A 55,389-nucleotide genomic window follows, 5' to 3' on the forward strand; every position below is an offset into this window, starting at 1 on the left:
GATCGGGGATAGTGTTCACGTGTCCACCAAGAGTTGAGGTGGACACGAGGCTCCTATGACTCTAGCGAGTGTTCAAGATGGTCGGACTGGACGCTCACGCTCCTTCAGTTTGTTTTCTTCAAAAACGTTTTCCCGCGTGCCCGTGGGGGCGGTCTGTGGCCCGTTGTTGATCTGCTGCGGGCCGGTAGTCACGTTGGCTTGCTTGGCATAGACGACGGGCGGGTTCTTGATGTTGGCCAGGGTTTCAAGGGTGGCGCGGCACTGGCTCTGGGCCTTGAGAGCCAAGCGCAGTGCGGTTTCCTGCTGGCGCAAGAGGTTCGCCTGCAAACCGGTCTCCGTCAGTTTCACGAACAGCGATTGCAGGGCCGTCGCTTGGTTCATCAGCATGGCTTCCGCTGCCCGCAGATCGCCCTTGTGCACCGCCTTGGTCTGCAGGCGCAATGCGTCGATCAAGGCGGGCGTATCCAGTTGCTCCATCAATTCTTGGCGTTCGCGGTTGGTGATGACCCGGAAACTCGCCATTTCGGGCGAGATCATCAGGTTGGCGAAGTTCAGGGCACTTTCTTCCGGCGTTGCGCCATTGATGGACGGCACAGCTTTTCGGTTCAAGCGTTGAGAAGGAAGACCGCTTTCGAGCGATTCGTGTTTCTTGGTGGGTTTGCTCATTGGTTAGTTCCTTGACCGTGAAAGTTGGTGAAGCCAGCGCAGCGCTGTGGCTGGTGTGTCAGATCGCTCGGTAGCTGTGCATCTGCCGCACGCAGACCGATGCCTGCCACCACTGCATTACCGCAACGCCAGCGCCCGGTACCGCCTTGCAGGTGGACGCACTCCAGGCACAGGCTTCGGTCGTCCATTTCCCGGTCGCGCTTGACCAGCCCGTCGGTCAATGCCTCGGCATCGGCAAGGGTGAGCCCCTTGTCGGTGAAACGCGCAAGCCGCGCCGTGAAGGTGTCGATCTCTGCGGAGTTCATCGCAGAGCCGTACGGCCAGCACCAGTGGTCGGGGTCGGTGCGGGCTTCGTTGGCTGGTGGCTGCTTCGGGGCTGCGAATTTTTCAGAAGGTGCCACTGGGCACGCTACAAAACCTACGAAACCCGGTTCTGTAGGTTTCGTAGCGTCGGTGTTAGTCGTTGTGGCCGATTTCAGGCGCTGCAGCCACTTCATCACAGGCCTCCTTTCACCAGCATGGGGTGCAACAAGTAGCGCTCGCTGGGGCGGCCACCCGCCGCACCGCTGGGCGTGGACTCGCGCTCCAGCCAGCCGTAGTCGGCCAACAGGTTGGCCGCCTTGCGCACTGCGTTTGGTGTGCCAAGCCCTGCCCAATGCTTTACTGCGACTTGCCGGGGGGCGAAGACATCCAGCAATGCACCGTCGCTGTCGGCCAGCTTGCCCGCCTTGATCTTGTCCAGCAGTTGCTTGGCTGCGCTGGTTTCGGGCATCACCGCTGCGGCATACAAGCGTTCGGCATGGGTGCGCAGGTACTCGGCCCATGACAGAGCACGCATCAGTTCACGCTCATGGATCAGGTTCGCGCTGTCCGGGGTATCCACCAGGGCAAAGATCAGCGCCAGGGCCGGGATCAGCTTGCGGTATTTGGCCAGATGCGACACCAGCGCCGGGTGAAGTTCCTCGCCGCGCAGTTCGGTTTCAAACGGGATCAGCCATTCCTCAAACAAGGCTTGCGCCTCGGGGGTGAAGTGCCATTCCTGAGCATCGCAATCGTTGGCAGGCTGCAGTTGGTTCAGACGCTCAAACACTGCCCATGCTGCCTGCTTGGCTGGGGTGTCGGGCCACCGATCCACATAGACAAATTCGCGGTTCACGTCGGGCCACACCGTCAGCCCAAAGCGTTGCAGCAGGCCATCATCACCGGCGCCACCTGCCACCGCCTCGCGCACATAGCTTTGCACCTTGCCGGGTTGAATGCCGCCCAGCATGGCCAGGCACACGCGCGGCACAAACGATTCACCGCGCCCGATGCGGTCCACTGCGTGGCCTTGGTTGCCGTCATAGCCCGTCAGATAAAAGCCTCGTGCGCCTTCCTGCCCCTGCTTGTCCATGCTGCAAAGCAGGCCGTGGATCTCGTCGCGGTAAACCAGCGTGCCCCACGGGTTCACCGTCAGCAGCTCGGCCAGCTTCTCCACCGTGGCATCGTTGACCACATATCGCCGCATAGTGGGCTCTGCTGCTAGTTTGTCGGCGGGTTGCAGCAGCGCTCGTGCCTTAACTGGGTCTTTGGCGGCCTGGGCTGCGGCTTGCTTTTCGTTGGTCTTGGCGGCCAGCTCGGCCACCTTGCAATCGAGTTGCCAGGCTTCGCGCGCGGACTGCCATTGTTCCCGCTCTGTTTTTTCAAGGCGCTGCAGGGGCTTCAATACCTCGCTCAGTGCGGGCGACTTCATCACTCCAGGGCGGCCCACGATGGCGCCCCACAGGTTGGGCACCACGGCCCAATCGTCGCGCGCCTTGGGCTTGACCACCGCACGCGCGCCGATGAGGCTGGATAGCGCGACCACGGCCCCCACCGCCGTAAAGTCGGGCGGGCACTGCATACGATCTGCTATGTCTATCACCCAGCCGCGCAGGGCCTCGGGCAGTAGCTCGGGATCAAACGCTGCCACTGTTGGCAGGCCCGTGGGCAGGGGCGCGGGGTCAGGCCAGCCGCTGTCGGCCCCAGTCGCTGCAGCCCCATCAATGCACGCCTTCACCGCTTCCAGCCCCAGCAGTTGGTGCAGGTCGTTAAAGTCCGTCGCCTTCTCCCGGCGGTTATCGCCAAAGACAGGTTTTGACAGGTTTCCGCCCACCGCTTTGGCTGCCTCGGTGGCTTTGGTCAGGCCCGGGTTCCCTTCGGTGCGCCAGTCGTCGTCGGCTGCCACGATGATGCGCAGCGCCGGGTATTCGCCGCGCAAAGCCTGGGCCACGGGCAGCAGGTTGCCCGCGTTGAAAGCCACTGCCACCGCGTGCCCCGTGGCTTCGTGGATGCTCGCCCCGGTGGCGAAGCCCTCGCACACCACCAGCACGCCCTTAGGCTTGCCCATAGAGTGATAGCAGCCCGCCACACGCCCGCCGGGCATGAATCGCTTGTCGCCATCGGGTTCAATGGTCTGCAGGCTGTGCAGGGTGCCGTCCACATCGCGCAGGGGTATCAACAGCCGCAGCCCATCACACCGTGCGCCGTGGGGCTGTATGCCCTTGCGTGCCAGGTATTCATGCAGCATGGCCGGTGCTGCCGACTGCCATAGCGCCGCCGCTGTCTGGCGGGCCAGTTGCTGGCGCTGCGCCTGCTCGGCATCGCGCTGCGCCTTCATGGCCTTGATGCGCTGGCGGTGCGCGTCGCGCTCGGCCTGCGTCATGGCCGTGTCGGGCTTGCTGCTCCAGGTCTGTGACCAGCCGTTGCGCCAGCAGCCAAACACACCGGCCGCGATGCCGTCCGAGTGGAGCACATACCAGCCGGAGTCGTCGCCGCGCTTGCCGCTGGTGTTGAAGCGGTGCAGGCTTCCATCGGGTTCTATGGTGGGTGGGGGTGTCAGGCCCGCTGCCTCCATGGCGGTGCTGAATCCATCAATGGCGCTATGCATGGTTGCCCCCATTGGGTTCCAGCACGTAGAGCCCCACGCGGTGTTTGCCGCCGCCTTCGGTTTTTACCGTCTGCCAGTGCGTGCGGATCACGTCACCGGCATGGCGCAGTTGCATCACCCGTGCGCGCGGGTCGTAGCAGTCCAGATAGCGTGAAGCCTCAAACGTGGTGAGTGCAAAGCGGGCCAGCGCAGCTCGGATGCGCGTGCATTGCGCCGTGGTGTCGGTGCTCGGATGCGCGGCCAGAATCTCGGCCAGGGCCTGCCGCTTGGTTGCGTCGGTGTGCATGGTGTGCCCCCTTACGCATCGGCGGTGTGTCGGTTGATCCATGCGCGCACGTCGCCCACCTTCCAGGCCGTCACGCGCTCAGACAAGCGGTGCGGCTTAGGGAACGTGCCCGCCTTCACCTTGCGCCACAGGGTGGGGGCGCTGAAGGGCAGGGGGGCTGGGCTGTTGGGGCGCTTGGGGCTCTGGACAAGTTGCGCTTCGCGGATAAAGGCACTGTCTGGCAAGGCGTCGAATATGGAGGGCGCAGCGCTTTGGGAATTGCGGTGGATCACTGCAGCACCTCCTTTGCGGACTGATGACTGCGTGTGCGTGTTGCGCTTTCCAGATACTGCGCCACGGCCTTGCGTGGGTAGAGGTAGCGATTACCCAGCAGGATGTATGCGGGGCCGGTTCCGCGCTTTCTCCATGCTTCTACTGTGCTCTGGGACAGCTTGCCCAATAACATCACGTCCGTTTCAGTCAGGCAGTCCAGTTTGTCTGCCAATGCGCGCAGGCGGTCGAGTTGATTTTCTGCGGCGGGTTGCAGCGTTGCTTCCATTTCCCATTACCTTTCTGGCGTAGGCCAAAAGTTATTGATGGGTAATGGTCAGATAAATATGAGTGGTTGTTAATTCCACAGGCTGGCAGCATAGTTAGTATGCCAGCAGGGTATCTACTCTACTAGCAGAGGCTATGCGCCCTCGGCCTTTCGGGCTTTATTCCACGCCGTGCAATGGCGTCGGACTGCTTCGTATTTGAGCGGCACAACCTTACTCGCCATCTGAGCTGCGGCATCGTTAAGGCTCATGCCTGGCCGGAAATTGGCGTTGAGCCAAGCAAATATTTCATTACGAATGTCATGATTTTCAGAATGCCCCTTGTAGGCGTTTGCTTTTGCTGCCAGAGTTTTGCTCGTTTTCATTGCTGCTATAAACGTTAAAGCAATGGGATTGTCGGGTTCATGCTCAAGTGTGTATCTAGCGATATTAAATTTCTCATGGGGCTGCGCTTTTGACTTTTCAGAGGAAAGCCCTGACGCCAAGAAATATATATCGTTCAGTTTTTTAACCAGCTCTTCATTCTCTTTGTGCAAAGCTGATCCATTATTCATCATCGAAACGGCAAATTGAGCCAGTTTTTGAATATCGTTATCGCACATTTCAATCAGCCGTTTCCTGTGCGCAAGCATTTCGGGACTATTAAACTCTTCTTCGCGCTTGCGGTAATACTCGCGAAGCGCCTCATCACGCTTCTTTCGGCGCTCTTCGCGTTCTTCTGAAGAAATTTCAGTCTCGACCATAGCGTTCCCTCACGCTCCCTGAAAAGATGCCAGCCCAGCCCGTCAGGGGAAACGGGTTTTCGGGGATCAGCCTAGGGCTGGCGAATCGATTGGCTCGGCGTCATGCCGCGCCGTGCAGCGGGATCACATCGGCCCCTTTGCGCAGCTTGTCCAGATAGTCCGCCCACTCTTTCATCATCCTGCGCCGCTGCTCCATGAATTCCGCCCGGTCATAGGCAGCGCCCAGCGGCCCTGATTTGCCGTGCGCCAGTTGGGCTTCGATCACATCGGCGGATATGCCGTGGATGCGTTCAATCATCAGCGTACGCGCCATGGCCCGGAACCCGTGCGCGCTCATTTCGTCGGAGGCAAAGCCCATGCGCCGCAGGGCTGCATTGATGGTGTTGTCGCTCATCGCCCGTTCGCCCGTGCGCAGGCTGGGGAACACATAGCGGCCATGGCCCGTGTGGGGCTGCAGCTCTTTCAGGATGGCTATTGCCTGGGCAGCCAAGGGCACAAAGTGCGGCCTGCCGTTGAGCTTTTGCGCCAGCCGCCGCTTCATGTCCTGGGATGGGATGGTCAGTAGGGCCTTGTCAAAGTCAATCCACGCCCATTCCATCTGCCGAATGTTGCCGGGGCGTTGAAACAGCAGTGCAGACAGCGCCAGCGCCGCCTTCGTCATAGGCTGGCCGGTGTAGCCATCAATGGCCCGCAGCAGCTCGCCCGCCTTGGCAGGCTCCAGCACGGCAGCCATGTGCTTGACGACGATGGGCTTCAATGCGCCGTGCAGGTCAGTTACGGGGCTGCGTTCACAGCGCCCGGTCTGAACACCGTAGCGGAACACCTGCCCGGCGGTCTGGCGGAGGGTGTGGGCGGTTTCGTTGGCGCCGCGCTTCTCTACCTTGCGCAGTGCGTCCAGCAGCACCGGCGCGGTGATTGCGGGCAGGGTCAGCTTGCCGATGTGCGGGAACAGGTCTTTCTCCATGCGCTCGATCCACCGCGCCCCATAGCGGGGGCTCCAGCCGCTGGCCTGAGTGGAGTGGAATTCACGGGCCACTGCTTCAAACGTATTGGCTGCGGCCACTTTGGTTGCTAGCTTCTCAGCCGTCTTGGTGACGCCAGGGTCTAAACCTTCGGCCAGCAGCTCGCGGGCTTGCTCTCGGCGCTTGCGGGCTTTGGCGAGCGAGACCTCTGGGTACACGCCGAGCGCCAGCGTCTTCTGTTTGCCGAGGTGGCGGTAGTTCATACGCCAATACTTGCCCGCTGGTTTGACGTGGAGGTACAGGCCCTGCCCATCGGTGTGCTTCTCACCCGTGGCGGAGCCGGCGGGCTTGATGTTCTTCACAAAGGTGTCGGTAAGTGCCATGCGTGCTCCAATTGTTGGTATCTGCCCATTCGGTATGTTGAGATACCAGCAGAAGTACCAACTTTTTGTTGGTATGTCATGGTACGCAGTGAAACGGCCTGAGACAACAAAAAACCCGCAACGCTAGGAAACGTGCGGGTTCTGAGAGGTTGTGAGATGGTCTGAGAGGCTGTTTTGGCCTGCCCGGAGGGACTCGAACCCCCGACCTATAGCTTAGAAGGCTATTGCTCTATCCAGTTGAGCTACGGGCAGTAAACAGGCTTTCGGCGAAGATGTGCTTACTTGCTTTGCGGAGCGTTCCGCAACCGCGCCGTGGCGCAGAGCGCGAATCATAACCTGCGGCCGGAGCCTTCCCTGCGATGACCATCCTGATATTGGCAGTAGCAGAAGCACGGCGGATGCGGGTATAACAAGGTCACATACCCACCAACGGTTTTCCTTGATCCGTCGCCCGCACCATGCCGCACAGCGTCACGCTCATAAATACCATCGCTGCCGCGCTCGGGCTGGCCCTGGCGTTGGGTTTTGTGGCGACTCGGTTGCGGTTGCCAGCGTTGATCGGGTATCTGCTGGCGGGCGTGGTCATCGGGCCTTACACACCTGGCTTTGTGGCGGATGCCGCGATGGCCAGCCAGTTGGCCGAAATCGGTGTGATGTTGCTGATGTTCGGCGTCGGTCTGCACTTCTCCTGGGGTGACCTGCTGGCCGTGCGCAAGATTGCGGTGCCTGGGGCCGTAGTGCAGATGATGGTGGCCACGGCGCTGGGCATGGCTTTGGCCACATGGTGGGGCTGGAGTCTGGGCGGGGCTCTGGTGTTTGGCCTGGCGCTCTCGGTGGCCAGCACGGTGGTGCTTTTGCGTGCCCTGGAAACCCTGGGAATTCTGGACAGCCACACAGGCCGGATTGCCGTGGGCTGGCTGGTGGTGGAAGACCTGGCCATGGTGCTGGTGCTGGTATTGCTGCCGCCGCTGGCTGGTTGGCTGGGCGGCAATGGGGGCGAGGGTGCCACGGCCCAGGGCGTGGACGGCACGGCGCTGTGGAAGACTCTGGGATGGACGTTGCTGCAGGTCGGGGGCTTTGTTGCGCTGATGCTGCTGGTGGGGCGCCGCCTGTTTCCCTGGGTGCTCTGGCAGGTGGCGCGCACGGGGTCGCGGGAACTGTTCACGCTGTGCGTCGTGGCGGCTGCGGTGGGCATTGCGTTTGGGTCTGCTGCGCTGTTTGGGGTGTCGTTTGCGCTGGGGGCTTTTTTCGCAGGCATGGTGATGCGCGAGTCGGAGTTCAGTCACCGGGCTGCGCAAGAGTCCTTGCCGCTGCGCGACGCTTTTGCCGTGCTGTTTTTTGTCTCGGTGGGCATGCTGTTTGATCCCGCCGTGCTGTGGGACCGGCCGTTTCAGGTGCTGGCGGTGGTGGCGATCATCATGCTGGGCAAGACGCTGGCGGCTGCCGCGCTGGTGCTGGCATTTCGCTACCCACTCAATACGGCGCTGACGGTTTCCGCAAGCCTAGCCCAGATTGGGGAGTTCTCTTTCATTCTGGTGGCGCTGGGCTCCTCCCTGGGGCTGCTGCCACCCGAAGGGGCCAGCCTGGTGCTGGCAGGGGCGCTGATTTCGATGGCGCTCAATCCGATGCTCTTTCATGCCATTGCACCGTTGCAGGCTTGGCTGCGGGCTCGCTCGGCACTTGCGCGGCGGCTGGAGCAGCGCGACGATCCCCTGGCCGAACTGCCCATGAGCACTGACGCCCGCTATCTTGCACGGCAGGTGGTTTTGGTGGGGTACGGCAGGGTGGGGCGCCGCGTTGCCAACCTGCTGGTGGCCAACGACATCCCGTTTGTGGTGGCCGAGCAAAACCGTGAACTGGTGGAGTCGTTGCGGGAGTCTGGCATCGCGGCAGTTTTTGGGGACGCCGTGGACCCTGCCGTCCTGATACAGGCGCATATCGCCCGGGCCGCCATGTTGGTCATTGCAACGCCAGATACCCTGAATGTGCGGCAGATCATCACCACCGCGCGCACACTGAACCCCCATATCGAAACCGTGGTGCGCAGCCACAGTGGAGATGAGGCGCGGCGGCTTGCACAGGAGTGCGACAGCACGGTGTTTCTGGCCGATGAAGCGCTGGCCCAGGCCATGGCCCACCATGTGCTGGAGCGTACCGAAGCACGCCGTGCGCGACACACCAGCCCTGCATCGCTACACAGTCGGGTCTGAATTCCAGTATTTTTGGCTGTTGGCGCTTGATAGATAAGCGCTGATAGCTACTAATTTTATAGTGACTGTCGATGGTGACTGTGATTGCACGCTCAATCGGGTCGGCCCAGCTCCTGCGCCTTCCCGCACGCTTGCCGCAACACCTTGCGTGGTTCGTCGGTCAGGGGCGTGCGCAAGTCTCTGGCTACCTCCAGCCCGCGTTGCACGGCGGGGCGCTGCATCAGCACGTCGAGCCATCGGTTGGGCCGCCTGCGTGAAGTTCCAGCAAGCCTCCCGCTAGTCCTAATTGGTATCTTCAAATACCAGGGCTGGGGGCGCCATGACACGTGCGGTATTCGCCAGCTCATCGATCAGGTGGTTGGCGAAGTAGCTGTTCTGCGTGTCGGGTTCGAGCGCGGCCACGGCCAGGTTGGCGCGGGGCTGGTTCAGGGGCACGTAGAAGCTGCCGGCTGGCACGTCGATGGCGCTGCGTACGGGCGACACCTGCACGCGCACGATGCCCGTACCGCCTGCGATGGTGCCGATCACGTCCTGCCGGTCACCGGAATCCCGGCCCGTTTCGCGGTAGATGTCGGCCAGCGCAGACCCTGGCTCGGCCACTCGCATCACCTGCAGGCCCAGCAGCCTCAGGCGCTCGACGGCGGCGGTAGAGCTGGCCGACAGCCAGTAGCCACACGGCCGGGCACGGGTTTTTGTCGGGCGCAAGGTGAGGGATGAGTTCCAGTCCACGCGGATCAGGCGGTCTGCGCCTGTCTCGGGATCGAGGAAATCCAGTTCGCGCTGGGTGGGCGTGGCGGCGGCCTCGACCACCACCTGGTCGCGGCAAGCCTGGGCGCTCACATCGCGCGCCACAAACGAACGAACCTGCTCCAGGTTGGCCGCCCGCTCGGCGGTGCTGCGCAAGGCGCTGGTGATGGCCGTGACCTGCGAGTGCACGCGTCGCTGGATGTGCATGCGCCCGATGCCCACGCCACGTGTCTCGATCAACAGGCTCACGGTGTTTTTCAGGCCATTCACGTTGCGGCCGGTGTCGGGCTGCGTGCCGCCCATGGAGACGCGCTTGTCGTCTGGAAGGGTGGAGGTGGTGTAGTACCAATCGCTTGTCAGTCCCTGGGTGTTGAGTGCCGCGACCATGGGCTGGTGGTACCACTCCTGCGAAGCCTTGGTCAAAAACTCGGGGTAGTTGGCGGTGGTGGTGTATTGCAGCAGTGCGTCGTAGCGCTGGATGGCGTTGAATTTTTGCAGGTAGCGGCCCACCACCGTGTACTCGTGGGCATCCACCACCAGGATGGGGCGGTAGTCGTTCACCACCTTCGCCAGCGCACGGGCCTCGGGGGTGTTCAGCAGCAGGTGGTCGCGGTTCATGTCCACGCCATTCGCTGTGACCCGGGTGCCCACGGCCGCACCATCGGGGTTGGCACGGGGCACCACCACCACGTTGATCCTGTCCAGCAAAGGTTCAAGCAGGCCCTGCGTCAGTTCGCGGCTGATCACCAGCAGCGCCTCGCTGCCTGCGGGCTCGTCTCCGTGCTGCTGGCCGATCATGACCACCGTGGGCCGACCGCTTGTGTCCAGGTTGGCGGGCTCGGTGCCCGTGGCGCGGGTGACCAGCAGGCCCAGAATGGGTTCTCCGCGTTGCGACGTGCCTAAGTTGAGCAGCTTCGTGCGCGTGGAGCTGCGGGGCGCAGGGTCGGCCAGCGCATGCAGCCATTGGCCGAGTTCGGCATTGGTGGTGAAGGCCCTGCGGTCCGGCCCCAGGCCGGGCGTGCTGTATGCCATGGGTGGATCGGGGAACCGAGCCGCCACCGCCGCGCCATAGGGGGGCGCCATGGGGCCTTCGTTTTGCACCACCAGCGGGGCGGGCGGCGGCAAGGGGCTGGCTACCGCACCCTGGCGCTGCGCCTGAGCCTGGGGTGCCTGGCCCAAGGGCGCGAGCACTACCGTACCTGGTTGTACGCGGGGCAACGGGGCCGGTGCGCTCGTTCGTGTTGCGGGCGTGGATGGCCATGGGGGCAGCGGAGTACTGGAGCACGCCGTCAGCAACGCGGCTGCCAGCAGTGCAGATGCCTTCCACGGCATCCGCAGCCGGTGGGCGTGTGGGGGCTGGGCCGAAGAGGCTTCTGGTGAGGCGCTGTGGCGGGTGGAGTGCATGTTCATGGTGATCTTTGCCATTGGGCCCTGGTGGGACGGCTTTGTTACGTGGATGTTACCTGCCCGCCAATGCCATGCCGTGTCAGCGTACATCCCGTTGCAAACCCATGATGAAGGAGCCAAAACCCTCTACAGCGTCACAATTTTGGGGCAGGAGGGAGTGGGCTGGTGGGCTGGGTCGCAGCCGCCGTGGCGGGGGTGGGCGGCGTGGGTAAGGGATCCGTCTGCGGCGCCATCTTCAAGCGCAGCAGTGCGCGCACGAAGCCGTGGTCCGAGCGGGTGCGATCACGCCCTTCGTGGAGGTGGTCGTTGAAATAGTCCACGCGCCTCACATCGCCCACGCTGTTCCTGCCGTTGTGCACGAACTCCTCGCTCACCAGTATCTGGTCGAGCACGCTGGGCGAGCCCTGGTGGATGTGTGAGTACGCCACGTCCTTCTTTAGTGCCGCATCGCCCTGCAGATCGTAGGCATTGAACAGCGCCACATCGCGTGCCGAGCGGTCATAGGCGATCTCATTGGTGGCGCAGATGAGTTGTGTGGTGACGCTGTCGGGCGTGTCATTGAAGTCGCCCATGACCACGAGCGGCACGCTGGTGCGGTGCAGCAGGTCAATGACCAGGCAGCGCAGTGCCATGGCCTCGGCGCCCCGCATGATCAGGGAGCGCAGCGATGCCAGTGCCATGACCTTGCGGTCGTCCCGGTCTTCGGCCGGGTTGCCCTGCGCATCCTGCAGAAACTTGGGTCGCTTGGATTTGAGGTGGGTCGTCAGCACATTCAGGCACTGTCCATGCTTCATGCGCAAGGTGGCAACCAGTGGCGGCCGTTCGAAGCGCGTATGCAGGCCCAGGCCTGGAACGTCCACCTGGAAGCCCGGTGGAAACTCCGCAAACGATTGCAAGGCATCCACTTTCAGCCGTGTGGCGATGCCCACGCGGGGGGTACCCTGTGCACCGCCATGCGTGGCATCGTTCTCCGCCCCGGGAACCTCCACGAAGTCATAGCGCAGGCCGCTGCGGCTGAGGACGCCCTTGAAGGCGGCGTCGTCCCACACCTCCTGTACGGCCAGCACATCGGCATTGAGCATGCGAAACCGGTCGCCCAGCCAAGTGAGCTTGCGATCAAACTCTGTCTGGCTGTAGGGGTCCTGATTCTCGTAGAACAGGCGGCCGGGATTGGCCAGGTTGAGCACATTGCAGGTGGCCACCATCAGAGTGGCCAGGGGCTGGGGTAGGTCGTTGGGGCGCATGGGCCACAGCATCGCACAAGGAGCTGCTGCAGCCCGGGGCCAGGCGGCAAATCAGAAGGCCTGTAGTGCGCTGCCTGATAGCACGTGCAGCCCGGCCGGGCGTGTCTGTACAGCATGGACCAGGGCTCGGGCCACATCGACACCCGGGCGGGCACGGTAGTTGGCAGGAATCAGTGGGTCCAGCAGCTTGAAGGCCTTGATGGACAAGGACTCTGCGGGGCGCGCGGCCTGGCCCAGGGCTTGGCGTTCACCCAGCAGGAGGGAGGGGCGTGCGATCACCAGCGTGGTGAAGCCCAGGCTTTGGAGCGCCTGCTCGACCTCGCCCTTGACGCGGTTGTAGAAGATGCGGGAGCGGGCGTCGGCGCCCATGGCGGTCACCACGCCGCAGCGGGAGGCACCAGCCGCCAGAGCCGTGCGCGCGGTGGCGATCACCGCATCCTGGTCCACGGCGCGAAAGGCCTGCTGGCTGCCGGCCGCTGCAATGGTGGTGCCGAGCGTGATGTACACGTCGTCCACATGCGGCAGGCCACGCAGGGCGGGCTTGGCCGCCAGTGCTGCAAAGTCCACGGCGTGCAGGTGCAGCCGTGGGTGTTGGATATCCGGCGTGCGCCGACCCAGGGCATGCAGTGCATGCACCTCAGGCGGCAGCGCCTCGTTGCAGGGCGCTGCGCTTACGTTGATTGTGCTTTCGGATGCTGACGGATCAGCGGCCAAAAGAGCCGCGAGAACCGCCCGACCCACGAGACCCGTTGCCCCGGCCACCAGAACCACCCGTGCCGCCTCCGCCATAGCCGCCACCTCCACCGTTGCCACCACGATAACCACCGCCACGGCGACCGCCGCCGCCCATGCTGTCCACGCTCGTGCGCATCGGGTCGGGTTGGCCGCCAGCGCCACCGGCGGCATGGCCGGAGTTGCGGTGGCCCGGGTTTGCATGGCCCATGTGCGTGCCCAGGTGCGCATTGGCGCGTGGGGGTTGCGAATCATCGTAGCGGTTGCCGCCTTCATAGCCGCCACCGCCACCGTTGCCACCGCCGCCGGAACGGCCGCGTGCAGGAGCCTGGCCGCCAGCGCGTGCGCCGCCGCCCTGGCCGCCGCCACCCGCACGGCCGCCACGCGGACCATTGGCACCACCACCGCCGCCGGCTGCGGCACCGCCGCCAGCGCGGCCGCCACGGCCACCACCACCATTGCCACCGCCGGCAGGGCGGGGGCCGCGATCACCGCCACCACCTCCGCCAGCACCCTGGCCGGCCTTGTTGGTGCGGATGCGTTCCATCATTTCGCTGCGGGCGGCCTTGGCGGCAGCCTGCATCACGTCGCGGCTCGGGGGCTTGCCTGCGCCGCCCCAGATGGTCTGGCGGCCCATGGCGATGGGCTCGGCCTTCTCACCGGCGTCGGGGCCGAAGCCTTCGATGATCTGGACGGGGATCTGCTGCTTGGTGAAGCGCTCGATGTCCATCATGAAGCCTTCTTCGTCCATGCAGACCAGGCTCACGGCTTCACCGCTGTTGCCGGCACGGCCGGTGCGGCCGATGCGGTGGACGTAGTCTTCCGAGACGTTCGGGATTTCGTAGTTGACGACGTGTGGCAGCTCGTCGATGTCGATGCCGCGTGCCGCGATGTCGGTGGCCACCAGGGCGCGGATGTCACCGCTCTTGAAGCCGGCCAGGGCTTGCGTGCGGGCGCTCTGGCTCTTGTTGCCGTGCAGCGCCATGGCGTTCACGCCGTTCTTGGTCAGGAACTCGGCCACGTTGTTGGCGCCGAACTTGGTGCGGGTGAACACCAGCACTTGGCTCCAGTTGTGCTGCTGGATGATGTGCAGCAGCACCTGCTTTTTCTTGCCGCGGCCCACGGGGTGGATCACCTGGGTGATGCGCTGCACCGTGGTGTTGCTGGGCGTGACCTGGATGCTCTGGGGGTTCTTGAGCAGCGTGTTGGCAAGGTCGCGGATCTCGTCGCTGAAGGTGGCCGAGAACAGCAGGCTCTGCTTTTCGCGGGGCACCAGGGCCAGCACCTTCTTCACGTCGTGGATGAAGCCCATGTCCAGCATGCGGTCGGCTTCGTCGAGCACCAGCACCTGCACGGTCGACAGGTCCAGGAAGCCCTGTTGCTGCAGGTCCAGCAGGCGGCCGGGGGTGGCCACCAGGATGTCCACGCCTCGCTTGATGCGGTCGATCTGCGGGTTCATGCCCACGCCGCCGAAGACGACGGTAGAGTTGATGTCGAGGTACTTGCCGTATTCGCGCACGGACTCTTCCACCTGGGCGGCGAGCTCGCGGGTGGGCGTCAGCACCAGGGCACGGATGCCCTTTCCGCCGAACTTGTTCTTGGGCGCAGCGCTTTGCGAAAGGCGGTGCAGCAGGGGCAGGGTGAACGCGGCGGTCTTGCCGGTGCCAGTCTGCGCGCCGGCCAGAAGGTCGTGGCCTGCGAGCACGGCGGGGATGGCCTGGGCCTGAATGGGCGTGGGGGTTTCGTAGCCCGTTTCGTGCACGGCCTTCAGGATGGCAGGAGCCAGGTTCAGTTCGTCAAATGTCATGTCGTTGAATGCGCCCATCCGGGGCGCTGGGTATCGGCCTGTCGTACAACCGGGGGGTTGCCGAGCCAGTCTCAAGCCGACGAGGTTCAAGGGTGGGAGCCTGGAAGCTGATGCTTCCTTCGTCCCCAGCAGTGTGCTGATGTGGCAGGCAACTGGAGCCCGCTACGGTGGGTATTGTCGCATGGCCCGATAATCTCGGTTTGCACGCAGAATTTCTGCTCACTTTTGCAGGTTTGACACTCAATGGCCCAATACGTTTTTTCCATGAATCGCGTCGGCAAGATCGTGCCCCCTAAGCGGCAGATTTTGAAAGACATTTCCCTGAGCTTTTTCCCAGGTGCCAAGATTGGCGTGTTGGGTACCAACGGTTCGGGCAAGTCCACCCTCCTGAAGATCATGGCGGGCCTTGACAAGGAAATCGAAGGCGAAGCCATCCCCATGGCGGGCCTGAACATCGGTTACCTGCCCCAGGAACCCCAGCTCGACCCCACGCAAACTGTGCGCGAGAGCGTGGAAGCGGGCATGGGCAAGCTATTTGCCGCCAAGGCCCGTCTGGACGAGGTCTACACCGCCTACGGCGCCGAAGATGCGGACTTCGACGCGCTGGCCGCCGAACAGGCCGAGCTGGAAGCCATCATTGCCACCGCCGGTACCGACTCGGAACACCAGCTTGAAATTGCTGCCGACGCGCTGCGCCTGCCCCCGTGGGACGCCAACATTGGCGTGCTCTCCGGTGGTGAAAAGCGCCGCGTGGCCCTGTGCCGACTGCTGCTGTCCAAGCCTGACATGCTGCTGCTCGACGAGCCAACCAACCACTTGGATGCCGAATCGGTGGACTGGCTGGAACAGTTTCTGCAACGCTACTCGGGCACCGTGGTGGCCATCACCCACGATCGCTACTTCCTCGACAACGCCGCAGAGTGGATTCTGGAACTGGACCGGGGCTCCGGCATCCCGTACAAGGGCAATTACTCCGACTGGCTGACCCAGAAGGGCGCCCGTCTGGAAGCCGAACAAAAGGGTGAAGAAGCCCGCGCCAAGGCCCTGAAGAAGGAGCTGGAGTGGTCGCGCCAGAACCCCAAGGCCCGCCAGGCCAAGAGCAAGGCCCGTCTGGCCCGCTTTGAGGAACTGAGCGACTACGAATACCAGAAGCGCAACGAAACCAACGAAATCTTCATCCCTGTGGCGGACCGCTTGGGCAGTCAGGTGATCGAGTTCAAGAACGTCACCAAATCTTTTGGCGACCGTGTGTTGATCGACAACCTGAGCTTCAACATTCCTGCAGGCGCCATCGTTGGCATCATCGGGCCCAACGGCGCCGGTAAGTCCACGCTGTTCAAGCTGATCGCCGGCAAGGAGACGCCGGATTCGGGTGAGGTCGTCATTGGCTCCACCGTCAAGATGGCCTTCGTGGACCAGCACCGTGATGACCTGTCCAACGACAAGACAGTGTGGGAAGACGTGTCAGGCGGACTCGACATCCTCAACGTCGGCAAGTTCCAGATGGCGAGCCGCGCCTATTGCGGACGGTTCAACTTCAATGGCGGCGATCAGCAAAAGAAGGTCGGCATGCTCTCCGGGGGGGAGCGCGGTCGCCTGCACCTGGCCAAGACCCTGATTGCCGGCGGTAACGTGCTGATGCTGGATGAACCCTCCAACGATCTGGACGTGGAAACTCTGCGGGCTCTGGAAGATGCGTTGTTGGAATTTGCCGGCACCATGTTGGTAATCAGCCACGATCGCTGGTTCCTGGACCGGATCGCCACACACATCCTGGCCGCCGAAGGTGACAGCCAGTGGACGTTCTTTGACGGCAATTACCAGGAGTACGAGGCTGACAAGAAGAAGCGACTGGGTGAAGAGGGTGCAAAACCCAAGCGAATGAGGTTCAAAGCCCTCAAATAAGGCGTCAGGTCAAGTAGCATTGCATCTGGAAACCTGTCGTCCGATCGATTCCTCCCCACCATGTCCCAGTCCGCTTCTCGTTCGAGAACTGTTTTTCGCGCCTGTGTCGTCAACGCCGTGCGTGGGGGCGAGGCGTTGATGCAGGAGCTGGTCAAGGTTACTCAAGGGGCCTTGACCGGCGAGGAGTCTGTCGTCCGCAATATCCAGCAGCGCAATCTGGTCAGCGACAGCCTGAGGTTTCTGAACCAGCACGAAGCGGCGTTGGTCAAGGGCTATCCCATGGCGCTGCTGGAGATCTTTGCCGAAGGTCCGTCTACGGCCAAAGGCCGCAGTTCGGCCGAAGACACTGGCATGGACTTTGGCGAGCTCTCGCTCATGGATGAGAACGAGATGCAGGCGCAGGTGGAGCTCTCCAAGGCGCAGCAGTCGGCGCTGCATGCCACCGATGCAGTGCTCGCAGAACTCAATACCCTGGTGAGTTCCGCGCAGGGGCTGCGCAGTGTGCAGCCCGAGCGCAATCCACTGCGTCCCGAAAGCTATATCCGCGCCCTTCAGCAGGTTGTCGGCGATACCGGTGTGTCGCCGGAAGTGCGCCAGCTGTGGATGCAGCACATGCGTGACCTTTTGGGCAAGCTGCTGGTGGATGAATACAAGAAGACGGCGGCGAGCCTGCGCGAACACGGGGTGCAACCCGTGGGTTACGCCGTGCTGGGAACTCCCGCTGGCAATTCCGGCCGAGGCGGCGGCTATGGCGGCGCCGGCCCGAATACCGGGATGGGCACCGGCTATGGTGGCGGCTACTCAGGCTATGGCAACTCCATGGCTACGCCAATGGGTGACTATGGCACTACCGGGTACGGTCGGGGCGTCGGCCCATCGACAGGCTGGAGCGGCGACTCCATGCAATCGCAGATGGGGCCTGGGGCGGCTGCAGAAGAGGCACTGCTGACAGTGGGAATTCTGCGCCAGATGTTGGCAGGCGGCGATCCCTTTGACCCGCGTGCATATGGTGCCATGCCATCACAGCCGGTAGCGCTGCAGCCCGTCTGGGTGGCTCCCGCTGGCGTGGGCGGCGGCGCGCAAGTGGCGGCCCATGGTGGCTATCTTCCTGCGGGGGCTGCTGCAGAAGCCATCGAGGACATGGCCCAGCTCGAACGCCTGGTGGGCAGGCTGGCCAGTGGCAGCCAGGCGGCTTCGCTGTCGGCACCTTTGACGGGGTGGCGGGGACCGGGCGTGGCCCCCGTGGTTTACGCCGCGATGCCGATGGAGGCGGCCACCCAGTCACCGGCGATGGCCATGGAAGTGGTCGGCCGCATGATGCAGAACATTGCCCAGGATGCCCGCCTGTTGCCGCCCGTGCAGCAGGCCGTGAAAAGCCTTGAGCCCGCGCTCAAGCAACTGGTGTCACACGACGGGCGGTTTTTCACCGATGGATCTCATCCTGCACGCCGTTTGCTCGACGAACTGACGCAGCGCAGCCTGGCCTTCACTGCCGAGTCCACACCAGGGTTCAGCCGCTTCATGCGACTGGTCCAAGGGGCGGTGGATCACCTGACCGCCAACGAAATCAAGGATGCAGGGCCTTTCGATACCGTACTCAAGGCCCTGCAGTCTGCCTGGGAGACCCAGGAACAAAAGATCAAAGCCCATCAGGAGGCGCAGCAAAAAGCCCTGTTGCAGGCGGAGCAGCGGGAAATGCTGGCCGAAAAAACGGCGGCAGACATCCGCAGGTTGCCAGACCTGGAGAACGTCCCTGCCGACGTGCTCGATTTTGCTGCCGGCCCCTGGGCTGACGTGATCGCTTTGGCGCAGGTGTTGAAGGGTGGCGATGGCCAGGACGAAGATCCCGGGGGTTACCTGGCGCTGGTGCCGGTGCTGCTGTGGAGCTCACAACCCGACCTGACCCGCCAGGAGCCAGACCGCCTGAACGAGGCCATCCCCGGCCTGCTGGCCAAGCTGCGCAAGGGGCTCAAGACCATCAACTACCCCGCAGTTCAAACCAGCGCGTTTCTGCAGCGGCTGGTGGGATTGCACCAGTCGGCCTTTGAAAAGCCTGCCCCCGCGCCAGTGCCGGTGCCACAGCCAGAGCCCGAGGTGGTGGTCGAAGTCGCACCTGCAGAAACACCATCTTCTGCCGCTGTCCCTGAAGACAGCGCCCAGGTGCAGGTGGATGCACCGGATCCCTATGCTGATTTTGTGATTGGCGCGTGGGTCGAGTTGGTCACCAATGGCAGGGTCGTGCGCACGCAACTCACCTGGGCAAGCCCGCACGGCACGTTGTTCCTTTTCACCGCACCCGATGCAAGCACGCAGTCCATGACCCGGCGCATGCGAGATAAGCTGGCTGCGGATGGTTCCTTGCGGGTGGTTCCGGCTGTGCCCACGACAGCCCGTGTTCTGGACGCTGTTGCAGCAGGATCATCCCGGAAGGCGGCCAGCGGCGCCCCTTCCTCCAAAGTGGCTTCGCTGGGCTCCAAGTCTTCCAAGACCCGCTAGTGCGGGAGCCCTCCAGGCGTTCCGAAATCACGTTGACGGTTCGCACTACCTGCTGTCCCGTAGAAAAGAGGCGCTCAATCCACCGGTGCGCCTTGGTGCGCCCAGGTGCACTCAGCTGCGGAGCAACTTTTTGCGCACCAGGTGGATGTGATTGCGCAGCGCGTACAGCTCGTCGGCGTAGGACAACGGTACGCTCACCTTTTCGGCCTGTGCCTCCAGTGCATTGAGGGCCTTGAGCAGTTCTGCGGAATCTGCCTTGCCAGCCTCCATGTCGTTTTCAATCTCACGAAGCCGGCCATACCAGCGGAAAACGCGTGATCGCACCCTGAACTGGTACAACGGTGGCACGACGCGCGACAGTGGCAGCATGATCGCCAGCAGGATGCCCAGCACCAGCCACATGCGCTCGATCAGGTTTGCCATCCAGAACGGCAGGTAGCGCTGCAGCATCGGCACCGGCTCGTTCATGGCCCGGTCGCCTTCCTTGGCCATTGGCAGTTCGCTGTTGCGTGAGTTGGGGAACTCCCGGGCCCGGTTGAACCAACCCGATCCGCCATGCAGCTTCTGCGCGTTTTGCGCAAACAGCGTGAGCAGGGCCGGGTGTGTGGCATCGCGTGCCAGCAGCGAGGTGGTGGATGCCACCAGTCGCACATCCCGTGTGGGTACGTTGGCGGCCAGATCCACCACGCCGCGAGGCAGCGTGACGGGCGTCAGGAACGGAAAGCGCCGTGCATAGGCCTCGTGCTGGGCAAAGTCCAGCAACTGCACGCCGGGGGTCTGCAGCAGCATCTGCACCATCAGCGACTCCGGGGCCGATGCAAACACCAGCGCATCGAGCTTGCCTGCCAGAAAATCCACGGTTGCGGGCGTTTGCTCCAGCCGGAACATCTGCACGGAGCCTGGCAACACCTTGTTGGCGTCGAGCAGGCGCTCCATCAATTTGGGCACGCCACTGCCGTCCGAGCCTACATTGACCCGCCAGCCACGCAGCTGCCGCAGGCTGTCGATGCGCGGTGTGTTGTACGCACGTTCGGCGGAATCCGTGCGGTAAAACAGCCACACGGGTTCTACAAAGAGGCTGCCCAGGGATACCAGCTGGTCGGCGTCATCGGGCTGCAATTCGGCTGTGCCTCCCTGCACAAAAGCCACATCGGCCTTGCCTTCCCGCAGTAACTGGAGATTGTGCGAAGAGCCGTCGCTGGGCAGTAGCCGCACTTCGATGCCGTCCACGGCCAGCGCTTTCTGGTACCGCTTGCCAAATTCCTCGTAGGCGCTTTGCGCCGGGCCCGTGGCCAGTGTCACGGTTTTTGGCGGATTGGGGTTGAGCCACCAGTAAGCCAGCACCAGCAAACCCACTGCCAGAAATGCGAGAGGACCGGCTGACACGATCAGATCGCGCAGAGAAAGCAGTGTGTTGCGGAAAGCCTGGGACATGGAATAAGTGCTGAACATGGGGTGGAGCAACCACGAGGCCTCTGTGACCATCCGAGGCCCCGTGGTTGCTCATGCGGCTGTGGCGTACGCCCTCCAGGCACATTAGGCCAGGAGCGACAGGGGTTCCTGAGATCTATGGCTTGCTGCCGCGCCGCTGGCGCTCGTAAGCCACACATTCCGGAAGGGAGAGCTGGTCGTCCTGATCGGTATCCGCCGCGTCGAAATAGGCCATGCGGCTTTCAACGACTTCCTTGAATGACAGCTTGCCGTCGCTGTCCGTGTCAACGGCTGCAAGTCGCTTCAGGCGGCCTTTGCCCATGCGCGGCACCTGGGCCAGGTCGGAGAGCTGGACATGGCCTGTCGCATCGGGCGAGAGGTTGTGCCAGCCTTGCACGATATCCCGGTGAAACTCCTCCAGAGACACCTTGCCGTCGTGGTTCATGTCAGCAGACGAGCAGATCGCCTGGAGCCGGTTGGCGCGCGATGGTGCTGCTGGCTTCTGGGCCGTGGTGGTCACCTTGGGTGGGGATGTGGGGGAAGACACCGGGGCATCCGCTGCCTGCGCGGCGGATGCACAAGCCAGAGCGAAGGTGCCTGCCGCTGCTGCACTGCACAGCAAACGCATGGTGCGCAGAGCGTGTGGGGTTTGGGTTGTGATCATCATTGGGCCCTCCTTACCACCACCAGCGTTGGCTGGGGCTACGGTTGCAGGGCCAGACCATGGTGTGTGCGCCCTGGCGGACCCGGCCATCCTCCACGTCCAGGCATTTGCCGGTGAGCTGGCTCACGATCTGGCCGCCCCGGGTGGCCCAGCTTTGGCTGCGCGAGCCTGAGCACGACCACAGCACCACCCGTGCGCCATCGCGCGGGTCTCCACGGTCCACGTCCACGCACAGGTCGCGCACCCGGATCTCACCCCCGCGCCCCACAGCGAACCGCTGGGACGCGGTGCCGTTGCATTCATACACCTGCAATGTGGTGCCTGGCTGGAACTTGCCTCCCCGCACGTCCAGGCACAGGCGGCCGTCCACGCGGACTTCTCGCCCCCAGTCGCCACCTTGGCCGGGATAGTCCGGGTACTCGGGTTGCCGGTCGTTGTCGTGCCGGTTGTGGTTGGCCAGCAGCGCAAGGCCCGCGATGGCGGCCACCGCGGCCACAGCTGCGCCAGCGTTGGACCCACTGCTGTTGCCAGAGGCGTAGCTGCGGGTAATCTGGAAGCGGCCGCCGCAACCCCCGTTGGTCCACAGCTCCCGATTGGTCAGGTCATAGCCCCAAGTGCGGTTGAAACGGCATGCGCCCTGTGTCTGTGCGCTCAGGTCCACCTGGGTGGTGTCGTCCGGCAGGCGGTAGGACGTGTAGCCGCCGTTGGACTGCAGGTCCACAAACTGGTCCTGGGCCAGCGCTGTCTGGGCGTTCAGGAGCAAAGGCATGCACAACAACCAGCTGTGCCGCAAACGAGTCCGATTTTTCATGGATTCTCCTTGTCGCGATAGGTAGATGGGCGAGAGGCATCGGGTGTCAGCTGCCCTGCGCGCTGTGCCACAGAAGTGGTCGAGCCAAGCCATTGCGGTCCGAGTTTTCCCTCTGTGTCTGCATCATATGGGCTCGTTGCTGGCGCGACCGAGACCCTCTGGCTGGCCCCCGAGGTTGCTGTTTACCCCAACTCTCCGGCCCACGGCAAGTACAAACCTTCTGCCGTGGTGATCGAGCGGGCCGCCCGCGCTGCACGTGCCGTGGCAATCGCTGTGGCTTCGGCAGCCATGGTGGCCAGCACCATCATGCCCAGGGTCTTGCCCGCGCGGCCGGTACCCAGGCTGAACAGGGTGTCGCCGTCGGACATGGTGTGCACAGGGTTGATGCTGCGGGCCAGGCCGTCGTGGGCTGCCACCGCCAGGCGGTGGGCCTGCACCTTGGTGACAACCGCATCGGTGGCCACCACGCCGATGGTGGTGTTGGTGCCCGCCAACAGGGGCTGGGGCGGGTCGCCGCGCAGCAGGGCGCGGCGCGTGTCGCGCAAACGCAGGCCGTCGTCGGTGCGGGCGCCTGCAATCACCTGCGCGGTGTCGGGGTCGATCACGTCGCCCAGGGCATTGCAGGCGATAAGTGCGCCCACGGTGATGCCATCCACCGTGACGGATGCGGTGCCAATGCCTCCCTTCATCGCACGTTGGATGCCGAAGATCTTGCCCAACGCCGCACCGGTGCCAGCGCCCACATTGCCTTCGGCCGGGTCGGCGGTGGATGCCGCATCGCACGCCGCGTAGCCCGCAGCGGCATCGGGGCGGATGCGCATGTCCCCCACCAGCAGGTCAAACAGCACGGCGGCAGGCACGATGGGCAGGCGGCCCACGGCCACGTCAAAACCCACGCCACGCTCTTCCAGCCAGCGCACGGCACCGGTGGCGGCATCCAGCCCCCAGGCGCTGCCCCCGGCCAGCATGATGGCGTGCACCTTGTCCACCAGATTGGAGGGGTCGAGCAAATCTGTCTCGCGCGTGCCCGGCGCGGCACCACGCACGTCCACACCGGCCACGGCGCCTTCGCGGGTGATGATGACGGTGCAGCCCGTAGGGCGGCGGGTTTCGGTGAAGTGGCCCACCTCGATGCCCGCCACGCGGGTGATGCTGCCAGCGTCGCCAGCCAGAACGTGTTGAGAACTCATGGCCGGTGATTATGGTGCCCGGGCGCCGTGCTGGGATTGCTTCGCGTCAGGGGTTCCACTGCTTGGCAGGCCGGGTTTCAAGGCGCCTTTTCGATCCGTGTCACCTGGTAGGCGCCGCTGACCTGTTCTGCGCGAAAGCGCACCTTGTCGCCTGGCTTCAGGTCGCCCACCACGCCCGCGTCCTGAACGCGAAACACCATGGTCATGGGGGGCATGTCCAGGTTCTTGAGCTCGCCGTGGCGCAGCGTGACCCGCAGGGTGCGGGGGTCCCAGCGGGTGATTTCACCCTCGCTCAACGGGCTGGATTCTGTCGCAACGGCGGGAGCTGCGGTGGTCGCAAGGGCGGCAGGCTGGGCCAGGGCCGTGGTGGAGGCACCGGCCAGCAGCAGGAGGGCCAGCACTGGGGCGGCGGGAGTCAAGAGGGGTGATGCCTTTTTCATCATGACGTGGCCTTGGGTTTGCTGGAAGTGTTGTAGCTTTTGAAGACGCGGGTGCTGCCGTCGCGGGCCACCAGCAGCACGTCGTAGGGGTCGCGCCGGTCGCCATACACGGCGCCGTCCATGCCGGGGGAGCCGACTGGCATGCCCGGCACCGCCAGGCCCAGGGCCTTGGGTTTCTGTTGCAGCAGAGCGCGCACGTCGCTGGCAGGGACATGGCCTTCGACCACATAGCCGCCGACGAGGGCGGTGTGGCACGAGCCCAGCTTTTGCGGCAGGCCCAGGCGTGCGCGCACGGCGTTGTTGCCGGTGGCGTGCACCTTCACGGCAAAACCATTGGCCTGCATGTGGTCCACCCAGTCCTGGCAACAACCGCAGTTGGGGTCTTTCCACACCTCCAGCGGTGTGGGGGCTGTGGCCGTCGCTGCAAAGGGCAGGGCGCTTGCGGCCAGCAAGGTCACGCTAGTGGTCAGCCACGTGCGGCGGCTGCTTGTTGTTGTCGGGTATGTCATGGATGCCTTTCTTCGCTCTTTGATGTCTTTGTGGTTCACGGCTCTGTGGTTCGTCCCCAGCCGGTGGAAACCGGCATGGCTCTCGCCAGTGCCACCGTGGAACTGGCTTTGCCAGGCCACCGGTGGCGTCCCCCTCGGGGGGGAAGGCGCGCAGCGACTCAGGGGGGGCTCACCGTGATCGTGCCGGTCATGCCCGCTTGGTAGTGACCGGGGATCAGGCAGGCAAAGTCAAAGCTCCCTGCGCGGTTGAAGTGCCACACGATGTCGCCGGTCTTGCCTGCCGCCACGTGGGCCATATAGGGCTCGTCGTGTTCCATGCCAGGGTGCTTCGCCATCATCTCGGCGTGCTGGTCCAGCTCGGCCTTGGTGCCGATCACGATCTCGTGCAGCACCTTGCCCTTGTTGGTGGCGCGCAGCCGCACGGTGTCGCCCTCGCGCACTTCGATGTGGCGGGGGGCAAAGCGCATGTCGTCGGTCATGCGGACCGTGATGGTGCGGCGCACGGCCTTGGCGTCGCCCGCGATGCCCCAGTCCTTTTGCTCCTTGACCACCGGGCTGTTCGACGCGGTGTGATGGGTGTTTTCATGGCCAAAAGAGGTGCTGGCGCTTATCCATAAAGCGCAAGCAGCTATCAATTTAATAGTTTTCATGGTGTGTGCTGATGTGAGGGTTTAGTGCTGGTGGCCGCTGGCAGCGGGCTTGCGTGCATTGGCGGCGCCGGGTGCCGTGCCCGGGGTGTCAGCGCGCGCAGGGCGTGGCGTGCTGGCGGGGGGGCCCTGCCATTCGTAGGCCACCGTGTCCGCAGGTTGCTTGAAATCACCGGGGTCGCGGTAATCGCCCGCACGCTGGTCGGCCCGCACCTTGAGCGTGGTGAACATGCCGCCCATCTCCAGCGGGCCAAAAGGGCCGGTGCCCGTCATCATCGGGAAGGTGTTGTCGGGCAGTGGCATCTCCATGGCGCCCATGTCGGCCATGCCGCGCTCGCCCATCACCATGTAGTCGGGCACGATCTTCTGGATCTTGCCCACCAGGCCCCGGTGGTCCACGCCGATCATGGTCGGCACGTCGTGCCCCATGGCGCCCATCGTGTGGTGGCTCTTGTGGCAGTGCAGCGCCCAGTCGCCAGGCTCGTCGGCGATGAACTCCACCTGCCGCATCTGGCCCACCGCCACGTCGGTGGTTACCTCGGGCCAGCGCGCGCTTTTGGGCACGGGGCCACCGTCGGTGCCGGTCACTTCAAATTCGTGGCCATGCAGGTGGATGGGGTGGTTGGTCATCGTGAGGTTGCCCACGCGGATACGCACACGCTCGCCCAGGCGTGCCACCAGCGGGCTGATGGCGGGGAACACGCGGCTGTTCCAGCACCAGATGTTGTGGTCCAGCATGGTGTTGACCTTGGGGGTCTTGCTGCCGGGTTCCACATCAAAGGCGTTGAGCAAAAAGGCGTAGTCGCGCTGCACCTTGGAAATCTGGGGGTGCGTTGCCCCCTTGCCCACATTCGGGTGGGTGATCCACAGGCCCATCATGCCCATGGCCATCTGCACCATCTCGTCGGCATGCGGGTGGTACATGAAGGTGCCGGGGCGGCGTGCCACAAACTCGTACACGAAGGTCTTGCCGGGCTGGATGGCGGGCTGGGTGAGGCCGCCCACGCCGTCCATGCCGTTGGGCAGGCGCTGGCCGTGCCAGTGGATGGTGGTGTGCTCGGGCAGGCGGTTGGTGACGAAGATGCGCACGCGGTCGCCTTCGACCACCTCGATGGTGGGGCCGGGGCTTTGGCCGTTGTAACCCCACATGTTGACCATGAAGCCGGGCGCCACCTCGCGCACCACGGGCTCGGCCACCAGGTGGAATTCCTTGACGCCTGCATTCATGCGCCAAGGGGCGGTCCAGCCGTTCAGGGTGACCACGGGGTGGTAGGGGCGGCCCGTGGGCGGGTGCAGCGGCGGCGCGGTGTCGGCGCTGGATTGCATTGCTGGCTCGGGCAGCGCGGCCAGGGCCACGCGGCTCACGGAGGCAGCGGCCACGGCCGTGGCGGCGCCGGAGAAGAAATTGCGGCGGTTCATAGTCAGTGGCCTTGTGCGGTGGAGGAGGCTGCTGCGCCCGAGGTGAGGCCCTGCAGGGCGCCCGGCGATGTGCCGGTGAGGGCCAATTGCAGGTCGGTTTCGGCCAGCCAGAAGTCGCGTTGCGCTTCGATGGCGTTGGCCACGGCCTGGGTGCTGTTGCGGGCTTCGGCCAGCATGTCCCACACGCTGGCCAGCATGCCGTTGTAGCGCAGCGTGGTCTCGTCGCTGATGAGCTGGCGCAGGGGCACGACCTCGGCCTGCTGCTGGCGCGCCAGGTCGAGCGCGGTGCGGTAGGTGAGCCAGGCGGCGCGTACCTCACCGCGGGCGCGTACGGCGGTGTCTTGCAGCTGGGCGGCGCTTTGCTCCACCTCGGCTTGGGCGCGGGTGCGGGCTGCGCCGCCCCAGTCGAACAGCGGCAGGGGCAGTTCCAGCTCCCAACCGCGTGTGATCTCGCGGTGGCCACTGTCGCGCTCGGTGGCGGTGTTCCGGCTGTACGCCAGGCCGATGTTGCCAAACATGGCGCCTGCACGGCTCCAGCCCTGGCGGGTGGCCAGGGTGTCGAGTTGGCGGCGCGCCGCCTGCACATCCAGCCGTTCGCGCAGCGCGGTGGCCTCAATACCGTCTGCGGGCAAGGCGGTGGTGGGCAGTGGCGGCAGCTGGTTGGCCAGCTGGTATTGCGTCTGCAGCCCCCACACGCCCATGCGGCGGTTGAGCTGTTCGCGTTCGGTGGCGGCGGCCAGCCGGGCGCGGGCGCGCTGGCGGGTGGCCTCTTGCAGCACGGCCTGTTCGCGGGCCTGCTGCAGGCGGCTCCAGTTGCCCACCTGCACCATGCGGCGGGCCAGTTCGGCCCCGGCCTCTGCGGCTTCGACCATACGGTCATGCGTGGCAGCCACCTGCTCGGCGGCCACGGCCCGCACCCAGGCGCGGCGGGTATCGGCGGCGAGTGACACCACGTCTTGCGCGGCTTGTAGCGTGGCGATCTGCAGGCGCTCGGCCTGCCGCTGGGTACGCCAGGGCAGGGTGATGAGGTCCAGCAGGCCAAAGGCCAGGGTGCGCTCGATTTCGCGCTCGTGGCTGTTGGCAAAGCGCCCCAAGCTCAAGTGCGGGTTGGGCAGGGTGATGGCCTGCACCCGCTCGGCGTCGGCCACGCCCAGCGCGGCCAGGCGGGCCTGCAGGCCGGGGTTGTTGAGCAGGGCGATGCGCACGGCCGCGTCCTGCGTGAGGGGTTGGGCTAGCCAGCCATCAACAGACTGCTTGGCTTTCTCACGGGCACCCGTATGGGTGGCTGGCAGGGCAGCTTCGATGCCTGCGGTGCGACCTGCGGTGAGTGCGGCCACGTCGCTGCGCAGACCGTCGGGGGAAACGCTGGCGCACCCTGCCAGCACCACTGCCGCGCCCAGCAGAGACAGACGCAGGGGACGGTGCAGCGGCCTGCTGCCCGGTGCGACAGGGCATTGCAATGTGTTCATGGCTTGCTCCCTGCTTCCGGGGGGTGGTGCGGGGGATTTCCGGGCTTGCCACCTCGGACCTCATGGCTGCCGTGGTGGTCTTGATGCGCATGACCTGGCATGGCCCCGCGCGGTATGCCTGCGGTGGGCGGCTTGGTGCCTTGGCGGGTTTCCCATGCCAGGATGTCGGCATGGCCGCGCGGGAAGGCCGCGACGGATTCATTGGCTTCGTGCCAGGTGTGGGGTGAAAGCTGGGAATCGGCCTGAGGAACAGGCAATGCCACCGGCGGGTGAGTCAGCCGGGCCGTAGGTGCCGCGGGATTTGCAGCGTCAGTCCCGATGACCAGACGGCCTGCTTGATTGGGGGCCTGGGCCAGCGAGGGCAGGGGTGAAAGCGCAAGCGTCAGCAGCGCAAGGCATGCAGCTCTCCGCCGCAATGACAATAGGAAAGGTGAGACAGGGGCGCGCACGGCGATCTCCAGACAACGAACGAACAGGACATGGCGTTGCGGCCTGAAAGCCCCTTGGTCGAGGGGGTTCAGGCGACGGCAGACGCACTTCGGGCGTCGGAGGTCAGGCGATGGGTGGTTTGATGGCCAGCGCCGCAGGGGCACTGTCAAACTGCGCAGCGGCCAGGGGCTGCGGGGCCGCTGTGGAGAGGTGGGGTGGTGTCAGCGCGGCAGGCGCGTCCAGCATGGAAGAGTGGCAGATTTCGCAAGCCGAGCAGGCTGCGGAGTGGTGGTCGTGCGCGGTACAACCTTCCACGCTGCCATCGCACGGGGACGCTGCCGCAGCATGCTCGGCATGGTCATGGTCCGAAGCGGGTGTATGTCCACAGTCCGGTATTCCCGCATCCATGGCCAGTGTGGACTGGAGGGTTCCCTGCATGGGTGGGGTGGCGTGCGCCTCGCCAGGGACTGGGTGGCGGCTGTATTCTTGCGACTGCAGCACCTCGATAGGCTGTAGAGGAGGCAATACCCCGGCGGCCATGGCGGAGCCAGCAAGGCCTCTGAGGACCAGCACCACCATCAACATGAAATACAAGCCGCTACGCATACCTCCATGATACGGCGGCAGGCGACAAGGTTCCCTGCAGATTGTCTACCCCGCGTCTGACGGCATTGCCCACGTCGCTGGGCACTCCGGGCAAATAGGGAGGCGGGCTGGGGCAGATCGGCTTACGATGTAACAATGCGTTAGGTGCACCCCTTGGCCCGGTGGTGCACCGGTATGACTGTGTAGGGCTGGATGGCCAGCGTAGCTCTCTGCGGTCGGTGGTGTGCGGCCTCTGGTGGTCCCCCGCGTTGCTTTTCTTGCCCATGGCTCAGTGATAGGGTGCAAAAAATGACGCCTTGTGGCCACCCCATCCGCGCTGCCGCTGGTGTGGGAGGGTTGTTCAGGCCATCCCAAGACGAAAGGTCGGTATGCCTTCCTGGCTGGTGGGAACCTGGAGTACGTTGTCTGCGCGTATCCGCTGGCTGGTCCTGGTGGCGACGCTGCCTGCTGTGCTGCTTGCGGTCTACCAGGCGCGGGCGCACCGCATGGACGCCATTGCCGGTGCCGAAAATCAAGCCTTGAGCACGTTGCGGGCCGTGGCAGCTAGCCAGCAGCGCCTGATACAGAGCACGCGCGATTTCCTGCAAAAACTCGCCGCCATGCCCCAGGTGCACCGGCCGGGTGACCCGGATTGCGGAAAGTACCTGGCCGAGGTGCTCTCGCTCAACGCCACTTACGTGAACCTCGGCGTGCCGCAGGCCAATGGGGAACTGCTGTGCAATGCGCGGCCGCTGAAGGCCCCCGTGAACGTGGCGAACCGGCCTTATTTTCAGCATGCCATCACCGCCCGGGAGTTTTCGGTCGGGGCTTTTCAGATCGACCGGGCTGCCCAGGTGGCCAGCGTCAATTTCGCGGTCCCGGTCATACCACCGGGTGGCCAGGAGGTGGTGGGTGCCGCAGTGGCCGTGGTGTCGCTCGAGTGGTGGAGCCTGCGGCTTGCAGACCTGAGCCTGCCCCCAGGTGCCGTGGCGCGTGTGACCGACCCCGATGGGCGCGTGGTGGCGCGTTTTCCGCCCGATGCGGGTGAGCTGGGAACCCAGTTGGCCGATGCCGATTTCAGCGCCGCGCTGCAACGCTCTGCCGAAGGGGTTTTGCAGCGCAGCAATGCCGCAGGCTCGCACCAGCTGATGGTGTTCCAGCCCCTGATCGAGTCGGGGGGGAAAACGGTGGCCACCATGAGCCTGACCGTGCCCTTGGACCAGCTCTACGCCACCGCCAACCGCAACATGTGGACCGAGGTGGCTTTTTTGCTGGCGGGCCTTGCGCTGTCCTTCCTGTTGGCCCAGCAGGGTGTGCGGCGTGGGGTGATGAAGCCGTTGCGGCGCCTGCTGGCTGCTACGGACGAACTGGCCCAGGGCCACTATGCGCCCCAGGCCCCGGCCACCGGCCTGGCAGAGCTGACCGAGCTGGGCCGACGTTTTGACCGCATGGCGCTCACCCGCCAAAGTGCCGAGGCACAGTTGCGCGAAAGCGAGGAAAACCTGGCCATTACCCTGCATTCCATTGGCGACGGGGTGGTGGCCACGGATGCGCAGGGCTTCGTCACGCGCATGAATGCGGTGGCCGAGCGCCTGACGGGCTGGCCGCTGCCCGACGCACGTGGCAAGCCGCTGACCGACGTGTTTCGCATCGTCAATGCCAGCACGCGGGCACCGGTGGTCGACCCGGTGCGGATGGTGGTGGCCAAGGGCGAGGTGGTGGGGCTGAGCAACCACACCACCTTGCTCGCACGGGACGGGGCGGAGTACCAGATCGCCGACAGTGCGGCGCCCATTCGCAACGCACAAGGACAGATCGTGGGTGTTGTGCTGGTGTTCAGCGATGTATCGGAGTCGTACCGGGTGCGCAAGCAGCTGGAGGACAACGAAGCGCGCTTTCGCACCCTGACCGTCCTGTCGTCTGACTGGTACTGGGAGCAGGATGCCCAGTTCCGCCTGACCCATGTGGACGGTAGCGACAAGGACCGCTTGCTGCAGGAGGCGGCGGTGCACATGGGCAAGACGCGTTGGGAGCTGGCGGCGCCTGGGGTGAGCGAAGCGCGCTGGAAAGAGCACCGCGAACTGCTGGAGCGCCACCAGGAGTTCCGCGATTTCGAGTTTCAGCGCAAGGACCTTTCTGGCCGACTTCACTGGTTGTCGGTGAGCGGCACGCCGATCTTTGACCTGAGCGGCACATTCTGCGGTTACCGGGGTGTGGGCAAAGACATCACGGCCCGCAAGCGCGATGAAAACGAATTGCGCATTGCCGCGATTGCCTTCGAGTCGCAGGAAGGCATGGTTGTGACCGACCGCGAAACCGTCATCTTGCGCACCAATCGGGCGTTCGCCAAGATCACAGGCTACAGCGCCGAAGAAGCGGTGGGCAAGCGCTCCAGCCTGCTCGCCTCCGGCCACCATGACAAGGTTTTTTTCGATGCCATGTGGGACAGCCTCGCAAGCACCGGTGAATGGAAGGGTGAGATATGGAACCGCTGCAGAAGTGGCGAGGTCAACCTGCACTTCATGAGCATTACCGCCGTCACCGATGGCGGAGGCGAAGTCACGCACTATGTTGGTACGCTGAGTGATATCACCCAGAGCGCCCAGGCTGCGCGCGAGATCGAGCACCTGGCCTTCTACGACCCGCTGACGCACCTGCCCAACCGCCGCCTGATGCTGGACCGCCTGCAGCAGGCGTTTGCCACCAGCGCGCGCACCGGCCTGCACGGTGCGCTGTTGTGCCTGGACCTGGACCATTTCAAGACCTTGAACGACACACTGGGCCACGACATGGGCGACGTGCTGCTGCAGCAGGTTGCGCAGCGGCTGGCGGGTTGCGTGCGCGAAGGCGATACCGTGGCCCGCCTGGGGGGGGATGAGTTTCTGGTGCTGCTGGAAGATCTGGATGAACTTGCCACCGATGCCGCAGAGCAGACCCAGAACGTGTCCGAGAAGATACTGGCCGCGTTGAACCAGCCCTATCAGCTGGCGTTGCACCATGTGCACAGCACAACCAGCGTGGGGGCGGTACTGTTCAGCGGCCAGAGCCAGACGGTGGAAGACGTTGTCAAGCATGCTGACCTGGCCATGTATGCCGCCAAGACAGCGGGGCGCAATGCGATCCGCTTTTTTGACCCTATGATGCAGGCCGCCATCTCGGCCCGCGCGGCATTGGAGAACGACCTGCGTACGGCGCTGGCGGACGGGCAATTTCTGCTGCACTACCAGATCCAGGTGGGATGTGGTGCACGCACCGTGGGAGCCGAGGCACTCATCCGCTGGAGACACCCGCAGCGTGGCATGGTGTCGCCTTGTGAATTCATTCCGCTGGCCGAAGAGACGGGGCTGATCCTGCCTATTGGCCTGTGGGTCCTGCAAACTGCCTGTGCCCAGTTGCGCCGTTGGCAGGGCAACCCCGACATGGAGCAGCTGCAGTTGTCCGTGAATGTGAGCGCGCGGCAGTTCCGCCAGCCCGACTTCATGGAACAGGTCCGCACCGTGTTGCTGCAAACCGGCGCACGGCCCGACCGCTTGAAGCTGGAGCTGACGGAAAGCCTGGCGCTGGACAACGTGGATGACACCATTGCCAAGATGAGCGCACTGCGTGCACTGGGCCTGAGTTTTTCGCTGGATGACTTTGGGACGGGTCAGTCATCGCTGTCCTACCTCACGCGCCTGCCGCTGGACCAGCTCAAGATCGACCAGAGCTTTGTGCGCAACATTGGCATTCAGCACACCGATGCGCTGATCGTGCAGACCATCATCGGCATGGCGCAGAGCCTGGGCATCGACGTGATCGCCGAAGGCGTAGAGACCGACGCGCAGCGGGCGTTTCTGGAGCGGCACGGTTGCATGCTCTGGCAAGGTTATCTGTTCAGCCGGCCCGTGCCGATCGAGGAACTGGAGCAGTACCTGCTGGCAAGGGCAACATCGGCCTGAGGTCAGCACTGGGGTCGGTTGACTCCGGCTCACACCGCCATGTAGCGCCCGGGCCGGTGGTTCATCGCCAGGACCAGGTTGAGCGCCACGGCCCCGGCGATGGACCAGGCAACGCGCAAGGGTTCCACCGTCCACAGCGCCAGTAGCACGATGCAGCAGTCCACCGCCATCTGGACCTTGCCCGCGCGCCATCCGTACCGGTCTTGCAGGTAGAGCGCTGCAATTCCCACGCCGCCCAGACTGCAGCGATGGCGGAATAACACCAGAAACCCCGTGCCCGTGATCAGACCCCCTGCGATGGCTGCATACAAGGGTTGCAATTGCGCAAACTGCAGAAACTGCGACTGCAGTTCGGTCAGCAGCGACAAAAGCAGCACGGCAAGAAAGGTCTTCACCGTGAATGCCCGTCCCAGCTTGCGCAAGGCCAGCCAGTAGAAAGGCAGGTTCAACACAAAGAAAATCTTGCCAAAGCCGATGCCGGTGGCGTAGTGCAGCAGGAAAGCCAGGCCTGCCGTCCCGCCGGTCAGCAGACCTGCGCTGGTGAAAAAAGCCACGCCCACGGAAATCAGCAGTACACCTGTGAAGATGGCCACCGCGTCTTCCGTGTGCGTGTGTGGAATGGCCACAGGGGCTGCGCCAAGCGCGGGGTTTGGGGCAGCGGGGGCGGAAATGGCGGGCGGGGTGGACATGGTGACAACAGGCGGGCAGGGCGATGGCGCATGCGCCAAGGAGGGAGCGCGAAGTCCATTGAACCATGCAAACTCCGTGCCGGACTTGTCCGCCGTCAAGAAGGCGAGGAATCCGCAGGGCGTTCTCTCCAAGGGCAACCCCCCGAAATGCCCTTTGTCGGTGGTGCCTTCCACTAGCTGCAGATGTAACACCTGCAACGCAGGGCGCAGTGGGGCGGAGTCGGCGGCGTTCCTGCGAAAATAGTCGGTTTTGCCCATTGCGGGGAGCTGCTCCCTGAAACCTGCGCCTGCCTCAAGGACGCAGCTGCAATGGGATGGCCCAGACCGATGTACCAGCACCACCGACTCAACAGCTCCAGACTTGTTCTCCTGCTCCAGCAATGGGCGCAGGCGCACAGCGGGCCGGTGCGCCCGGATGTGGCGGAGCAGCTGAGCCAATGGCTGAGCACGGTGGATGCGGTCAAGCTCAGCCGGGCGCTGCACGCCCTGGAGGCCAGCCAAATCCCGTCCGCATCGGTGGGGCTCGGCGCCGGGGCGGTCGATGTCCGCGCCCTGCAAGCCAGCCTTCAGACCGCCAGGGCCGACTTGACGGACCTGGTCACGGCCAAGGCAGCGCCCACCAAGCCCATGCGTGAGCGCGCCGACAACACCCCTGTCGACGCCCCGGACCCCGAGGCCGGTGCGGATTTCGCAGCCCACGCAGCGCGCTATCTGGCGCTGCAAAAGCAGATGGATACCCGGCTGGCTAACTTGCGCGCGCAGGTTCGGCAGAGCTTGTCGGTGGGCCCAGAGGGGCTGCGCCGCCTTGCCATGCTGGATGCGGTGATGGAGCAGATGCTGGGTGTGCGCGAGCAAAGGCTGTGGGCGTCGCTGCCCGGCCATCTGGAGCGGCGGATGACCCATTTGCGCGGAGCCCACCAGCAGCAGCTGGCGGCTGCAGGGCGCGACGATGAGCCGCAGCGCTGGGCTTTGCCTGGCGGCTGGCTGTTTGCTTTCGAGCAGGACCTGCGGGCGCTGCTGCTGGCCGAGCTGCAGGTGCGTCTGGAGCCCCTTGCGGGTTTGCTGGAGGCGGCCCAAAGCCATGAACACCATCCCAGCACCCCCCACCGCCCCCCTAAAACCAACATGAGCCCGGAACAGGTAACAGGAATGATCGAATGAACAAGAGTGTGATGGCCGCCATCTTTGCGGTGGGCTTGGCGGTGGTGGGCTGGGTGGGGTGGGGATTTGTCGGGTCCAGCCCCCTGGCGCTCGCCATGACGGCCGTGATCGCCGCCGTCTACGTGCTGGGGGCCTATGAACTGATGCAGTTTCGGGCCGCGACTTCCTCACTGTCCATAGCGCTGGCTGGGCTGCCACAGCAGCCCCTGGAGAACCTGGGCGGCTGGCTGGAGCGCCTGCATCTGTCCCTGCGCAACCCGGTTCGCCAGCGGATTGATGGGGAGCGTGTGCCCCTGCCGGGGCCTGCGCTGGCGCCGTACCTGGTGGGGCTTCTGGTCATGCTGGGCATGCTCGGCACCTTTCTGGGCATGGTGGTGACCTTCAATGGCGCGGTGTTCGCGCTGGAGGCCTCGTCCAGCCTGGAGTCGATCCGGGCTGCGCTGGCGGCACCCATCAAGGGGCTGGGCCTGTCGTTTGGCACCTCGGTGGCCGGGGTGGCTTCGTCGGCCATGCTGGGGCTAATGTCGGCCCTGGGCCGCCGTGAGCGATTGGCGGCGTTGCGCGTGCTGGATGCCCGCATCGCTGGCGTGCTGCGTCCCTTCTCGGCGGCCCACCGGCGCCAGGAGATGTTCGCGGCCCTGCAGGCCCAGGCGCAGGCCATGCCGCTGATTGTGGAGCGCCTGCAGGGGCTGATGGAGGGGCTGGAGCACCGCCATGCGCAGTTGAACGGCCAACTGCAAGATCAGCAGCAGGTGTTTCACCGCGAGGCGGCGGCGGCCTACACCCAGCTGGCCACCAGCGTGGGGGCATCCCTGCACGACAGCCTGGGCGCCAGCGCCCGCATGGCGGGTGAGACGATCCGCCCGGTGGTGGAACAGGCCATGGCAACGTTGGCGCAAGAGGCCGAGCGCACGCACCAGCAGCTGCGCGAGGCCACCGGCGCACAGATACACGCACTCACGGCCCAATGGGAAGGCACAGCCCGCCAGGTGGCTGACACCTGGACGGAGGCCCTGCACCGCCATGCGCAGACGCAGGACCAGCAGGCGGTGCAGCTGGGCAGCGCGCTGCAGTCCATCACGCAGACGCTGGACCAGCGCACCACGGCGCTGATGGCCACGTTGCAAGAGACGGTGGCCCAATCGCAGGCGGCCCAGCTGGCAGCCGACCAGCAGCGCCTTGCAGGCTGGAGCCAGTCCATGGAAGGAATGGCCAGCACATTGGCGGAGCAATGGCGGCTTGCGGGTGAACAAACGGCGCAGCAGCAGCGCGGCGTCTGCCAGGCGCTGGAAGGCGCTGCCACCCAGCTCGACCAGTCACTGCAGACGGTGTCGCAGGCCTTCGAGCAGCGCACCACGGCGCTGCTGGCCTCCTTGCAGGAGACGGTGGAGAAATCACAGGCGGACGAGGCGACGGCTGACCAGCAGCGCCTTGCGGGCTGGACCCGGTCCATGGAGGGCATGGCGAGCACGCTCGCGCAGCAATGGCAGCGTGTGGGCGAACAAACGGTGCAGCAGCAGCGCGGCGTGTGCCAGGCGCTGGAGGGCGCTGCGGCGCAGCTCACCGAGCGCATGACCGAGCAGGTCCACCAGGCCCTGGGCGGTGCCGCCCGGTTGATGGACCAGTCGGACGCACTGTTGCACACGCGCATCGAGGCCGAAGCCCAATGGGCGGAAACCCAGTCCCAGCGCATGGAAGCGTTGGCGGGCGTGTGGCGCACGGAGTTGGTGGCACTGCGGGATGCAGAGGCGGCACGCGGTCAGGCTGCTGTAGAGCGGCTCGATGCGCTGCAGGCCGCCGTGGCCGGACACCTGGCCACGCTGGGGTCTGCGCTGGAAGCCCCGCTCACGCGATTGCTGCAGACGGCTTCGGATGTGCCGCAGGCCGCTGCCGAGGTGATCACCCAACTGCGCCAGGAGATGGCCCACCTGAGCGAACGCGACAACGCGGCCCTGGCAGAACGCACGGCCATGATGGAACAGCTGGGTGTGCTGCTCCATTCGGTGAACGAAGCCGCCGGGCAGCAGCGTGCGGCCATTGAATCGCTGGTGGGGTCTGCGGCCTCGGTGCTGGAGCAGGCCGGGCAGGAGTTTTCCCAGGCGCTTGGCGCGCAGGCGGGCAAGGTGGATGAAGTTTCGGCGCACGTGGCAGCCAGCGCGGTGGAGCTGTCCAGCCTGGGTGAATCCTTTGGCCACGGCGTGGGGCTGTTCACGGCCAGCAACGAGAAGCTGATGGACAGCCTGCAGCGCATCGAAGGTGCCATTGGTCAGTCGATGAGCCGCAGCGATGAGCAGCTTGCCTACTACGTGGCGCAGGCCCGTGAAGTGATCGACCTGAGCATTGCCTCGCAGCAGGGCATCGTGGAAGACCTGCGTCGCCTCAATGGGCAAATGGCCGCTGCGGTGCAGGGGGTTGCTGCGTGACCGGCTTGGACGACACGCTGGACGATGCGACCGAGCAAACGGCCCCGGTGTGGGCTGTGTTTGGCGACCTCATGGCGGGCCTGCTGGGCGCGTTTGTACTGATTCTGGTGGGCGTGCTGGTGGTGCAGATCGACCTGGTGGCCAGCCTCAAGCAGGAAGTGGAAAAGCGGCAGATGGAAGAAAAGCGCCGGATGGCGCTGGAAAAAGCGCTGGCGATTCCGCTGGCCAGTGGCCGCGTCACGGTCAATGAAGGCCGCATTGGAATCAGCGGCAGCGTGCTGTTTGCGGCAGGCTCTGCCGAGTTGCGCCCTGAAGGCCGGCAACTGCTCCAAAGCCTGGTGCAGCCGCTGCAGGTGTACCTGCGCGAACGCGACGAAATGCTGATGGTGAGCGGCTTCACCGACAACACCACACTGCTGCAAGGGCGCCACCAGCGTTTTGCCGACAACCTGGAACTGTCGGCCCAGCGCGCGTTGACCGTCACGCGCGCCCTGATCGAAGAGGACATGCCCTCGTCCCAGGTGTTTGCGGCGGCCTTTGGTGCTGAGCAGCCGGTGGCGGACAACGCCGACGAAAAGGGGCGGGCACAGAACCGCCGTGTGGAGATGGCCCCTGTACCCCGCGCTGCGCAAGCCAAGCCCGTCCGCAATGAGTGAGCCAACCCTGGAGTCCCTGCGGGCAGAAGGCGCGCAGCACCACGACCCGGTGCGCTTTCGGTACCTGGAGGTGCTGGCCACACGCCTGCCTGCGCAGCCAGAGGCTGTCCAGCAGGTGCTGGCAGGCAGATTGCAAACCGCCATGCGGGACTACGCCGGGCGTGCCCGGCCAGCTGCCCCCCGGCCACTGGCTGGTGCGGTGGTGGCCGGGACGCCATCCCCTCTGGCGCAGCTGAACCGCGATCTGAGTGCCCGCGCCCAGGCCGATGCAGACAGCGTACTGGTGGGGGGTGGCGCCAGCGTGTCGGACATGAAGAGCGTGCGCCGCTTCAGTGAAGTCTGGTCCAAAATTTCTGCAGAACAGCAGGTGGCCCAGGCCTTCACGCGTGGGCCGGAAAACGCAGGGCCGCTGAATGCGCACCGGCTCATGCTGCGCTCCCTGGCCCTGATGCGGACCCTGTCACCCGACTACTTGCGGCATTTTTTGTCGCAGATGGACAGCCTGTTGTGGCTGGAGCAGGCCGCCGCGAAGCCAGCCAGGGCGCCTCTCAAGCCGGGTCGCGCGGGTCGCTCCTCCAAACTCTGAGTGCACAGGCTGCGACCGGGGTACGCGGCGCGCAGTTTTTAGACGCCGTGGTCGTCCGGCTGCACGGGGCGGATCGCCGTTTCCTCCAGCGCCTGGTCCATGAGCACAGTGACTTCAGCCGCAGGCACCATGGGCCGGAAGGCGCTCACATGGGACCGCCCGATGTTGCCCAACGGTAACCGTGCCAGCAGGTGGCCCAGGGGCACCAGGGCCAGCCGCAGGAGCTGGCCGGTGGCCTCGCGCGCGTCGCCCAGAACCAGTGCATGGCGCAGCATGGCAGTGTGTGACCGCCAGTGCAGCGGCAACGATGTCTGCCCCAGCACATGGGCAGCCTCCAGCCAGCGCCAGCGCTGGGCGGGGGGTACGTCGGGCTGGTGTGCAAAGCCGGCCAGCAGGTGGTCGAACGCGGCGCGCCTGTGCAGCGCGGTGGGGGCGGTGCCCCCTGCGGCGTGCTGGGCGGCCAACTGGCGCCAGCGCCTTTGGCGGTGCCGGTAGAACATCTGGGCAAACAGGGCGCTCAACGGTGTCATCAGCCAGGGCAGGTGGCGTGCAACCACCTCGATGTCGTCCGTGTACAGCGTACGACCATCGGGCAGGGGCTGCAGGGTGATGCGGTGGTCCCAGCGGCGCATGAGCACGCCTTCTCCGTTGTCGCGCAGCGTGGGCCAGCCGCCCGCCTGTGCGGGTGGCTCGATAGAGATGCGTACGGTCTGGGGGCCCATGGGCAATACGCCGAGTAACCGCATGTGCAGTGCCAGCTCGCCGGGTGCCCAGTGCGTGGGCCATTCCTTGCCCCGCGCTGGCCGGAACCGGATAAGCGGTGCGGTGATATGGCGGAACACTGCGGTGCTTTGTAGCTGGGCAGCCACCCATTCAGGTGGCGCGTTCAAGGAGGTAGACAGGTGCACCTGCATGGATCAGTGCCCCTGAGGTTGCGGTTGGGCAGCGGAGCCGGCCAGCTCGTGCCGTGCCTGGCTAATCACGCTCAAGCCCCCGCTGATGGCCAGGCCCGCCATGACGGCGGCCACCGCCAGATCGGGCCAGGCAGTGCCAGTGCCCAGAACGCCCAGGGCCGCACCCATCACCGCCAGATTGCCCAAGGCATCGTTGCGGGTGCACAGCCACACGCCGCGCATGTTGGCGTCGCCCTCCCGGTAGGCATAGAGCAGGGCGGCCACGCCCAGGTTGGCCGCCAGCGCCAGGAGGCCCACGCCACCCATGGTGAAGGGCTCGGGCGGTGTGCCCTGCCACGCACCCCAGGCCACGCGCCCGATCACGAACACGCCAAACGCCAGCATGCTGGCCCCCTTGACCAGGGCAGCGCGCGCGCGCCAGGTGAGGGCCATGGCCAGCACCCAGAGCGACAGGCCGTAGTTGGCGGCATCCCCCAGAAAGTCGATGGCGTCAGCCAGCAGCGATGCCGAGCCCGAGCGGGTGCCCGCCCCCAGCTCCACCACAAACATGGCGGCGTTGACGACCAGCGCGATCCACAGGATGCGGCGGTAGCGCGGGTCGGCGGTGGCAGGGGCGCCATGCTGATGGCCGTTGGCGCCGTGGTCGTGGTGGCAGTGGGTAGACATGAGTTCTTCTCCGGTTCTTTGAAAGCAATGGCATGATTGGAAACCTTAAAGTCACTTGAAGGTCAAGCCATGGATCAAAACGTTGTGCAGTTCCGCATTGGCGAGGCCGCCCTGCAGTCCGGGGTGTCGGCTGCCAATATCCGCTACTACGAGAAGGAGGGGCTGTTGCCCCCTGGAGCGCGGGGCGACAACAGCTACCGTCTGTACAGCGGCGCGGATGTGCACCAGCTGCGTTTTATCCGCCTGTGCCGCGCCATGGACATGTCGCTGCATGAAGTGCGCACTTTGCTGGCACTGGACTGGAGCCGCAAGGAAGACTGCGACGCTGCACGCGATACGCTGGATGACCATTTGCAGCATGTGCGTGCCCGTCTGGCAGAGCTGCAGACGCTGGAGGCCGACCTGCTGGCGTTGCGCAACCGCTGTGATGGGTCGGATGACCACTGCCACATCATCGAAGCCCTGCATGCGCGCGCGGATGCGCAGCCCGCCATGCCTTCAGCCACCGCTGCGGGAAAGCGGCATGTGTAGCCCGGTGTGCCGTCGGCGCTTGCCGCCACCAGTTTTCGCGAGGATGTGAGGAGCTGTTTCTTCTGCATCCAAGAATGCTATTTAAATAATAGCTGTCTGCGCTTATCTATCAAGCGCTAGAGCGAAAAAACATGCAAAAAATGCCATGACGACCCACCGTGAACGCTTGCTGTGAGTGCGCCGCTATGATCCGGCCATGATTTCGCGCTTGCCCGGCCTCTCCCTGCCCGAACGTGTGTGGAACACCGCGCGGCGCTGGGCGGTCGCCTGGTGGCGCATCCTGTACCTCGGAGCTGTGGTGCTGGTGCTGGTGCTGTCGCCGTCCAGCTATGGCAAGGGCACGCGCAGGGCGCTGGCGCGCCATCTTTACCTCGACACCGCCCCTGTGCTGCTCGGCTTTACGGTGCTGGCAGCGCTGCTCAGCCTGGTGCTCACGCGCATCGTGGTGGTCACGGCGCTCAGCTATGGCCTGTCGCGTTATGCGCTGGAGATGGTGATCCGCGTGCTGGTGCTGGAGCTGATCCCGCTCACGGCGGCGCTGTTTGTGGCCATGCGCTGCACCATCCCCAATGGCTCGCAAATCACGCGCCTGCGGCAGACCGGCCGGTTCGACACGCTGCGCGCCCATGGCTCTGACCCGGTGCGCATCGAGCTTCTGCCGCGCGTGATCGCGGGCGTGTTCGCCTGCATCACGCTCGCCGCGCTCAGCTGCGTGGTGGCCCTGGTGCTGGCGTACCTGGGGGTGTATGGTTTCAACTTGGCGGGGCTGCCCAGCTACACGCGCATGTTTGGCCAGGTGTTCACGCCCAGCGTGACGATGGTGTTCGCTCTCAAGACGGTGTTCTTCAGCCTGGCCGTGGCGCTCATCCCTATGGCGGCGGGCCTGTACGACACGGGCGACCGCACCCAGCCCGATTCGGAATTGGGCGGCCTGGCCCGCATGTTTGCCGTGCTGCTGATGATCGAGGTGGCCTCGCTCATGGGCAACTATTACTGACCGATGTCTGCTGCACCCGACCCCCCCACCTCCTTTCAGCGACCCACCTTCCGGCACCATGAACGACGAGAACCACAACGCCCGCCCAACGCCGCCCCCAGGACCCGCTCCGACTTCTTCGGCCGCCGATGTGCCGCCCGTGGAAACCTTGCGCCCGGTGGCCTACCTGGAGATCAAGGCGGCGGCGTTGCTGCTGTTCACGGTGGCCCTCATCGTAGGCTCGGGCCTGTACCTGCTGTACGCGCGCGGCGCGTTCGAGCCCACGCAGACCCTGGTGCTGACGGCGGACGATTCCGAAGGCGTGGTGGTGGGCATGGACATGACGTTCTCGGGTTTCCCCATCGGCCGCGTGCGCCGCATTGAGCTGGCCGAAACCGGCAATGCCCGCATCATCGTGGACGTGCCCCGCAAGGATGCGCACTGGCTGCGCGAATCCAGCGTGTTCACCCTGGTGCGGGGCATCGTGGGGGGCACCAATATCCGAGCCTACACCGGCATGCTGAACGACAAGCTCCTGCCCGATGGTTCCGTGCGCCCGGTGCTGCGCGGCGACGCCACCGCCGAAATCCCGCAGCTCATGGCCTCGGCGCGCGAACTGCTGTCCAACCTCAATGCGCTTACGGCGCAGGACGCTGCCCTGGGCGGCAGTCTGGCCAACGTGCGGGCGCTGACCGACCGCATCAACGGACCGGGGGGTGTGCTGGGCGTGCTGATGGGCAACGAGGCCGATGCGAAGAAGATCGTGGCCACGCTCGAACGCACCAACGCCTTGCTTGCGCGCCTGGACGGCATGGCCGCACGCGCCGACAAGCAGGTGTTTGGCAGTGAGGGCAGCAAGGATGCGCTGGTGCCCGAGGTGCGTGCCACGGTGGCCCAGCTCAATGGCCTGCTGGCCGACACCCGCACCAGCCTCAAGAAGGTGGATGCGGTGCTGGTGGAGGCTCAGGCCATTGGCGCCAATGCCCGCGAAGCCTCCACCGACCTGGGGGCCCTGCGCGCCGAGGTGGAAAGCAATCTGCGCAAGGTGGAAAGCCTGGTCAACGAAATCAACCGCAAATGGCCTTTCGCGCGGGATACGGAACTCAAGCTGCCATGAAGCCATTTGCCGCACTGTCCTTCAAGCCCCAGCGCCCTGCCATGTCCCTGCGGATGCCCTTCTTCGGCGCCATGGTGGTCGCGGCGGTGCTGCTGGCCGCATGCTCCAGCAAACCCCCCGTGCCCGACTGGCAGATGAACGCCCAGGGTTCTGCGCAAAAGGCCATCGATGCTTATCTGTCGGGCAATGCACGCGTGGACAAGCTCGAATGGGACCGTGCCCGTGCTGAAGTGGCCCGCACGGGCCGCCCGGACCTGCTGGCCCGGCTGGAACTGATGCGCTGCGCCGCGCAGACCGCCAGTCTGGTGCCCGGCCCCTGCGAAGGCTTTGAACGGCTGCGTGCCGACGCCGCCGCGCCCGAGCGCGCCTATGCTGACTATTTGGCGGGCCGGGTGCAGCCCCAGGATCTGGGTTTGCTGCCCGAAGCCCAGCGCAAAGTGGCCGCATCAGGCGATGCGTCGGCCCTGTCTGCCTTGGAGGACCCGCTTTCGCGGCTGGTGGCCGCAGGGGTGTTGTTTCAGTCCGGGCGCTCCAGCCCGGCGGTGATCACGATCGCTGCCGACACCGCTTCTGCCCAGGGATGGCGCAGGCCGCTGATGGCGTGGCTCAATTTGCAGGCGCAACGCGCCGAAGCTGCGGGCGACCAGCAGGCTGCAGCCGCGCTGCGTCGGCGCATGGCCATCGTGGAGCAAGGTGCACCGCTGCGCTGAGGTGTGCCTGGCTAGCGCAGGCGAGCCTGCAACTGGGTCTCGATGTGCTCCCTCTCCAGCGCAAACTGCTGGGCGTCGATTTCATTGGCCTCGTACTTGCGTGCGGTGGACAGCAGTAGCACGGTGTTTTCCAGCCGTGTGTCTTGCTGCAAGGAAGGGGGCAGGGCGGTGAGGCGATCGAAACTCTGTTTGTAGAGTTCGCTCCAGCTCAGCGCACCCGCCTGGGCCTGGGCACGCGCGCCATCGTGCCAGCGCGCGAATTCTTCGAGGGAGCCGTCCCTGGGGCTGGTGCAGCCCGTCAGCGCTGCCAGAAGCGCCATGGTCGCCAAAGGCCACGCCATGAAGTGAGAAGAAAACTGGCCTGCAGAGATTCGAAAACGTGTGGTCACGATCGTCCTCCATTCTTGAATGCCACCGAAAATCCCGGTGCGCAGCGCCAAATGGTACTCCGATGCTATGTTTTTTACTACCAAGGTGGCAAGAGTGCCGCCGCGATCTGACCGAGGTAAGTCCAGATCATTCCAAAAAGCTGGAGGGGAGGATCTGGTCCAACCCACTGGGCAAGAGCGACATCGAATCCACCGACTGTACGGTCACATCGGGCATCAACAACGATGCCGCAGCCAGTACCGCCAGCACAACCGTGCCGGCAAACGCAGCCAGTGCGCGGGTTCCGGGTGTCAAAGGGTGGCGCTTCATGATGGATCCTGTGTCAAAAAGGGGTGGGAGTCCCAATGAGCTCCCAAGCCAGCCTCAATGGCTGCTGGAAAGGATTTCAGCAAAGCATGCGCCTAGCGTCTGTCAGACAAGTGCGATATCGAGGGTTGTTTTCGGGATGTTGCTTTTGGTTGCATGTGTGCTGCCGCGTGCTGCGCAGTTGGCGGCGCATAGGGTTGCTTGGGATAGACCACAGGCAACGCCGCAAGCAAACCTCATGCGGACCACGCCTTCTCTCCGTCATCGCAGCGAAAGCGGGGGATCGAAGCACCTGAAGAGGCAAGACCTCGATTCCTTTGTATTTCTGAACGCTTGCTGCGAGCTGTTTCCCCGGGGCTAGGAATCCAGCGTTGTTCTGGTTGTGTCGCGCTGCATGTGGCAAACGTCCAGGGAAGGGAGCCAGTCGGGAATGAGTGGCCCCTGCGGAGGCTGGACGGCTGCGAACCTGAATTGGTGACGGGGATACGTGGTTGCCAGCGCTGCCCGTCCTTGCGGCGAAATAGCGAAAACCTCTGCTTTTTGCGCAGGGGCGTCAACATTGGGAAGTCGGGCTTCCACGAGCTGGGCAGCCGCCAGTACGCGAAGCTTGTCAACGTCGCAGGGCTTCTCGATCATCATGGGCAGCTTGCTCTGTGCAAGGACGAACAGTAGCTCCATGGGCATGGGGGCACTCCTTCGGGATGGAGACACTTATTTTGAACAGGGCACTTTGGTGTGACAACCAATCACACGTTTTGCAACAAATTCACTGACTTTGTAGCAAAGCCTGAGTCCTTCGTAGCTGGGGGGTGTGAGTCCATCCAGTCGCCATGGGCGGCTGCCTGACCTTGGTTCATCGAATGTTCATGTTCCGCTCACGTTCGGCTCATCAAGAAGTCAGAACCCATCCATGTTGCTTTGGTGAACTCTAGTTCTCGCAGGCAGCCGCTCCGGCAACTGCGAGATCAAACCACTTCAACCAAAGAAAATCATGAAAAAAACCACCTGCATCGCCGTCGCCAGCCTCCTGATCGGCGCAGCTGCACTGCCCGCTTCGGCCAAGGGCCCGGTCGTCAACCACGCCATCTCCGAAAGCGAAGTGCTGGCGGCTCAGCAAGCCTGGTGCAAGGCGCTGATTGATATCAGCAACGCCAACACCTCCGGCGGCCAAGCGGCTGCCAAGGCGCTCGCTGAAAAGGTGATCGACAGCGCCTACGGCTACCAGATGGGGGCGGTGCTTTTCAAGCCGACACTTACCGAGGTGCCTCAGACCTTTCGCGTCACTCGCGAGGGCGCGCTTTCGTACTTCGTGGGGGGCAATCCGGCGTTCCCCAAGGACACCGGCTTTGCACTGAAGGGCTGGACAAAGTGCGAGATCGCCAATAGTGCCGTGTTCATCGCTGGTGACTCGGCCAACACCATGGGCAATGTGATGTTCACGGGCAAGGACGGCAAGGTGACCACGGTGGACAAGACCTGGGCGTTCGTCAAGGATGACGCGGGCAAGCTGCGCATCGTGGTGCACCATTCGTCCTTGCCATTCACCGGCAACTGACCGGCCCTGGCGTGGGGGCAGCAGCTTCGTACGCAAAGGCCACAGGCGCACTGCGAGTGCGCCTGCCCGGCTTCATAATCCGGGGCTTCCTCCCTTGCCCGCCATGTACCGCGCACGACTCTCTCTGGCCTTTGCCGCCCTGGTGGCCCTGGTCTGCATCCAGGCCGCCTTTGTGTACTGGGGCGCCAACCGCGTCAACGACTACGCCCAGCACAGCCGGCTGGCCAGCGACATCCAGGCGGAGCTGCTGGACCTGTCGGCCAACAAGCAGCGGTTGCGCGTGTGGGCCATGCAGCGCCTGATGAACACCGATGCCCAGCCCGAGCAGCGCGAACGCCTGGTGGCCAGCATGTACGCCAGCGCTGCCAACCTCGATGACCTGGTGCGGCGCGACCTGGCGCTGTGGACCGAGCTCGTGCGCCGCGAAGGCGTGAGCATGCCCGCCGAGGTGCCCCAGCTCGTGGGCGTGACGGAGCTGCTGCGCGACAACATCCAGGCCGTGGAGGCGCGGCTGGCGCAACTGGTGCCGCTGGAGCAGGGCGCCGACTTTCCGGCCCTGTGGGGCGAGCTCACCCAGGTGTTCGACATGGCGCGCGGGCGCGACCTGCGCGAGCTGATCAACGGCGCGATTGCGCACCAGCGCGCGGCCGTGCCGGTGGCGCGCGCCGCCACCGAGCGCGGGCTCGACGTGCTGCGTGCGCAGGCCATCGGCATGGCCCTCGTCACGCTGGCCGTGGCCGTGGTGCTGGCGTTACACCTCAAGCGGCGCCTGCAGCGCCCGCTGGACCGGCTGCTCGAAGGCACACAGGCCCTGCAGGCTGGGGCACTGGACCACCGCGTGGCCACCGGCTCCAACGACGAATTCGACCGCGTGGCCCAGCATTTCAACGCCATGGCGGCCGAGCTGCAGCAGCACCGTGCGCGCGCCGATGCCGCGCGCCGCGGGCTGGAAGACGCCGTGCAGGCCCGCACCCAGGAGCTGAGTGCCGCACACGACACCCTGCAGCGCCTGGACCAGCGCCGCCGCCAGCTGTTCGCCGACCTGGGCCACGAGCTGCGCACCCCCGCCACCTCCATCCGCGGCGAAGCCGAGATCGCGCTGCGCGGCGGCGACAAACCGGCCGACGAATACCGCCAGACCCTGGCGCGCATCGTGGGCGGGGTAGACCAGCTCACCCGCGTGATTCACGACCTGCTGCTCATCGCCAAGGCCGAGGCCGACCAGCTGGTGATGCACCCGGCACCGGTGGACCTGCGCGCCCTGCTGGGCGATGCCGCAGAGCAGGCCGCCGCCTTGGGCGCACCGCAGGGTGTGCAGGTGCAATTGCTGCTGGACGGCACCGAAGGGGGTGGCGATGCCAGCGGCGCACTGCCCACCGGACAGGTCACTGTGCTGGCCGACGCCGACCGCCTGCGCCAGGCGCTGGTGATCGTGCTGGACAACGCGGTGCGTTATTCGGCGCGCGGCGCCACCGTGCGCATCGGCCTGCAGGGCGTGGCGGGGGCGAATGGTGTGGGGGAGGTCGCGGTAGTGGTGCGCGATGAAGGCATCGGCATCGACGCGGACGAACTGCCCCGCGTGTTCGAGCGCTTCGTGCGCGGGCGCCGGGCGCGCGCCCACCGGGCCGACGGCACGGGCATCGGCCTGTCTATCGCCCAGGCCATCGTGCAGGCGCACCAGGGCCGTATCGCCATCGCCAGCGTGCCGCAGCAGGGCACGGTGGTGCGCATCGAACTGCCGCTGTTGATGGCACCCCCGCAGCAGATTGGCGCACAGCAGGGAGTGCTGGCATGAACAAGCACATCCTGGTGGTGGAAGACGATGCGCGCGTGGCCGACTTCCTGGTGCGCGGTCTCAAGGCCGAGGGCTACCGCGTGGAGCTCGCCCGCACGGGGCCCGAAGGCCTGGCCCTGGCGCGCGGCGCCGAGCCCGGCGTGCTGTTGCTCCTGGACCTGATGCTGCCGGGCCTGAGCGGCCTGGAGCTCTGCCAGACCCTGCGCGCCGAAGGCCGCCACATGCCCATGCTGATGCTCAGCGCGCTGAGCAATACCGAAGACAAGGTCAACGGCCTGCGCCTGGGCGCAGACGACTACCTCACCAAGCCCTTTGCCTTCGAGGAACTGCTGGCCCGCATCGAGGCCCTGCTACGACGGGGCCGCGAGCAGCGCCCGCGCTCCAGCACCCTGCAGGTGGCCGACCTGGTGTTGGACCTGGAACGCATGCAGGCCAGCCGGGCGGGCCAGTCCATCGCGCTCACCGCGCGCGAGCTCGCCTTTCTGGAGCTGCTGATGAGCTCACCGGGCCGCGTGTACAGCCGCGAACGGATCCTCTCCAACGTCTGGGGCACCAACGAGGACCCGCTGACCAACGTGGTCGATGTGTACGTGCGCCGCCTGCGCAGCAAGATCGACGAAGGCCATGCCCTCGCGCTGATCAAGACCGTGCGGGGGTTTGGGTACCGGCTGGATGCGATGGCAGATTGAGCCAGGGCAAGGCGAGTTTTGGGTGACAGCGCTGAAGTGCGCGCACCAGCGTCGCGCTGCATTGACGGAGGCTGCCTCCGCAGCGCCCAAGTGGTCCAGGCCGGGCACAGCCTGCAAGGACTTGTTGCGAGCGCGCACGGGATCAGGTGATGCTCATCGCCAGCGGCGTGGTCTGGAACGCAATCTGCCGCCACGCTCCGCCGTCCGCCTGCGTCCACACCTGCAGCACGCGCGAGTCGATGCGCACGGTGCCGGTGCCGTCCTTGCGCACGGCCACCAGCAGCTGGCGGCCGGTCATGACGGCGCTGGTGCCGAGCACCTGCACCTTCAAGTCGGACCGGTCGATCTGCTGGTAGTCGACGTGCGTGCCGCCGGAGCGGAAGTAGCTGTCGTAGTCGTCGGTCTGCCCCTTGGCATGCACATGGGTCAGGCCAGGGTGCAGGATCTCGCGCAGCCGTGCAAAGTCGGCGCGCTTCAGGGCGTCGCAGCGCTGGGCCTCCAGGTCCAGCAGCAGGGCTTCGGCGCCGGAGGGGGAATCGGTGGGGGATGTCATGGGAACCTGTTCTGTTGAAAGCCCGGAGGGCGGATTGGGGGCGGTTCAGCGGGACGCTGCGGCGTTGTCACGAGACGGTAGCGGCTTGCACTGCGAGGTGCTCGCAGGCGCGCTGCAGCAATTCGGTGGTGGGTGCCGTGCCTTGCGCCACGCCGTAGACGATGTGATCGGGCCGCACCAGGGCTGCGTTGCATCCGTGTTGGCCGAACCAGCGCGCAAGGATGCCGTCGGCCTCATGCAATGCCTGCATGCCGGCCACCGCGCGAGTGGTGGTGTCGATGCATGCCACCTGCGCCTGCAGCCGCTGCAGCGCGTCGGTCCATTGCGCCAACTGTTCTGCCGAGGGCGCATCGCGCAGGACCAGTACGAAACCGTGGCCCAGCAGGTCGTCCATCATTTGCTCATGGCCCGCCGTGCCGATCTGGCAGACCGGCTGCGGGAACGGCGTTCCCATCGGTGCTTCGTCGCGGTCGATGAGGCCATGGTGCACGCCGGGCAGCAGGCTCTGGCGCAACTGCATGCGCACCTGGTAGCCTTGCTGGGCGCGCAGGTGCTCGTCGCGCTCGCGGGCACGGGTGATGTCGCGCTCGCAGATGATCTGCCCCAGGCGCTTGACGGTGGCGGTGACCGCCTCCACCTGCGGGCCGCGCTCGGTACCGTAGCTGTTTAGCAGCTCCTCGCCCGCATGGCCCTTGAGCACCCAGTCGAGCTTCCACGCCAGGTTGGCGGCATCGCGCAGGCCCTGGCACATACCCTGGGCAAGAAAGGGCGGCATCTGGTGGGCGCTGTCGCCCGCCAGCAGCACCGGGCCCTGGCGCCACTGCTCCAGCACCACGGCGTGGAAGCGGTAGGTCGCGGCGCGCCAGATGGTGGCCTCCCCGGGGGTGATCCACGGCGCCAGCAGTTGCCAGATGGCGTCTGGCGGCATCTCTCGCTGCTCGGCCTCGTGTGGCAGCAGCAAAAACTCCCAGCGCCGGTGCGTGCCCGGCCCGACGACGTAGGTGCAGGGCCGTGCCGGGTTGCAATACTGGATGTTGGTGTCGGGCAGCCGGGCCAGCACGGATTCGTTCACATGCATGTCCACCACGATCCAGGGCTCGTCGAAATCCAGGCTCTTGAGGCGCAGGCCCAGGCGCTTGCGGGCAGGGCTGGTGCCGCCATCGCAGGCCACTACATAGCGCGCATGCACTTCGCGCGGGCTGCCGCCGGCTGCCTGCACCGTGAGCGCCGCGCCGCCATGCGCCTGCTGGACATCGGTGACTTCGTGGCCCAGTTGCACCTGCACGTTGGGCAGTGCGGCCACGGCTGCACGCAAAGCGGTCTCCAGCGCCGGCTGGTTGAAGGTGTACGACGGTGCCCAGGCCAGCGGGTAGGGCGCAGGTCCCATGTCGAAATGCTGGATGGGCTGGCCGTCAGCGCCTTGGTAGATAGTGGGGCGGTAGGGCGTGATGTGCGCCGCCAGCGCGCCGGCAATGCCGATCTGCTGGAAGGTGCGCATGGCCTCATGGTCCAACGCAAAGGCGCGGGGCAGGGGGTAGATCTGCTCGGACTTGTCAAAGACTGCCACGCGGCACCCGCGCTGCCCCAGCAGGGCGGCCAGGGATGCGCCCACGGGCCCGAAGCCGATGATGGCGACGTCTACAGAAGAGGGGGTGTGGCTGGTCATGGTATTTTTAATGCAATAAATGTGAATTGTGCATAAAAAAACAAAATGTGCATTAGGGGTTGATCCCGATGCCGGCGTCCATGCTTCTATAAAAAAATGCACAAAGTTAGATTTGTGCATTTAACAAGGAGACGACATGTCGATGATGAAAGCGGCCCGCCTGCACCAGGTCGGCGCCCCCATGGAGATCGAGCAATTGCCCATCCCCCAGCCAGCAGCCAATGACGTGCAGGTGCGCGTCAGGGCCTGCGGCATCGTGCCCAACCTGGGCAACATATTGGCCAACTGGACCACCTGGTTTCCCGAGCTGCCGCTGCCCCCGCTGCCTGCCGTCTTCGGGCTCGACCCCGCGGGCGAAGTGACGGCGGTAGGCTCCCACGTACATGCCTGGAAGCCGGGCGACCGCGTGTACGTAAACCCCAGTCTGTACTGCGGCGGCTGCCGCGCCTGCCGCAACGGCGACCTGATCAACTGCACGCACTATGCGTTCAGCGGCTACTTCGGCTTCTCGCAGAACTCGCTCAAGCTCTATGAGAACTACCCCAACGGCGGGCTGGCCGAGTACATGATCGCCCCGCAGTACGCGCTGGTGAAGCTGCCCGACAACGTGGGCTTCAACGAGGCGGCGCGCTTCGGCTACCTGGGCACCATGTACTCGGCCATGCGCAAGGCAGGCGTGGGGCCGGGCAAGAGCGTGCTCATCAACGGCATCAGCGGCACGCTGGGCATCGGCGGCGCACTGTTCGGGCTGGCCATGGGCGCCACCCGCATCCTGGGCACGGGCCGCAACCAGGAGCTGCTGGACCGCGTCAAGGCGCTCGCGCCCGGCCGCATCGAGGTGTTCTCGAATGCCGATGGCGGCGCCATCGATGCCTGGGTGAAGTCGCGCACCGAGGGCCTGGGGGTCGATGCCTTCTTCGACGCGCTGGGCCCCGGCGCCTCGCACGAGACGCTGCAGCAGGGTGTGCGCGCCCTCAAGCGCGGCGGGCGGGCCTACAACATCGGCGCCATTGCCGGCATGGTGGGCATGGACCTGCACACCATGATGGACGAGCAGCAATCCATCGAAGGCTCGGCCTGGTTCACCGCGGGCGAGGGCCAGGACATTGCGGACATGGCCGAGGCGGGAACGCTCGACCTGTCGGTTTTCGAGCATGTGTGCTATCCGCTGGACCGTATCAACGAGGCGATCTCTGGCATTGCGGGGCGCAATGGCGGGTTCAGTAATTTCGTCATAAATCCTTGACGACCCCTGAGTCGCTTCGCGCCTTCCCCCTGGAAGGGGGACGCCGCCCCCGCGGCGGGGCGGCCCTTGCACGGCGACACTGGCTGGGGCCGTGCGCTTTCAGGGGCCTGCGCACGGAGCTTTGGTATCGGATAACTGGAGGTAACTGCTATGCAAATCAGACGAATCGTCGCGGGGGTCGGTGCCAACGGCCGCTCGCAGGTGTTTACGGACGGCGTGGCGCCGCGTGCCGTGGAGTTCGATAGCGCACAGGGCTTTGCCGCTGCCCTGCTGTGGGCCACCTCGGCCGGCGAGGTGCTGGGCCAGGGGGCGGTGGCCGACCGCACGGGGCAGACCGGGTTCGTGCCGGCAGCGGGCGAGACGCTGCTGATGTTCGTCACCTTCCCGCCGGACGCGGTGATGATGCGCGCGGATTTCGACGGTGCGGCTTTTGGTGCGGAGTTTGCGCAGAAGGTGCCGGGCCTGGCCGAGCGATTCGAGCAGGACCACCCGGGCATGCACACCACCGAGAGCATCGACTACGACGTGGTGCTGGAGGGCGAGATCACGCTGGAGCTGGACGACGGCGCCCAGGTGCTGCTGCGCCGGCACGACGTGGCGGTGCAGCACGGCAACCGGCACGCCTGGCGCAACCACACCGACCAGCCTGCCACCATGCTGTTCGTGCTGATGGGGGCGCGGCGGTCAGGTTGATTGCCATGACGGGGCTTGCAGGGGCTGCAGGCCCCTGCGTGCATCACGCCTGCTGGCGCGCGGCCTGGAGCCAGCGGATCTCGCCGAGCAGGTCCACCAGGCCGGCCTGGATGAAGCCCAGGGTCGGTTCGTCCACCAGGCGGCCGTCCTGGATGCGGCTGGCCACGCCTGCGATGGCGATGTGCTGGCGCACCAGCGGCCGGGCCAGCGTGGCGGCCAGGGCGTCGCGGATCTGAGCCTGTGCGCGCACGCCGCCGGCCGTGCCGGGCGATGCCGTCATGATCAGTACCGGCTTGCCCTTGAGCGGCGAGGCGAAGCCTGGGCGCGATGCCCAGTCGATGGCGTTCTTAAGCACACCGGGGATGCCGTAGTTGTACTCGGGCGAGCAGATCACCAGGCCGTCCGCAGCCGCGATGGCGGCCTTGAGCTGCGCAACGGCTACCGGCGGGCTGTCGCCATCGAGGTCGGCGTTGTACATGGGCACGTCGTCCAGCGGGAACAATTCCAGCGTGGCGGTGGGTGGCAGCAGCGGTGTGAGGCTGCGCAGCACGGCCGTGCAGTGCGATGCGCGGCGGATGCTGCCCGATATGGCAACGAGGCGTGTGGGGGCGGCGTTCGGGTTGGCGGTCACTGGGGTTTGCTCCTTCTTTCAATTGTTTGAGTTTATGCATAAAATTCAAAACATGTACAAAAAAGAAACGCCCACGCGCACGCCGCCCCTGGTCGACCAGGCGTTTGCACAACTGCGCCACGATGTGCTGAGCGGTACCTACGGTGCCGGTGCCAAGCTCAAGCTCGATGAGTTGCAGACGGCGTATGGCTTTTCCAGCAGCCCGCTGCGGGAGGCCCTGAGCCGTCTGGCCCAGGAGGGCTTGATCCGGGCCGACGAGCGGCGCGGGTTTCGGGTGGCGGCCATTTCGGAAGAAGACCTGGCCGACATCACCCGCATGCGCGTGATGCTGGACGTGCAGGCGCTGCGCGAGTCCATCGCCCATGGCGATGATGCGTGGGAGGCCTCTGTGGTGGGTGCCTACCACCGGCTTGAAAAAGTGGAGGGCCGCCTGGGCGATGGGCCGGTCATTCTGGACAACGATTGGACCGAACTGCACACCGCCTTCCATACGGCGCTGATCTCCGCCAGCCCATCGGAGCGCCTGCGCACCTGGAGCGCCAGCCTGTTCGACCAGGCCGAGCGTTACCGCCGCTACTCGGCCCGCTTTCGCAAGACCTCGCGGCGCAAGTCGAACGAGCACCGCAAGCTCATGGACGCCACGCTGCGCCGCGATGCGGACACCGCCTGCGCGCTGCTTGAAGAGCACATCCTGAGCACCCAGCGCAATGTGATGGCGGTGCTGGCGCAGGTCGAGCAGCAGGACGGCTGATCCTGCGGCCGCCACCAGGGCTGAAGGGCTCCTGGCTGTCCCGGCATCCAACTGACCGGTAGCGGGCTGCACGCACCGCCCTCATGCCCTGGCGGCCATCGCGGCCCCGCGCATCCCTTTCAGCCTTTCTCTTCGCGCACCCCCAGCGCATCTGCACCCACGCAGCCCAGGCGGCACGCCGCTGCGGGCTTGCCCTTGCCTGCCTGGCGAACGCGGGGTCGGGTGCCGGCCACCCGCAACTTTCCCCCTGTTGATTACCTGAGGCGCTGCCGCTGGCAGGCTCTTTCGCGTCTCTTCAGTTTTGTGCTTGGTGTAAACCACTATGCATTTACAATGTTTTATGCATAAAAATAACTTCATGCACCAAGTCGTGCGGCTGGAAAACTTCACTCCGGGTCGCCGTTCTTTTCACCTCTCCCATCCCTTTGAAGGAAACCCATGAAACTGATGTCCTACTCGATCGCCGGCCGTGAAACCTGGGGCGTTGTCGTCGACGATGGCGTGGCCGAACTGGCGGCGCGCACGGGCCATGCCACGCTGGCCGACTTCATCGCCAGCCCCGACTTCGCGCGCCGCGATGCGCTGGTGTCCGGGCTGGGCGCCGATGCGAAGCTGGCCGACGTGGTGTACCTGCCCGTGATCCCCCGCCCCGAGAAGATCGTCTGCGCGGTGCGCAACTACATGGACCACCACCAGGAGGTGCTGGCCGCCGGCATGCACCGCGAGCTGTCCGAGCAGCCGCCGATCTTTTTGCGCGTATGGCGCTCGCAGACGCCGCACCAGGGGCCCATCGTGCGCCCGCACGTGTCGGAGTCGCTGGATTGGGAGGGCGAGCTGGCCGTCATCATCGGCAAGGAGGGGCGCGACATCAGCGAGGCCGATGCCTGGGCGCACATCGCGGGCTACAGCTGCTACAACGATGCCAGCGTGCGCGAATGGCAGTTCCACGCCAAGCAGATCGCATCGGGCAAGAACTTCGAGTCCACCGGCGCCTTCGGCCCCTGGATGGTGACGGCCGACGAGATAGCCCCTGGCCGCGAGCTCAAGCTGGAGACGCGGCTGAACGGTGCTGTGGTGCAGTCCAGCCACACGGGCCACATGATCTTCTCGATCCCGCGCCTGATCGCCTACGCCTCCACCATCTTCACTTTGGTGCCCGGCGACGTGATCATCACCGGCACGCCGGCCGGTGTGGGCTGGAGCAAGAAGCCTCCGCAGTTCATGAAACCTGGCGACGTGGTGGAGGTGGAGATCGAAGCCATCGGCTTGCTGCGCAACCCGGTGGTCGCGCAGGCCTGAGCGTTGCCACTCCCCAGATCCCATCCATCCACCACCAACGGGTAGAGCACCAGGCCCCAAGACGGCCGCCGCCCATGGAGACAAGCATCATGAACAGAAGACACCTGCTGGCTGCCTGCAGCGCGGCTGCCGTTGCCTGGCCGGCATTGCCGGCCCTGGCCCAGGCCTACCCGGAGCGGGCCATCAAGCTCTACCAGGGCTTTGCGCCCGGCGGCAATGCCGACGCCATCGCCCGTGCGGTGGGCATGGAGATGGCCCGTGCGCTGGGCCAGCCCGTGGTGGTGGAGGCGCAGTCCGGCGCGGGCGGCACCATTGCCGCCACCACCGTGGCGCGCGCCAAGCCCGACGGCTACACCCTGCTGCTGGCCACCGGTGGCCACGCAGTGGCGGGGGCGCTGTACAACACGCTGCCCTACAAGTCGGTGGCCGATTTCGAGATGGTCTCCACCGTCACCTACTTCCCCTTTCTGGTGGTGGTCAACACCAACTCCAGGGTGCAGGGGCTGCGCGAGGTGATCGCCAGCGCGCAGGCCGCGCCCGGCACGGTGGCCTATGGCACGGCGGGGGTGGGCTCCACCCACCATTTGGCTGGCGAGCTGCTGGCCAAGCTGGCGCGGGTGAACCTGCTGCACGTGCCCTACCGGGGCGATGCCGCCTCGCTCACCGCCTTGCTGGCGGGGGACGTGCCCTTCATCATCGCGCCGCCCACGGCGGTGATGGCCAACATCCAGGCCGGCAAGCTGCGCGCCATTGCCACCACCGGCCCGCAGCGCTGGCCGGGCCTGCCGAATGTGCCCACCGTGGCCGAGCAGGGCGTGGCGG

At 65.3% G+C, this 55,389-nt stretch carries 51 protein-coding genes and 1 tRNA gene (1 of these 52 only partly in view); 20 read left to right on the forward strand and 32 right to left on the reverse strand.

Annotation, left to right across the window (positions count from 1 at the left end):
* Positions 1-72: 72 nt before the first annotated feature.
* The 9 genes from ASE39_RS08865 to ASE39_RS08900 form a co-directional block, all read right to left on the reverse strand.
* Entirely contained in the window at positions 73-666 is a 594-nt protein-coding gene (locus ASE39_RS08865; protein WP_057270898.1) for a hypothetical protein, read from the reverse strand.
* On the reverse strand, positions 663-1,163 hold the full coding sequence (locus ASE39_RS08870) for a hypothetical protein (protein WP_140426726.1): 501 nt from the start codon (positions 1,161-1,163) through the stop codon (positions 663-665). Before ASE39_RS08870 ends, ASE39_RS08865 begins: the two co-directional genes overlap by 4 nt.
* Positions 1,163-3,574, reverse strand: coding sequence for a DUF3987 domain-containing protein (locus ASE39_RS25765; RefSeq protein ID WP_082615371.1), 2,412 nt, complete (start codon positions 3,572-3,574; stop codon positions 1,163-1,165). The genes ASE39_RS08870 and ASE39_RS25765 overlap by 1 nt, the downstream gene beginning before the upstream one ends.
* Entirely contained in the window at positions 3,567-3,860 is a 294-nt protein-coding gene (locus tag ASE39_RS08880; protein ID WP_057270900.1) for a helix-turn-helix domain-containing protein, read from the reverse strand. Before ASE39_RS08880 ends, ASE39_RS25765 begins: the two co-directional genes overlap by 8 nt.
* A gap of 11 nt (positions 3,861-3,871) precedes the next feature.
* Positions 3,872-4,132 carry an AlpA family phage regulatory protein gene (locus tag ASE39_RS08885; protein WP_082615373.1) on the reverse strand — a complete coding sequence of 87 codons (261 nt, stop codon included), beginning with the start codon at positions 4,130-4,132 and terminating at the stop codon, positions 3,872-3,874.
* Positions 4,129-4,398, reverse strand: coding sequence for a helix-turn-helix domain-containing protein (locus ASE39_RS08890; protein WP_057270901.1), 270 nt, complete (start codon positions 4,396-4,398; stop codon positions 4,129-4,131). The genes ASE39_RS08885 and ASE39_RS08890 overlap by 4 nt, the downstream gene beginning before the upstream one ends.
* 132 nt (positions 4,399-4,530) lie before the next feature.
* Positions 4,531-5,139: a hypothetical protein gene (locus ASE39_RS26320; protein ID WP_140426727.1), complete on the reverse strand. Its 609-nt coding sequence runs from the start codon at positions 5,137-5,139 to the stop codon at positions 4,531-4,533.
* A 100-nt stretch (positions 5,140-5,239) separates the two neighbouring features.
* Positions 5,240-6,484 carry an integrase arm-type DNA-binding domain-containing protein gene (locus ASE39_RS08895; protein WP_057270902.1) on the reverse strand — a complete coding sequence of 415 codons (1,245 nt, stop codon included), beginning with the start codon at positions 6,482-6,484 and terminating at the stop codon, positions 5,240-5,242.
* A 175-nt stretch (positions 6,485-6,659) separates the two neighbouring features.
* A tRNA-Arg gene (locus tag ASE39_RS08900) sits at positions 6,660-6,736 on the reverse strand.
* A 206-nt stretch (positions 6,737-6,942) separates the two neighbouring features.
* Between ASE39_RS08900 and ybaL the strand changes: the two genes are divergently transcribed.
* Complete coding sequence (ybaL, locus tag ASE39_RS08905; RefSeq protein ID WP_057270903.1) at positions 6,943-8,694, forward strand: YbaL family putative K(+) efflux transporter; 1,752 nt, start codon at positions 6,943-6,945, stop codon at positions 8,692-8,694.
* A 282-nt stretch (positions 8,695-8,976) separates the two neighbouring features.
* Here the strand turns inward: ybaL and ASE39_RS08910 are convergent, their stop codons facing one another.
* The 4 genes from ASE39_RS08910 to ASE39_RS08925 all read right to left on the reverse strand — a co-directional run bounded on the left by ASE39_RS08910 (position 8,977) and on the right by ASE39_RS08925 (position 14,631).
* Positions 8,977-10,773 carry a M14 family metallopeptidase gene (locus ASE39_RS08910; RefSeq protein ID WP_082615376.1) on the reverse strand — a complete coding sequence of 599 codons (1,797 nt, stop codon included), beginning with the start codon at positions 10,771-10,773 and terminating at the stop codon, positions 8,977-8,979.
* 209 nt (positions 10,774-10,982) lie between these two features.
* Positions 10,983-12,092: an endonuclease/exonuclease/phosphatase family protein gene (locus ASE39_RS08915; RefSeq protein ID WP_057270932.1), complete on the reverse strand. Its 1,110-nt coding sequence runs from the start codon at positions 12,090-12,092 to the stop codon at positions 10,983-10,985.
* A 51-nt stretch (positions 12,093-12,143) separates the two neighbouring features.
* A complete protein-coding gene (locus ASE39_RS08920; RefSeq protein WP_242421392.1) occupies positions 12,144-12,728 on the reverse strand; it encodes a nucleoside-diphosphate sugar epimerase in 585 nt (194 codons plus the stop codon).
* Positions 12,729-12,795: 67 nt separating this feature from the next.
* Positions 12,796-14,631 carry a DEAD/DEAH box helicase gene (locus ASE39_RS08925; RefSeq protein WP_057270933.1) on the reverse strand — a complete coding sequence of 612 codons (1,836 nt, stop codon included), beginning with the start codon at positions 14,629-14,631 and terminating at the stop codon, positions 12,796-12,798.
* Between the two features lie 243 nt (positions 14,632-14,874).
* Here ASE39_RS08925 and ettA point away from each other — a divergent pair, with 243 nt between their 5' ends.
* Together ettA and ASE39_RS08935 are read left to right on the forward strand one after the other, a co-directional pair.
* Complete coding sequence (gene ettA, locus ASE39_RS08930) at positions 14,875-16,536, forward strand: energy-dependent translational throttle protein EttA (RefSeq protein WP_057270904.1); 1,662 nt, start codon at positions 14,875-14,877, stop codon at positions 16,534-16,536.
* Between the two features lie 60 nt (positions 16,537-16,596).
* The gene (locus tag ASE39_RS08935) at positions 16,597-19,032 is read left to right on the forward strand and encodes a DUF1631 family protein (RefSeq protein WP_057270905.1); all 2,436 of its coding nucleotides are present in this window, start codon (positions 16,597-16,599) and stop codon (positions 19,030-19,032) included.
* Between the two features lie 111 nt (positions 19,033-19,143).
* On the opposite strand, the gene ASE39_RS08940 is transcribed toward ASE39_RS08935, so the two are convergent.
* The 10 genes from ASE39_RS08940 to ASE39_RS26325 all read right to left on the reverse strand — a co-directional run bounded on the left by ASE39_RS08940 (position 19,144) and on the right by ASE39_RS26325 (position 28,647).
* Complete coding sequence (locus ASE39_RS08940; protein ID WP_057270934.1) at positions 19,144-20,466, reverse strand: TAXI family TRAP transporter solute-binding subunit; 1,323 nt, start codon at positions 20,464-20,466, stop codon at positions 19,144-19,146.
* Positions 20,467-20,599: 133 nt separating this feature from the next.
* A complete protein-coding gene (locus ASE39_RS08945) occupies positions 20,600-21,127 on the reverse strand; it encodes an EF-hand domain-containing protein (protein ID WP_100199408.1) in 528 nt (175 codons plus the stop codon).
* A gap of 13 nt (positions 21,128-21,140) precedes the next feature.
* On the reverse strand, positions 21,141-21,938 hold the full coding sequence (locus tag ASE39_RS08950) for a lectin (protein ID WP_057270906.1): 798 nt from the start codon (positions 21,936-21,938) through the stop codon (positions 21,141-21,143).
* Positions 21,939-22,120: 182 nt separating this feature from the next.
* Positions 22,121-23,128, reverse strand: coding sequence for a P1 family peptidase (locus ASE39_RS08955; protein ID WP_010460930.1), 1,008 nt, complete (start codon positions 23,126-23,128; stop codon positions 22,121-22,123).
* Positions 23,129-23,205: 77 nt separating this feature from the next.
* Entirely contained in the window at positions 23,206-23,568 is a 363-nt protein-coding gene (locus tag ASE39_RS08960) for a copper-binding protein (RefSeq protein WP_057270907.1), read from the reverse strand.
* Entirely contained in the window at positions 23,568-24,077 is a 510-nt protein-coding gene (locus ASE39_RS08965; protein ID WP_057270935.1) for a DUF411 domain-containing protein, read from the reverse strand. Before ASE39_RS08965 ends, ASE39_RS08960 begins: the two co-directional genes overlap by 1 nt.
* 158 nt (positions 24,078-24,235) lie before the next feature.
* Entirely contained in the window at positions 24,236-24,727 is a 492-nt protein-coding gene (locus tag ASE39_RS08970; RefSeq protein ID WP_057270908.1) for a cupredoxin family protein, read from the reverse strand.
* 21 nt (positions 24,728-24,748) lie between these two features.
* The gene (locus ASE39_RS08975; RefSeq protein ID WP_057270909.1) at positions 24,749-26,143 is read right to left on the reverse strand and encodes a copper oxidase; all 1,395 of its coding nucleotides are present in this window, start codon (positions 26,141-26,143) and stop codon (positions 24,749-24,751) included.
* A 2-nt stretch (positions 26,144-26,145) separates the two neighbouring features.
* Positions 26,146-27,612 carry a TolC family protein gene (locus ASE39_RS08980; protein ID WP_057270910.1) on the reverse strand — a complete coding sequence of 489 codons (1,467 nt, stop codon included), beginning with the start codon at positions 27,610-27,612 and terminating at the stop codon, positions 26,146-26,148.
* A gap of 552 nt (positions 27,613-28,164) precedes the next feature.
* The gene (locus tag ASE39_RS26325) at positions 28,165-28,647 is read right to left on the reverse strand and encodes a hypothetical protein (RefSeq protein ID WP_140426728.1); all 483 of its coding nucleotides are present in this window, start codon (positions 28,645-28,647) and stop codon (positions 28,165-28,167) included.
* Between the two features lie 368 nt (positions 28,648-29,015).
* Here ASE39_RS26325 and ASE39_RS08985 point away from each other — a divergent pair, with 368 nt between their 5' ends.
* Positions 29,016-32,564 carry an EAL domain-containing protein gene (locus ASE39_RS08985; RefSeq protein WP_057270911.1) on the forward strand — a complete coding sequence of 1,183 codons (3,549 nt, stop codon included), beginning with the start codon at positions 29,016-29,018 and terminating at the stop codon, positions 32,562-32,564.
* A gap of 29 nt (positions 32,565-32,593) precedes the next feature.
* On the opposite strand, the gene ASE39_RS08990 is transcribed toward ASE39_RS08985, so the two are convergent.
* The gene (locus ASE39_RS08990; protein ID WP_198928051.1) at positions 32,594-33,253 is read right to left on the reverse strand and encodes a YitT family protein; all 660 of its coding nucleotides are present in this window, start codon (positions 33,251-33,253) and stop codon (positions 32,594-32,596) included.
* A gap of 309 nt (positions 33,254-33,562) precedes the next feature.
* Here ASE39_RS08990 and ASE39_RS08995 point away from each other — a divergent pair, with 309 nt between their 5' ends.
* The 4 genes from ASE39_RS08995 to ASE39_RS09010 are packed head-to-tail and all read left to right on the forward strand — an operon-like array spanning position 33,563 to position 38,079.
* Complete coding sequence (locus ASE39_RS08995) at positions 33,563-34,414, forward strand: DUF3348 family protein (RefSeq protein ID WP_242421393.1); 852 nt, start codon at positions 33,563-33,565, stop codon at positions 34,412-34,414.
* Positions 34,411-36,837 carry a DUF802 domain-containing protein gene (locus ASE39_RS09000; protein WP_057270913.1) on the forward strand — a complete coding sequence of 809 codons (2,427 nt, stop codon included), beginning with the start codon at positions 34,411-34,413 and terminating at the stop codon, positions 36,835-36,837. The genes ASE39_RS08995 and ASE39_RS09000 overlap by 4 nt, the downstream gene beginning before the upstream one ends.
* Positions 36,834-37,493 (forward strand): OmpA family protein, encoded by a 660-nt coding sequence (locus ASE39_RS09005; RefSeq protein WP_010460954.1) that lies wholly within the window; start codon positions 36,834-36,836, stop codon positions 37,491-37,493. Before ASE39_RS09000 ends, ASE39_RS09005 begins: the two co-directional genes overlap by 4 nt.
* Positions 37,486-38,079 (forward strand): DUF2894 domain-containing protein, encoded by a 594-nt coding sequence (locus tag ASE39_RS09010; protein ID WP_057223578.1) that lies wholly within the window; start codon positions 37,486-37,488, stop codon positions 38,077-38,079. Before ASE39_RS09005 ends, ASE39_RS09010 begins: the two co-directional genes overlap by 8 nt.
* Positions 38,080-38,117: 38 nt before the next feature.
* On the opposite strand, the gene ASE39_RS27345 is transcribed toward ASE39_RS09010, so the two are convergent.
* Positions 38,118-38,969: a DUF3703 domain-containing protein gene (locus ASE39_RS27345; protein ID WP_348981575.1), complete on the reverse strand. Its 852-nt coding sequence runs from the start codon at positions 38,967-38,969 to the stop codon at positions 38,118-38,120.
* 27 nt (positions 38,970-38,996) lie between these two features.
* Positions 38,997-39,659 (reverse strand): cation transporter, encoded by a 663-nt coding sequence (locus ASE39_RS09020; protein WP_057270914.1) that lies wholly within the window; start codon positions 39,657-39,659, stop codon positions 38,997-38,999.
* A gap of 69 nt (positions 39,660-39,728) precedes the next feature.
* Here ASE39_RS09020 and ASE39_RS09025 point away from each other — a divergent pair, with 69 nt between their 5' ends.
* The 4 genes from ASE39_RS09025 to ASE39_RS09040 all read left to right on the forward strand — a co-directional run bounded on the left by ASE39_RS09025 (position 39,729) and on the right by ASE39_RS09040 (position 42,993).
* Positions 39,729-40,190: a Cd(II)/Pb(II)-responsive transcriptional regulator gene (locus ASE39_RS09025; RefSeq protein ID WP_057270915.1), complete on the forward strand. Its 462-nt coding sequence runs from the start codon at positions 39,729-39,731 to the stop codon at positions 40,188-40,190.
* Positions 40,191-40,386: 196 nt separating this feature from the next.
* Entirely contained in the window at positions 40,387-41,187 is an 801-nt protein-coding gene (locus ASE39_RS09030) for an ABC transporter permease (RefSeq protein ID WP_010460964.1), read from the forward strand.
* 58 nt (positions 41,188-41,245) lie between these two features.
* Positions 41,246-42,283 (forward strand): MlaD family protein, encoded by a 1,038-nt coding sequence (locus ASE39_RS09035; protein WP_057223582.1) that lies wholly within the window; start codon positions 41,246-41,248, stop codon positions 42,281-42,283.
* Positions 42,280-42,993, forward strand: a complete 714-nt coding sequence (locus ASE39_RS09040) for a hypothetical protein (RefSeq protein WP_241776901.1) — start codon at positions 42,280-42,282, stop codon at positions 42,991-42,993. The genes ASE39_RS09035 and ASE39_RS09040 overlap by 4 nt, the downstream gene beginning before the upstream one ends.
* Before the next feature lie 11 nt (positions 42,994-43,004).
* On the opposite strand, the gene ASE39_RS09045 is transcribed toward ASE39_RS09040, so the two are convergent.
* The 3 genes from ASE39_RS09045 to ASE39_RS09055 form a co-directional block, all read right to left on the reverse strand.
* Positions 43,005-43,382 (reverse strand): hypothetical protein, encoded by a 378-nt coding sequence (locus tag ASE39_RS09045; protein ID WP_242421394.1) that lies wholly within the window; start codon positions 43,380-43,382, stop codon positions 43,005-43,007.
* Between the two features lie 127 nt (positions 43,383-43,509).
* Positions 43,510-43,692, reverse strand: a complete 183-nt coding sequence (locus tag ASE39_RS09050; RefSeq protein WP_010460972.1) for a hypothetical protein — start codon at positions 43,690-43,692, stop codon at positions 43,510-43,512.
* A 354-nt stretch (positions 43,693-44,046) separates the two neighbouring features.
* Positions 44,047-44,373, reverse strand: a complete 327-nt coding sequence (locus ASE39_RS09055) for a hypothetical protein (RefSeq protein WP_057270917.1) — start codon at positions 44,371-44,373, stop codon at positions 44,047-44,049.
* Between the two features lie 307 nt (positions 44,374-44,680).
* Here ASE39_RS09055 and ASE39_RS09060 point away from each other — a divergent pair, with 307 nt between their 5' ends.
* From ASE39_RS09060 to ASE39_RS09070, 3 genes are all read left to right on the forward strand, one after another.
* Positions 44,681-45,244 carry a hypothetical protein gene (locus ASE39_RS09060; protein WP_057270918.1) on the forward strand — a complete coding sequence of 188 codons (564 nt, stop codon included), beginning with the start codon at positions 44,681-44,683 and terminating at the stop codon, positions 45,242-45,244.
* A 103-nt stretch (positions 45,245-45,347) separates the two neighbouring features.
* Complete coding sequence (locus ASE39_RS09065) at positions 45,348-47,039, forward strand: HAMP domain-containing sensor histidine kinase (protein ID WP_057270919.1); 1,692 nt, start codon at positions 45,348-45,350, stop codon at positions 47,037-47,039.
* A complete protein-coding gene (locus ASE39_RS09070; protein WP_057270920.1) occupies positions 47,036-47,728 on the forward strand; it encodes a response regulator transcription factor in 693 nt (230 codons plus the stop codon). Before ASE39_RS09065 ends, ASE39_RS09070 begins: the two co-directional genes overlap by 4 nt.
* Before the next feature lie 142 nt (positions 47,729-47,870).
* On the opposite strand, the gene ASE39_RS09075 is transcribed toward ASE39_RS09070, so the two are convergent.
* Both ASE39_RS09075 and ASE39_RS09080 read right to left on the reverse strand, forming a co-directional pair.
* Entirely contained in the window at positions 47,871-48,281 is a 411-nt protein-coding gene (locus tag ASE39_RS09075) for a nuclear transport factor 2 family protein (RefSeq protein WP_057270921.1), read from the reverse strand.
* 67 nt (positions 48,282-48,348) lie between these two features.
* Positions 48,349-49,947 (reverse strand): bifunctional 3-(3-hydroxy-phenyl)propionate/3-hydroxycinnamic acid hydroxylase, encoded by a 1,599-nt coding sequence (locus ASE39_RS09080; RefSeq protein ID WP_057270922.1) that lies wholly within the window; start codon positions 49,945-49,947, stop codon positions 48,349-48,351.
* 136 nt (positions 49,948-50,083) lie between these two features.
* Here ASE39_RS09080 and ASE39_RS09085 point away from each other — a divergent pair, with 136 nt between their 5' ends.
* Together ASE39_RS09085 and ASE39_RS09090 are read left to right on the forward strand one after the other, a co-directional pair.
* Positions 50,084-51,193 carry an alcohol dehydrogenase catalytic domain-containing protein gene (locus tag ASE39_RS09085; RefSeq protein WP_057270923.1) on the forward strand — a complete coding sequence of 370 codons (1,110 nt, stop codon included), beginning with the start codon at positions 50,084-50,086 and terminating at the stop codon, positions 51,191-51,193.
* A gap of 150 nt (positions 51,194-51,343) precedes the next feature.
* Entirely contained in the window at positions 51,344-51,886 is a 543-nt protein-coding gene (locus ASE39_RS09090) for a cupin domain-containing protein (RefSeq protein ID WP_057270924.1), read from the forward strand.
* A gap of 43 nt (positions 51,887-51,929) precedes the next feature.
* Here the strand turns inward: ASE39_RS09090 and ASE39_RS09095 are convergent, their stop codons facing one another.
* A complete protein-coding gene (locus ASE39_RS09095; RefSeq protein WP_057270925.1) occupies positions 51,930-52,517 on the reverse strand; it encodes an NADPH-dependent FMN reductase in 588 nt (195 codons plus the stop codon).
* Positions 52,518-52,551: 34 nt separating this feature from the next.
* Here ASE39_RS09095 and ASE39_RS09100 point away from each other — a divergent pair, with 34 nt between their 5' ends.
* The 3 genes from ASE39_RS09100 to ASE39_RS09110 form a co-directional block, all read left to right on the forward strand.
* On the forward strand, positions 52,552-53,268 hold the full coding sequence (locus tag ASE39_RS09100; protein WP_029413710.1) for an FCD domain-containing protein: 717 nt from the start codon (positions 52,552-52,554) through the stop codon (positions 53,266-53,268).
* Between the two features lie 438 nt (positions 53,269-53,706).
* The gene (locus tag ASE39_RS09105) at positions 53,707-54,567 is read left to right on the forward strand and encodes a fumarylacetoacetate hydrolase family protein (protein ID WP_057270926.1); all 861 of its coding nucleotides are present in this window, start codon (positions 53,707-53,709) and stop codon (positions 54,565-54,567) included.
* Positions 54,568-54,656: 89 nt separating this feature from the next.
* A protein-coding gene (locus ASE39_RS09110) for a tripartite tricarboxylate transporter substrate binding protein (protein WP_057270937.1) crosses the window boundary here: on the forward strand, positions 54,657-55,389 show its 5' portion. The gene runs 239 nt beyond the window's last position; the window shows 733 of its 972 coding nt (coding positions 1-733); it begins with the start codon at positions 54,657-54,659; its stop codon lies beyond the right edge, outside the window.

Origin of the sequence: Acidovorax sp. Root267 (assembly GCF_001429215.1) — a bacterium.
GTDB classification, from domain to species: Bacteria; Pseudomonadota; Gammaproteobacteria; order Burkholderiales; family Burkholderiaceae_C; genus Acidovorax; species Acidovorax radicis.

Excerpts from the sequence above, each read along its gene's own strand:
- ASE39_RS08965 (WP_057270935.1), bottom strand. The coding sequence starts at position 24,077 with ATGACATACCCGACAACAACAAGCAGCCGCCGCACGTGGCTGACCACT.
- ASE39_RS08955 (WP_010460930.1), bottom strand. The coding sequence starts at position 23,128 with ATGAGTTCTCAACACGTTCTGGCTGGCGACGCTGGCAGCATCACCCGC.
- ASE39_RS08865 (WP_057270898.1), bottom strand. The coding sequence starts at position 666 with ATGAGCAAACCCACCAAGAAACACGAATCGCTCGAAAGCGGTCTTCCT.
- ASE39_RS09085 (WP_057270923.1), top strand. The coding sequence starts at position 50,084 with ATGTCGATGATGAAAGCGGCCCGCCTGCACCAGGTCGGCGCCCCCATG.
- ASE39_RS08945 (WP_100199408.1), bottom strand. The coding sequence starts at position 21,127 with ATGATCACAACCCAAACCCCACACGCTCTGCGCACCATGCGTTTGCTG.
- ASE39_RS25765 (WP_082615371.1), bottom strand. The coding sequence starts at position 3,574 with ATGCATAGCGCCATTGATGGATTCAGCACCGCCATGGAGGCAGCGGGC.
- ASE39_RS09100 (WP_029413710.1), top strand. The coding sequence starts at position 52,552 with ATGCATAAAATTCAAAACATGTACAAAAAAGAAACGCCCACGCGCACG.
- ASE39_RS09080 (WP_057270922.1), bottom strand. The coding sequence starts at position 49,947 with ATGACCAGCCACACCCCCTCTTCTGTAGACGTCGCCATCATCGGCTTC.
- ASE39_RS08880 (WP_057270900.1), bottom strand. The coding sequence starts at position 3,860 with ATGCACACCGACGCAACCAAGCGGCAGGCCCTGGCCGAGATTCTGGCC.
- ASE39_RS08925 (WP_057270933.1), bottom strand. The coding sequence starts at position 14,631 with ATGACATTTGACGAACTGAACCTGGCTCCTGCCATCCTGAAGGCCGTG.
- ASE39_RS08985 (WP_057270911.1), top strand. The coding sequence starts at position 29,016 with ATGCCTTCCTGGCTGGTGGGAACCTGGAGTACGTTGTCTGCGCGTATC.
- ASE39_RS09060 (WP_057270918.1), top strand. The coding sequence starts at position 44,681 with ATGAAAAAAACCACCTGCATCGCCGTCGCCAGCCTCCTGATCGGCGCA.
- ASE39_RS08940 (WP_057270934.1), bottom strand. The coding sequence starts at position 20,466 with ATGTCCCAGGCTTTCCGCAACACACTGCTTTCTCTGCGCGATCTGATC.
- ASE39_RS08870 (WP_140426726.1), bottom strand. The coding sequence starts at position 1,163 with ATGAAGTGGCTGCAGCGCCTGAAATCGGCCACAACGACTAACACCGAC.
- ASE39_RS09000 (WP_057270913.1), top strand. The coding sequence starts at position 34,411 with ATGAACAAGAGTGTGATGGCCGCCATCTTTGCGGTGGGCTTGGCGGTG.
- ASE39_RS09075 (WP_057270921.1), bottom strand. The coding sequence starts at position 48,281 with ATGACATCCCCCACCGATTCCCCCTCCGGCGCCGAAGCCCTGCTGCTG.
- ASE39_RS09055 (WP_057270917.1), bottom strand. The coding sequence starts at position 44,373 with ATGCCCATGGAGCTACTGTTCGTCCTTGCACAGAGCAAGCTGCCCATG.
- ASE39_RS09105 (WP_057270926.1), top strand. The coding sequence starts at position 53,707 with ATGAAACTGATGTCCTACTCGATCGCCGGCCGTGAAACCTGGGGCGTT.
- ASE39_RS09090 (WP_057270924.1), top strand. The coding sequence starts at position 51,344 with ATGCAAATCAGACGAATCGTCGCGGGGGTCGGTGCCAACGGCCGCTCG.
- ASE39_RS08950 (WP_057270906.1), bottom strand. The coding sequence starts at position 21,938 with ATGAAAAATCGGACTCGTTTGCGGCACAGCTGGTTGTTGTGCATGCCT.
- ASE39_RS09050 (WP_010460972.1), bottom strand. The coding sequence starts at position 43,692 with ATGAAGCGCCACCCTTTGACACCCGGAACCCGCGCACTGGCTGCGTTT.
- ASE39_RS08935 (WP_057270905.1), top strand. The coding sequence starts at position 16,597 with ATGTCCCAGTCCGCTTCTCGTTCGAGAACTGTTTTTCGCGCCTGTGTC.
- ybaL (WP_057270903.1), top strand. The coding sequence starts at position 6,943 with ATGCCGCACAGCGTCACGCTCATAAATACCATCGCTGCCGCGCTCGGG.
- ASE39_RS09025 (WP_057270915.1), top strand. The coding sequence starts at position 39,729 with ATGGATCAAAACGTTGTGCAGTTCCGCATTGGCGAGGCCGCCCTGCAG.
- ASE39_RS09065 (WP_057270919.1), top strand. The coding sequence starts at position 45,348 with ATGTACCGCGCACGACTCTCTCTGGCCTTTGCCGCCCTGGTGGCCCTG.
- ASE39_RS08990 (WP_198928051.1), bottom strand. The coding sequence starts at position 33,253 with ATGTCCACCCCGCCCGCCATTTCCGCCCCCGCTGCCCCAAACCCCGCG.
- ASE39_RS08970 (WP_057270908.1), bottom strand. The coding sequence starts at position 24,727 with ATGAAAACTATTAAATTGATAGCTGCTTGCGCTTTATGGATAAGCGCC.
- ASE39_RS26325 (WP_140426728.1), bottom strand. The coding sequence starts at position 28,647 with ATGCGTAGCGGCTTGTATTTCATGTTGATGGTGGTGCTGGTCCTCAGA.
- ASE39_RS09070 (WP_057270920.1), top strand. The coding sequence starts at position 47,036 with ATGAACAAGCACATCCTGGTGGTGGAAGACGATGCGCGCGTGGCCGAC.
- ASE39_RS08915 (WP_057270932.1), bottom strand. The coding sequence starts at position 12,092 with ATGCGCCCCAACGACCTACCCCAGCCCCTGGCCACTCTGATGGTGGCC.
- ASE39_RS08910 (WP_082615376.1), bottom strand. The coding sequence starts at position 10,773 with ATGCCGTGGAAGGCATCTGCACTGCTGGCAGCCGCGTTGCTGACGGCG.
- ASE39_RS08895 (WP_057270902.1), bottom strand. The coding sequence starts at position 6,484 with ATGGCACTTACCGACACCTTTGTGAAGAACATCAAGCCCGCCGGCTCC.
- ASE39_RS09020 (WP_057270914.1), bottom strand. The coding sequence starts at position 39,659 with ATGTCTACCCACTGCCACCACGACCACGGCGCCAACGGCCATCAGCAT.
- ASE39_RS26320 (WP_140426727.1), bottom strand. The coding sequence starts at position 5,139 with ATGGTCGAGACTGAAATTTCTTCAGAAGAACGCGAAGAGCGCCGAAAG.
- ASE39_RS08995 (WP_242421393.1), top strand. The coding sequence starts at position 33,563 with ATGGGATGGCCCAGACCGATGTACCAGCACCACCGACTCAACAGCTCC.
- ASE39_RS09010 (WP_057223578.1), top strand. The coding sequence starts at position 37,486 with ATGAGTGAGCCAACCCTGGAGTCCCTGCGGGCAGAAGGCGCGCAGCAC.
- ettA (WP_057270904.1), top strand. The coding sequence starts at position 14,875 with ATGGCCCAATACGTTTTTTCCATGAATCGCGTCGGCAAGATCGTGCCC.
- ASE39_RS09040 (WP_241776901.1), top strand. The coding sequence starts at position 42,280 with ATGAAGCCATTTGCCGCACTGTCCTTCAAGCCCCAGCGCCCTGCCATG.
- ASE39_RS08975 (WP_057270909.1), bottom strand. The coding sequence starts at position 26,143 with ATGAACCGCCGCAATTTCTTCTCCGGCGCCGCCACGGCCGTGGCCGCT.
- ASE39_RS08890 (WP_057270901.1), bottom strand. The coding sequence starts at position 4,398 with ATGGAAGCAACGCTGCAACCCGCCGCAGAAAATCAACTCGACCGCCTG.
- ASE39_RS09030 (WP_010460964.1), top strand. The coding sequence starts at position 40,387 with ATGATTTCGCGCTTGCCCGGCCTCTCCCTGCCCGAACGTGTGTGGAAC.
- ASE39_RS09035 (WP_057223582.1), top strand. The coding sequence starts at position 41,246 with ATGAACGACGAGAACCACAACGCCCGCCCAACGCCGCCCCCAGGACCC.
- ASE39_RS08980 (WP_057270910.1), bottom strand. The coding sequence starts at position 27,612 with ATGAACACATTGCAATGCCCTGTCGCACCGGGCAGCAGGCCGCTGCAC.
- ASE39_RS08960 (WP_057270907.1), bottom strand. The coding sequence starts at position 23,568 with ATGAAAAAGGCATCACCCCTCTTGACTCCCGCCGCCCCAGTGCTGGCC.